The organism is Commensalibacter papalotli (ex Botero et al. 2024) (assembly GCF_947179115.1).
Taxonomy (GTDB): Bacteria; Pseudomonadota; Alphaproteobacteria; order Acetobacterales; family Acetobacteraceae; genus Commensalibacter; species Commensalibacter papalotli.
Map to the genome: position 1 here is coordinate 1 of NZ_CAMXCI010000007.1, position 44,936 is coordinate 44,936.

Genomic DNA, 44,936 nt, shown 5'->3' on the forward strand with positions numbered 1-44,936 from the left:
GGTAATATTACCAATGTTACCAGTTGCACCAGCACCTAATTTAACAGTGTCATTGGCAGCATTTAATTGCCATCCAGTAACAGCGTAATCAATATTTGTACCAAATGTTATTACAGGTTTAGCAGCATTGATAATCACGTTACCAGCTGTAAATGTTTTTACATTTCCAACATTGAATATTGTGCCACCAGCAGTACTAGCAAATGTAACATCACCAGTTGTAGCAAAAGAGCCACCATTACCAAGCGTAAAGCTTGCTGACTGATTAAATGTTAGACCACCAGAACCAAGGTTCATCGTGGTATTATCAAGGAATGTTAACGCAGTAGATGTCGCATTAACAAGAATACCACCCGTCAAACTAACATTGGCACCCGTACCCATAGAGAATACTTGGTTAGTACCAGCAAAACTTAAGCTGTTCGCATTAATAGTACCATTAATCCCCCAATCAAATGTTTGTCTACCATTTGTTATAACAATAGAACCAGCATCCAATGTAAGCGTATTGTTAGCACCCATATGGAAGAAGTTGCGATTTGCAGCAACACCAACACCAGCACCACCCAATGCAAGATCACCAGCAAGAAGATGTACGTTCGCACTATCACCAAATTGCGTTAAACCATTAGATAAATTATTTATAAAGCCGTTACTAATAGTAAGCTTTGCATCATTAGCTACAACAAATGAATTGTTATACTGATTACCACCAGCAACACCCGTACCAAATGACATTGTCGCCGCATTTAGAACCAATCTGTCACCAAATACCATCTTGTCATTGATACCATTCAACAGAACAGCACCTGAAAGTTGGATATTAGCATCTGCTAAGTAGGTAATAGAAGCACCACTTGTAGCTGCTGTAAATGTATCATATGTGCTTGTGTATGGATTATATGATGACACAAAATAATCACCAATAACCATTGAATTTGCGGTCAAATGAACATTATTACCAAGCGTGAATATACCAGCATTTGTATTAACTTCAAAATTACCATTATTACTAATGGTTGGTTCATTCGCTAATCCTGTTGATATAGTCCCTGATGTCAATGTGATAACGTAATTATCACCAATTTGAACATTTGCTCCAGAGGTATTATCATATACATAGTTATACTTAGTACCACCAGCTGTAGAACTACTATTTACAAGCGGTATTTGATACGCTTTGTAGAAACGACCAGCACTGATAAATCCTGCATTTAGAATATTACCAGAAGTACCACCACCAGCTAATATCAAATTATTATTATTACCGTCCAGTGCTATACCACCAGAAAGATTAATAGTCGCGCCAGAACCAATAGTTACGTTGTTATTATTCCCAGTATTATACCAAGAATATTGCATCGCCTTCCCGGTTTGAGGATTAATTCCGCTATAATCTTTGGAATAGTTACCAATAGAAATGGTTTTACCATCAATAGTAGCACCAGTACCAATACCTAATTTTCCACCAACACCATCAACTGTAATGGCACCATTAGATCCCAAATAGAAATTAAAAGGATTACCAGCAGAATCGTTCTGCATGGTTAAGCCACTTTGCGCCAAATTAATAATAGCGTTATTACCAATTGAGATTGATGCTGCCTGTACAGCAAGGATGGCCCCAGTATCAGGATCTTGACCGTAACCAACAGACATTGCTAGCGCACGCAAATGAAAATCATTACCAGCAGAAATAATACCACCAGCCTGAGCAGCAAAGTTACCCCAGTTTGCTTTATCTAACGTAACAGTAGTGTTATCACCAAAGATAAGAGTAGCAGCATTGTTGGTTGTTAAGTTGCTGTAAGCAGCACCCATACCACCATGAACAAGATAGCTCCCATTTATACCGGCACTGAAATATCCACCAGAACCAATGAAGAAACCACTACCACCATTTGCAGCAACATTCATAGTTACATTACTACCAACAGCAACAGAAGCATTCATAAACACCCCAACGTTACCACCAGTTGTGATTTTATTATTATTACCAATGGCAGCTTTTGGAACAACATAACCTGCACGAACGTCACCAATCGTACCCCAGTCAGCGCCAATATCCATAACAACATCATCACCAGTACTAACAGCGTTAGTACGCATACCAGTAGCATCAGCATTTAAACTGGCACCAGCCTGAGATTTGTCAGCAACACCACCAAGAAAACCAGCAGCGCTTAGGTAGGAACTACTTCCCAAATATAAGGAACGACCATTAGGCGTAAGAGCATTAGCAGTCTCGCCATATGTCAGACCTAAATTACCAGAACCCGCAGAAAATGCAGCAGCATTCCCCACCCAAAGTTGAGCTCTATCACCAACACCAAGCGCAGCACCAGACTGAATGTTCAAACCAGCGGTTTGTTGATAAATTGCACCACCCAAACCAGCACCAACACCAAATGTACCTTGAAATCCAGTGGCAACTTGGTCAGAACCAGCCCAAGTATACAAATTAGCCTGACCAGAAGCAGCAGCAGGCGTCATTGAATTAGCGTAAGCAAGCCAAAGTGATCGTGAGGTGGCAACTGTGTATGTATTTTTATCCTGCGCTGGAGCTGCAGCTCTTGCTGCATACGGTGTAACCGCTGCAGAACGCCCTAATGCACCAGCATAATAGGTTTGGTCCAATGCAGACATAACACCTGCTTTATATGCAGATGCAAGAGAATCAGCCCCAGACCCAAGAGAACCAGTAGATGATAAATCAGTAAGCGATGCAGAACCTGCGCTATTTAAAGAACCACCACTAATAGCAGCAGAATCATTCGAACTTCCAAATAGCGCACTGTTTAAAGACGATGAAGCATCATCGTTCGTTGCCGCAATCACTGTTGCAGCTTGATCAATACTTGACGTATTGTTATTTTCGTTTTCTTCAGACATTAAATAATCCTAAAATGAATAATTGACTTATTTTTTTAGTATTTAATTTCTGTATTTATATTTAAAATTATTAAAGTATTATTTATTTATGTAGTCTATATTTTTAGCAAATTGACAAAATCTATTCCGCATCTAAATCAGCTAGAACAAGATCCGCAAATTGTGGAATGCTTAACGCACTACCACCGATATTAACCACTTCAAAATACTCATTCCATTCGCTTTCACGCAAATGCTGGGTAATATGCTTGCTCATTTCAGACAATTCAACTGACCAAACAACATAAAACTCAAAATCTACGACACGAGGAATCTTGCCATCAATCTGCCCCGCAGCAATCAATTGAACTCTATTATCACCTGCCAAAGATGATAAATTTACAATCATACGCTGTAAAATTTGTTCTTTAATCTGCTTTGTAACTTTTTTCCATTTATCTTTAGGGGAAAAAACTTGCGTTACAACATAAGCCATATTGACTTCCTTTTTAAAGCTATAATTGAAAACCTAGTTAAAAATATTAACAAGTGGTTAACCACTTATTAAATAACAGTTAATGATGCTAAAAGTCAATTAGCATTTTACTTTAAGTCGGGTAAACGGCAATTTTCCATTATTTTGCCTGAGAAACGATGCCAGGTATGTGTTTCACCTAGTAAAGTGATCCCTAAATACCCTCGAACTTTTAACTCACCCTTACTTGAAACCCATATCTTAGCATCATATGCCTTTTCGTTTCTTGGATCAAAGATGGTCCCAGACCAACGATTCCCGGATTTATCACGTACGAAATTCTGTAACATCAGAAAATTACACTGAGAGTTCCCTTGCTTTGAGGTCGGGGGCAGAGGTGTTGTATATTGCATTCCCACAAAACGGCCACATAACTTTTGACCGCATACGTAAATTTGAAAAACACCATCATTTTCTTTTGTTGCCCACAAACCAACTTCTACAGGCTGTGATATTTTAATAGGATCAGCAGACTGCTGAGCATTAATGTTACTTAATGAAGCAAAAAATAGGGACATCATAAATATAATACCAGTAATTACGCTTACTTTTTTAAGTCTGGTAAACACCTTTAATCCCTCATGATAATTTATAATTAAAACGAAATGAGATGACTATATATTGTTTCTTTTTAAATTCCCAATAATTTTTGTAACTCACCTGATTGATTTAATGCCATCAAATCATCACAACCACCAATTGCTTTATCATCAATAAAAATCTGAGGAACTGATGTTTTTCCTCCGGAACGATTAATAGCCTCTTCACGTTCTTTCGTCCCTTTGGGTGCATTTATCTCATTAAACGCAACATCTTTTGCTTGTAATAACATGATTGCTCTTTGACAATAAGGACATCCTGGTTGCGTATAAATTTCAATTTTAGCCATCGTAAACTCCTTAAGATATAAAATGATATTTGTTAAAATATAAATAGTTCATCAAGACAAAACAAGTCCCATCAAAATTTCTAGTTATTTTCTATATAATTACACAACTTTTGCTGCCACTAAAAGATCAACTTGTGCAACACCAGCCTCTAACAAAACCGATGTACACTCGGCTAAAGTTGAGCCTGTTGTCATCACATCATCAATTAATAAAATACGTTTATTCTTTATTTTATTTAGATATTTAGGATATGCAATAAATGCATTTTTTAATAAATATTGCCGTTCTTGCTTATTATAATGCCCTAAAACCATTGTCTCTTTAACACGTAATAACCCCATAGGCAGAACTGAAGTTTTACTTATCTTCCCAATCTGCCAAGCTAATAATGCAGACTGATTATATTGACGATGCCTCAATCTTTTTTTATGTAAGGGAACAGGAATAATAATATCTGTTTGAACAATTAAATCTTTAGCACAACGATGCATAAAATAAGATAAAAAAACCAAACTCTTTTGTTGATCACCGTATTTTAACGGCATAATTAGTTTTTTAAAGCCTTCATTATACAAGAAAGCTGCTCGACATTGATGCCAAGGAACCGCTGCAGAAGCACATTCCAAACAAATATAATCTTTACCAACTTCTTCCCAAGAAATAAATGGCCGATTACATGAAAGACAATATGGCTTTTCAATAAAATCAAGATCTTTAAAGCAATCTGAACAAACCCATCCAGCATCAACAACAATTTTACTGCAGATTAGACAACGAGGAGGAACTAAAAAATTCAGAATATGCTCAAAAATGGTAAATACTTTTCTTTTTCCTTATTTAGAATTATAAGAAAGGGAACAAATAAATATTTACTCGCCCATTACATGCAAAGCAACCTCACGAAGGTGAGCTTGCCTCCGATGCTCAAATAAATAAATACCTTGCCACATCCCCAACACCATTTGACGGTTTACAACAGGTATAGAAAGATGTGTCTGAGTTAAAATCGTTTTAATATGCGCGGGCATATCATCTACCCCTTCACTATCATGTAGATAATAACGATTTTCAGGAACCAAATCGTTCAAATAAGATAAGATATCTTGACGAACATCCGGATCAACATTTTCCTGCACTATAAAAGATGCGGAAGTATGCTTGCACCACAACGTTAACAATCCTGTAACAATACCTGTTTTTAAAATCCAATTAGATATTTCTACGTTCAGCATGGTTAAACCTTGACCATGCGTTTGAACTTGTAAAAAACCCGTTTGTTGTTTCATCATAACTACTTTATAAATCCTACAATTGCTTCTGCTTCAGATACAATCGGTTCTGCGATGGCTGATGCTTTTTCAGCACCTTTCCTTAAGATAGCATGAATATGAGCTTGATCTGCCAGTAATTTTTTGGCTTGTTCACGAATTGGTGAAATATGTTGGATTAATACATCCGATAGTGCTGATTTAAAACCACTAAACCCTTGCCCTGCAAATTCTTGTAGTGTCTGATCAACAGTTTTACCTGACATCACAGAATATATCGAAACTAAATTTAACGCTTCTAAGCGATTTTCAAGTCCTTCTTTCTCTGATGGTAAAGGCTCGGAATCACTCTTTGCACGCTTGATTTTGTTAACAATGACATCATCTTCATCCATCAACTCAATCCGCCCTTGCTCAGAAGGATCAGACTTCGACATTTTCTTGCTACCATCGCGTAGATTCATCACACGAGCACTGGTAGTTGGAATATATCCTTGAACTTCAGAAAAAAAATCCGTTTCATAATCATAATTAAATTTCTGAGCAATATCATTTGCCAACTCTAGATGCTGACGCTGATCTTCACCTACAGGAACACAGGTTGCTTTATAAGTTAAAATATCAGCAGCCATCAAGTTAGGATATACATATAGCCCTGCAGACTGTGCTTCTCTATTTTTACCAGCTTTATCCTTAAACTGGGTCATTCTGTTCATCCAGCCAATACGCGCAACACAATTAAAAATCCATGCTAAGCGCGCATGTGCCGAAACGGCTGATTGATTAAATAAAATATGTTTTTGTGGATCAATTCCTGCTGCAACCAAAATAGCGGCTTGCTCAATAATCTGTTTTCTGAGCTGCACGGGATCTTGCCAAACCGTTAACGCATGCATATCTACCAAACAGTAAATACATTCATTTCCCTCTTGAATGTCAACCCAGTGACGAATTGCCCCCAAATAATTTCCTAAATGTGGAATTCCTGTAGGTTGAATACCAGAGAAAACTCTTTTTCCTAACGGTTTAGACACAATAAAACACCTTTATTTTACACAAACAACTTATTTATTACCAGCACCTTTGGTAACGCCGACCAGATGGATTTTAAAGACTAAGGGACTATTAGAAGGAATAACACCCATTGTTTTTTCTGCATAGCCTAAATTCGCTGGAACAAAAAGCTGCCAAGTATCCCCCGGATGCATCATTGGCAAAGCCTCCATCCATCCAGGAATAAGACCATCGACTGGCATTTGCATTAATCCACCACCATGACGATCAGAAGCATCAAAAATCACACCATCGGGTAATCGGCCTTCATACTCAACCAATACCAAGTCTCCTTTGGCTGGAGACGCATCTTTTGGATCGCCTGTTTGAATAACACGATAAGCCAAACCACTGGGTAGTGTTTTCACACCAGACTCAGCTGTTACTTTCTTCATAAATTGATCAGACGTTAATTGAACATCTTTATCACCCGCACAGGCTGCCAAAGAGAAAGCAAAAAATGCAGGAGCCATAAAAGCAAAGAATTTTTTCATGATCGCCAATTCCTATTCACAAAGTTATAAACTGCCGCCGCGACGTCCTGCTTGCGCACCCAGACGTAAACGTAATGCATTTAATTTAATAAAGCCTTGAGCATCAACTTGATTATACGCACCTTCATCATCTTCAAAAGTAACGACGCGCATATCATATAGGCTATTGGGGCTTTCACGACCCATAAGGATCATATTACCTTTGTACAGTTTCAAATGTACGCGCCCATTCACAGAATGTTGGCTTTCATCAATGAGTGCCTGTAACATACGGCGTTCAGGAGAGAACCAAAAACCATTATAAATCAACTCTGCATAACGGGGCATAATACTATCTTTTAGATGCCCAGCTTCACGATCTAATGTAATAGATTCCATGTTTCTATGAGCAAATAATAAAATTGTACCTCCAGGAGTTTCATAAATCCCACGAGATTTCATACCGACAAAACGATTTTCAACCAAATCTAGACGACCAATTCCATTTTCTTTACCCAACTCATTAAGACGAGTAAGTAAGGTTGCTGGTGACATGGCTACACCATTAATTGCTACTGGATCACCAGATTTAAAATCAATGGTAATTTCAGTTGCTTTATCAGGCGCATCTTCAGGAGAAATCGTACGTTGGAAAACAATTTCATCAGGAGCTTCCGCTGGATTTTCCAGTAACTTTCCTTCAGAAGAGGAATGCAATAAATTTGCATCAACAGAGAATGGTGCTTCCCCACGTTTATCATGCGCAATGGGAATTTGATTTTCTTCGGCAAATTGCAATAAACGGGTACGAGAAGTCAATTCCCACTCACGCCAAGGTGCAATCACTTTAACATCAGGTTTTAGTGCATAATAAGCAAGTTCAAAACGAACTTGATCATTACCTTTACCCGTTGCCCCATGAGCCACTGCATCCGCACCAACTTGTTCAGCAATTTCAATTTGACGTTTTGAAATTAAAGGTCGTGCAATAGAGGTTCCAAGTAAATATTGACCTTCATATAAGGTGTTGGCACGAAACATTGGGAAAACATAGTCGCGAACAAATTCTTCACGTAAATCTTCAACAAAGATTTCTTTCACACCAAACATTTCGGCTTTTTTACGTGCTGGCCCTAATTCTTCACCTTGGCCTAAATCCGCAGTGAATGTAACCACTTCACATTCATAATTTTTTTGCAACCAACGCAAAATAACCGAAGTATCTAACCCACCAGAATAAGCAAGAACAACTTTGTTCACCTTTTTTTCTGCCATAGTTTTTCTCTTTTCATATAAAAATCCAGATATTTGCTGATTTTATAGCACTATTCAACAATATTTTAAATAAACATTCTTGGGAATATAGCAGAAATACAATAAATAATTCTATATCGTAATAAATATGGTTTTTATCTAATCATCTGTTTAAGTATACAACATTCAAGCCAGTTTTTTTATATAAATATTAATTAAATATTTATTGCTATATAAATTAAACCACCAAGAATAGTCTTTACAAATTTTCAACTTTATTGAACAGTTATTTTTCGTGAATATATTTATGAAACGGATATAATAATTCACTTTTTCGCAAGTAATTAACTTACCATTAAAAACAAATTATTAAAAAAATAATTACTCATAAGCTACTTTTATTATAAATAAAACTATTCCTTTCCAAATTTAATGATCATCTCGTAATGTTTGAAGAACTTTCTCAAAGAAAGTAATTAATTTTTCTTGTTCTATATCGTAATAAAGCACTTCATTATTCGGTCCACCCCATTCAATCGAGTCAGAATAACAAATTATATTTTTGTCGTTATACACTCTTCCCAAAGCAATTTGTATATCACCAATAGGATTTAATGTTCCAACAACCATACCATATGGGTTAAAAACAGAAGAGTGTTGCGCAGAACCATGCTCACCAATTTGACAAGTTGTTTCTGCCATCAACTGGATTTGTTCTTCTATCGATAAACTTTCAGGACAAATCACCTCAAAATCGTATGATAACGCTAAATACTCAAAAACTTCACGACTTTGAAATATACGCTGATGTCGTGTATTAGGGTTACAGAGAGCTCTTGATAAGCAGACCCTCCTATATGGTTTCACCCCAGCTTGATAATATTGTCGATAAAACTGACGAACGTATCCATGAAAATTGTAGTTATCTTTTGTTACATAAGACGATAAAAAAACTTTGTTAAGTCTCCATATTTCTTTCGAAAAATCAAATACGATAAAATGATCATCTCTAAGATTAAAAAAATATTTTAATAGAGTCTTTCCCCACTCTGGCGTTTCTTTTGATATAATAAATTTTTTATCGTAAAACTCATTTCCTAAATAATCTTTGATTAATCCTATTCTAGGAAGATCATCAACCAAATAATGTCCATAACAATGAGATCCAGCGTTAAAAGCAATTATACATTCGTCTTCTATAACTTGTGTAATATCATTATTCTTTGGCAGCGGCCATATTCGTTGATAATCGGAATTAAAAGCTAAATTAGATAAATGGGTTTCAAAACTAATAAATTGATTATTTTTACACACCCATCCTAAACCATATAAATCCACGTGATCAACCTCCCATACATTTAACGATGAAAGGCTATAAGGTGTTTGAACTCTATTTATAAACTGTGGATTATTATCATGACCTATAATTGTTAAATTATTTGTAGGAGGTACATAAAAATTTTTAGAACTAACCTCTATATTTGGAATTGAAGATGTAGGCTTTAATTTTTTTTGGCTTCTAAAAGCACCTTTGGCAACCATAAAAGGAAAATCATTTGCACAAGATAAAGATTCTTCTGATATCCCACCACGAACAAAAGCAGTATAAATATCGTCATGCAAAAAATTGATACGAATATCTTTAATATATTGATAGCAAAAAGTATAATAATCCATAAAGTTAGAATGAAATGCCGACCGACTAAAAAGATTGTCATAATCTTGGTCCGCGCCAAAACAATTCATCTTTTCAATCAAGAAATTAAGATGATATAAAATGAATAAATTTCGAGGTTGAGCAAAAATAAATTTTTTTTGAAGCCCCTTATCATCATAAATTAATAAAAAATCTGTATTTTTTATTAATATTTCCAAATTTGATTGAGCAATAGAACATACATCAGCGGAAATACCACCATCAGTATATAATGATGCCATTAGAAAAAAGTCTGATTTAGCTTGGGGGTATTGAATATTCTTATATGCAAGCAATGCTTTAGGGCTGCAATAATTTACCAGATATTCTTTTGCTGAATAATCATCATAACATTGATAATTAAAATTTTCATTTTTATTGTAAAACCCAACATTCACATTCACTGAATCTGTATATAAAGGCTTATCAACACGACATTGTCGAATGCTATATAAATCAGATGGTGGCGACGTTGTATTCTCAAAAGAAAACTCAGAAGAGAAATCTATCCCCAATGCGGGATATAACGGTTGAATATAAAAGAAAAAACCCTCCCAACAAGAATCTATTTCACGGCAACATACATATAAAATGCAGTAAAATAGTTTTTTATCAAAAACATTATCGTCTAATAATTTAAGATCAATATTGTTAATGTTGAAAGGTAATAAAACTTCGTTATTTATCAAGCCAGTTACATAATCCTTGACAAGATCTGGCATAAACTGATGAATAAAATCCAAATGCGTATTAAAAAAACAAATTTTTTCTTTTTTTAAATTTTCTTCAGTATTGATAAATAACACAGTAATTCTCTTAATGTTTAAAACTGAATAAATAAAAAGCCAAACTAGAATAATTATTCATTATAAGCTGCCTTGAATCTTTTTAACAACCATTCTCTACAAGTAACCGATGGATATTTAGGAGGATTTTGTTTATCGGAGCATTGTGGTAAACATTGAATAAGTTGATCAGGATGCGGCTCTGTAAAAAATGGCATTGATATACGATCATGACCTGTATTTAATACACGGTGCGACGTACTTTTATAATGATCATTTGTCCACATGGCCATCATATCGCCAATATTCATAACAAACGCACCTTCAATAGGAGGGACATCTATCCATTGATTTTCTTGATTTCGAACTTGCAAGCCACCAATATTATCCTGATATAAAATTGTCAAAATCCCATAATCTGTATGCGCTCCACAGACCACCCTATTACGCTGTTCAGGTAAGCCTGGATAGTGAATTACTCGGAATGTGCTCAAAGACTCATAAAACATCGCATTAAAAAAATGTTCCTCTAGTTTTAAACCAAGTGCTATGATTTTGAACACAACACGCGCTAGCTCTGTCATTTTTTTATAATGTGTTTCAAAAACTTGTGTCCAACCTGGAATTAAAATTTCTGGATGAATGTTAGGGCCACGAAAAGGATCTTTTTTTTGCACCTCGGGATGATCACTGTCTAAATGATATCCCATATCAAACATCTCTTTATAATCGATACTATTTTCTTGATCTAATTGCTCTAGCTCATAACTGCTATAGCCTCTATAAATCTCATTATTTAAAATACTGATTGTTTGCTTTTCTTTCAAAGAAAGATTAAAGAACTGTCGCGAAAGATCTTTAATCTTTTGAATATCATCTCTTGGGATATGATGCCCCGTAATACAAAAAAAACCAGAATTCCGACAGGCATAATCAACTTGTTCAGCAATTTTTAAATGTTTATTTTTATCATTTTGGTAGATATCAGAAATATCAATGACAGGAACATATTCCTTCATTTACAAATTACCTCCAAATTAAAAATAATCTTTGAGTATTAAATATGCATAACTTATATCTATTCTACAATAGATAAAAACAAACGATCTTCATGAAAGTTACTGAGTTAACATTTCTTCTAATGAAACAGAAAATTGGCCTGGCTTTAAAGGCTGTTGTTGCGAAGCATCTGGTGCCCACCCAGTCAAAATAGCAAAATGTAGTGGCATTTTGAATTCACCCTGCTCCTCTAATCGAGCAAAATAATGCGCTATCAAAGCACGAATGGAAAATGTTTTTTTCTGTTCAACTAACGCATTTGTTTCACCAGAGAATCGTAAATCTTGCATCAACCCCACAGCGGATCGATATACCAACTCGACTTCCTCCTTATCCACCACAGGTAATGCAAATCCCACTCGTTGCATTAAAGTTGCACAAACTCGCAAGTCAGGAAAAGGTGATACTCGAGGAAAAACACGATCACTTAATTCAAGCTCTTCCTCAGCCATAATATCCCTTAACATGGATAATGTCGGTAAAATCGGTATAGCAGCCAAGAACAAACCATCAGGACGCAAAATATTCTTTATTTGAATCAAAGCCCCAGGAAGATCATTAACCCAATGTAAATTAAAAGACGCAACCACTAAATCAAAGCTTTGTGCTTTAAATGGAAAAAACTCTTCATCCATACAAACAGATGGTGCTTTGTTTAAAGATACTAATCGTTGTGATAAATCACCAGAAACAACACTCATTCCTCTAGATTGCAATACTGGGGCAATTACACCTCGTCCCCCTATTTCCAAGGCATCCTTAAAAGGACGTTGAATATCATCTAAACGATCTAATAATCGTTCGGCACAGACTTCAACAATGCCTCGCACCGCTTGAGAGTGACGTGCTGCTCTATCACGATGATATCGAACAAGCTTGCGATTAAATAAAACAGGTACTGTCATCTTATATGCATATCTCTAATATCAGTAAAAACAAGGCTAATAGTAGCGCACAAACAAATAAAGGCGCAACCTTTCACAGTTACACCTTTACCAAAAATAATCTTAAAATCTAAAACTAGATTTTTGGAAGCTCTACGCCAGAAGCACTAAGCTGAGACTTTAACGCATCCTTTAGCTTTTCAAGACCATCCCCTGTTGTGCTTTCAGCCCTTGCCACCAAAGACGCTTGAGTATTGGAGGCCCTAAGCAACCACCAACCGTCTGGCGTATTCACGCGCACGCCATCGATAGTTACTACATCAGCTTTTTCCGCTTTTAAACGCTCTGCAACTTCTTGAACTACACTAAATTTACGATCATCCGCACAATCGAAACGGATCTCAGGAGTTGAGATTGCTTTTGGCAGAGATTCTGTAATTTCAGAAAGAGGACCTTTTAAACGATTCACAATATCCAAAGTTCTTATTGCAACATAAAGCGCATCATCAAAACCATACCATTTATCTGCAAAGAAAATATGACCCGACATTTCTCCACCCAACAAAGCTTTGGTTTCAGCCATTTTTGCTTTGATCAAAGAATGCCCTGTACACCACATCAATGGATTGCCACCAGCTTTTTTTACTTCTTCAAATAAGATTTGACTGGCTTTAACATCAGCAATAATTGTGGCACCTTGATGATCAGGTAAAATATCACGGCTATACACAATCATTAATTGATCACCCCAAAGAATATTACCTTTGTCATCAATGACACCAATACGATCAGCATCCCCATCAAAAGCAATCCCAATATCGGCCTGACGGGCAGCAACTTCATCTTGTAATTGCACTAAATTTTTAGGAACTGTTGGATCTGGACTATGTGCTGGGAAATTCCCGTCAATCGTACCATTTAATATAATATGCTCGCCTGGCAATTGCTGAACAAGTTTAGTTAATACTTCACCTGCTGCACTATTGCTGTTGTCCCAAACAACTTTTAACTTACGATCGGTAACACCAAAATCTTTTAATAAACGTGTTACATACTCATCAACAATATCGACTTTGCGAACACTACCAATGCCTTCTGGAACAACGTCCCCTTTGGAAACCTGCACACCTAACTCTTGGATTTGTTTACCAAAAAAAGATTTTCCAGCCAGCATGAATTTCATGCCGTTATATTCTTTTGGATTATGGCTAGCGGTGACCATTACAGCACCATCCGCTTCCATCGTGGTTGCAGCATAATACAACATTGGGGTTGGGCCACGTCCGATACGAATAACCTCTAACCCACATTTTTTAAGTCCGTCAACCAAAGCGGCTTCTAGATCAGGAGAACTTACACGGCCATCATAGCTAACAACAACTTTTTTACCATTATTGCGAATAACTAGACTACCAAATGCACGTCCAATGGCATAAGCATCTTCGATAAAAAATGTTTTATCGTAAACACCACGAATATCATATTCCCGTAAAATGCTTGTATCAATATTACGTTGATGTTCCATTATTTTTCACCTTCATGTGCATATTTCCTTAGGATTTGACGCATAGATGATGCTAGATCAGGACGTTGCAGCGCAAAAGCAATTTGAGCTTCTAAGAAGCCAGCCTTACTTCCACAATCATACCTCGTGCCTTCGTAACGCAACCCATGGAACGGCATCTTACCAATCAACTGTGTCATAGAATCTGTTAATTGCACTTCATTACCTGCACCACGTTCCATTTTGGAAAGATAAGCCATAATGTCTGGTGACAAAATATAACGACCAATTACAGATAAATTAGAAGGTGCATCTTCTGGATTTGGTTTTTCAACAACACCAGAAACTTTAACTAAATGCCCATCATCGGCTGCAACGTCAACAATTCCGTAACTAGAGGTCTTTTCTTTAGGAACCTCTGAAACCGCGACAACGTTTCCACCATACTGATTGTAAACTTCGACCATTTGAGATAAACAACCACGTTCACCCAGGATCAAATCATCAGGCAACAATACCGCAAAAGGGTCATCCCCTACGAATGTACGTGCACACCAAACTGCATGTCCAAGTCCCAAAGGATCTTGTTGCCTCAATGCGGTTAATGATCCTGCCTGAATACTTGAGGGTTGTAATGCTTCTAATGCTTCTTTTTTACCTTTTTGACGCAACGTATCTTCTAATTCATACGCAATGTCAAAATAGTCAATTAAAGAATCTTTACCCCGTGCCGTAATTAAACAAAATTGTTCAATTCCAGCGGCTCTCGCTTCATCAATCGCATATTGAATTAATGGACGATCCACAACAGGCAACATTTCTTTAGGCATAGACTTGGTAGCAGGTAAGAAACGCGTGCCAAATCCAGCAACAGGTAATACAGCTTTACGTAGAGGTTTAATCACAGAATTGTACCTTAAGTTAACTTTTATTTATTTCTAGACATATATCAGAAGCCATAGATATTTTAAAGGAATTTACTTTTATCGTTTAAACTAAAACCCTATAATTATGTCATAAGCATGTTTATTGAAGTATTTTATAAGCTTTACAAAGATAATAATGAGTGAAATATACAACTATTTTTGTTTAAAAGCACTATTATTTTCTCTATAAACCAAGTTAAAATGACAAACCAACTTATAATATTCATAACCTTTATTTCGCTATCAACAAAATAAAGGTTAAAATTAATTATAACGATTGCTTAATAGCAATCATGGCTAAATTAACGATACCACGTGCTGTTGTGCTTTCTGTCAAAATATGTAATGGCTTTGTGGCACCAAGCGTAATTGGACCAATTTGCAACGCATCCCCTACAACACGGCTCAACGAAAGACCGATACTTGCAGAATCCAGACATGGCATAATTAACAAATTCGCATTTCCTGTTAATGGAGAATCATCAACCAAACGGCCACGAACAATAGGACTTAACGCAGCATCCCCTTGCATTTCTCCATCAATTTCTAAACTCGGATTCTTTTCTTTAATGATCGCTAATGCTTCACGCATTTTCTCAACAGAGCCAGAGCGCGCGGTGCCAAATGAAGAATAAGAAAGCAATGCAGCCCTTGGTGGCAAACCAAACTTTGATACAGCTTCAGCAGCTAATAAAGTTAACTCGGCAATATCAGACGCAGATGGGTGCAAATGTAAATATGCATCCCCCACAAACAAAACAACATTAGATTGAATCAATGCAGAAATTGTATAAAATTTCTTTACATCTGGACGTTTAGGAATGATTTTTTTTAGATATTTATAATGTCGATACCACTCACCATACCCACCAATCAAAGAAACATCAACATGCCCCTCTCTTAACAACATCGCAGCCATAACTGACTTTCTGCGATATAATTGCTCATAGGCTAAAGAAGGTGGAATTCCTTGCCTTTGTACTAAATTTTTATAAGGTTCTTCTAAAGATTTTAATAATGGATCATCACGATTAGGCTCAAAAACGCCGACATGCTCATCCACTTTCAAACTAAGACCTAAACTTTTGATTTTAGCTTGGATCCGCTCTTTATTTCCAATAACATAAGGTTTAGCCAGATTATCATTAACCAGCGTCTGTATTGCACGTAATACACGATCATTTTCACCCTCTGAAAAAACAATCTTTTTTAACTCAGGTTGTCTTCTTACGGCTTCGAAAACAGGTTGCATCACCTGACTGCTACGAAATACAAATTCTTGCAAATGATCTTTATAAGCTTGAAAATCTTCAATAGGTTGCGTTGCGACACCACTATCCATTGCTGCTTTTGCTACGGCTGGTGCAATTTCCAAAATCAACCTTGGATCAAAAGGTTTTGGTAATATATATTCAGAACCAAAAGAAGGAGCCGCACCACCATACGCAGCAATAACCGCTTCATTAGCTTCTAAAGTTGCTAATTTTGCCAAAGCATAAACTGCAGCATGCTGCATTTCCAGATTAATTTCTTTTGCTCCAACATCCAGAGCACCACGGAAAATAAATGGAAAACATAAAACGTTATTTACCTGATTAGGATAATCTGAACGTCCTGTTGCAATAATAGCATCTGATCTTACTTTTTTAACCTCGTCAGGTGTAATTTCTGGCTCTGGATTTGCTAATGCTAGGATGATTGGTTTTTCTGCCATATGTTCAACATATTCAGCTTTTAAAACCCCAGCAGCAGAAAGACCAAGAAAAATATCAGCGTCTTTCATCACTTCTTGTAATTTACGTGCATTGGTCTCTTTGGCATAACGTGCCATATTTTCTGGCATATTTGGATCACGACCTTTCCAAACTACGCCATCAATGTCTGTCAAAGTCACATTTTCGACTTTGACACCCATGCCAACCATTAAATCAACACAAGCCATCGCTGCAGCACCAGCACCAGAAGTAACCAATTTTACATCTTCTAGCTTTTTGTTTTGAATACGCAGTGCATTGACCAAAGCCGCCGTTACAACAATCGCAGTCCCATGTTGATCATCATGAAAAACTGGAATGTTCATACGTGACTGTAGATTTTTTTCTATTTCAAAACATTCTGGTGCTTTAATATCTTCAAGATTAATCCCACCAAATGTCGGCTCTAATGCTGCAACCACATTACAAAAATGATCAGGATCTGTTGCATCAACCTCAATATCAAAAACATCGATACCAGCAAATTTCTTAAATAAAACAGCTTTGCCTTCCATTACAGGTTTCCCCGCCAAAGGCCCAATATTTCCTAAACCCAGAACAGCTGTACCATTAGAAATAACAGCAACCAAATTCCCTCTGGCTGTATATTTGCTGGCTAATGAAGGATCTCTTTGGATCTCTAAACATGGAGCTGCTACACCAGGAGAATAAGCCAAAGACAAATCACGTTGTGTTGCCATTCTTTTAGTTGGCGTAATAGTTAACTTACCTGGCTTTGGATATTGATGATAATCCAAGGCTTCCTGTTTAAACTTTTGATCCATTTTATTCCTCTATCGATATTTAAAATTCAAGTCTTTTACTATAAAACTAATATAGACATCTTAAAACAGATAAAAGAAAAGGAAAATCAATCTTTTTTGAGAAATAAAAATATGGTGCGGTCGAGAAGACTCGAACTTCCACGGGGTTGCCCCCACAAGCACCTCAAGCTTGCGCGTATACCATTCCGCCACGACCGCACATGACAAACCATTTAATATAATGGTATCATCTCATGTGTTTTCTCTATAACCGATCAAAAGATTTCATGCAATGCCCTTTCCACCTATAATTTTACAAAAAAGCAAAAAAATTATCTCTTACCTTAACGCCTCAGAATATATGCAAAATTATGTTCAAGGTATCTATGATCAAAAAAAGCCAGAATGCTTATGGTTTTTAGAGCATCCACCATTATATACCGCGGGGACTTCGGCTAAAGAACAAGATTTAATTAATACTCAAAACTATCCAACATTTTATACAAATCGCGGTGGGCAATGGACATACCATGGGCCTGGCCAGCGTATTATTTATATTATGATGGATTTACGCCAAGATCATCAAGCCTTCCCCCCAAGGGATATTCATGCCTTTGTAAATGCCATTGAAGATTGGATTATTTTAACTTTAAAACAATTTAATATTCATGCAGAGAAAAGGTCGGATCGAATTGGTTTATGGGTCATTGATCCTGCTACTCAAAAAGAAGAAAAAATTGCTGCATTGGGAATAAAGCTAACTAAGTGGATCAGCTGGCATGGAATTGCATTGAATGTTTCTCCTAATTTAGAAGATTATTCTGGTATTATTCCCTGTGGATTAGCTGATTATGGAGTAACAAGCATGAAAAAGCTCGGGGTGCATTACTCTATGGATGAGGTTGATCAGGTTTTACTTGAACAGTGGAGCCATATTTTTCCACATTCTTTACAAGAAAATAATATTTTCTAATAAACAGCAAACAAAATGAACAAACAATTTTATTCGCTTTTGATTTTATTAACTATTTTCATATGGAACAATAATAATATTGCTTTATCAAAAGAGAGTAAAATCAATATATCACAACTAAAAAAACAGGCAAAGCGAGGCGATGCAAAAGCTGAAAATGCACTTGGAGATTATTATGATTCAATTACTAGAATGCCTGTTAATGAAGGATGTTTTCCCTATAATCGTAGACAAACAATAAAATACTATACCAAAGCAGCACGACAAGGTTACACCAAAGCACAAAAAAGCCTTGGCATGCTATACACACAACTTCCTTGCTCTGAATATGATAAAGGGATTTATTGGTTAAAAAAGATTGCTTTTAAAGGAGATGTTGAGGATCAAATGCGCTTAGGTTATGTATATTATATGACCAGTAACGTAATAGAAAAGACAATATTTTGGTATGAAAAAGCAGCTAAATTAAATAATGCAACGGCTATGCTTGAGTTAGGAAGAATATATGAGAAGTATGATTATGATAAGGCAATTTATTGGTACAAAAAAGGTATGGCTTTAGGAAATGCTTATAGTTCTTTTGGACTGTGTAATTTATATTTTATATCCCAAGATACACCAGAAGAAGAAATTAAACGTTATAAAGAAAAAGGATTAAATAAAGACAATAAAAAATCAGATAAATACTGCTTAATTTCTGCCAATCAGGGTAACGCAGAAGCTCAATTTACTGTTGGTGCGCAATATATGACAGGCAGGCGCGTTCTCAAAAACGAAAAAAAAGCCATGGAATATTTTAAGAAATCATGCTTACAAAAATATGATATGGGCTGCGATGCCTATCATGGCAAAATGAATTTTAATGATGTCACTTATTAAATGTTATGACTATTGTCACTAATATCAAAAAGAACCCTATAAGCTATTAATACTCGTAATCAGAGCTATCCCTAAAACAACCTTCTTGCGCTCTTCTCAAGAGAAAAGCACAAAATATTATATTGTTTTACGTCATTATCCTTGTCCATCAGGGTAAGCGAAGTAAGATGCTGGAACCTGAATCCCTTCTTGGATATTCTCAAGATCCATAATACTGCGTCGCTGACGCACATCAACGGCTTGCATTTGCCTTAATGTCAATTGACCATTTTGATCAATAAACAACAATGTTAATAGCCCTTGCGAAGGATTATCCGAGCTGGCCAATGAAATTTGTAAAAGGCCATTTTTATGTTGAACATTGGTTACTAGAATAGGTTTAGATAAATGTACAGGAGTTTTTAACATCAGCCCTAATGGATTACGAGACAAACCTATATGGGTTACTGATTGGTTACTAAAATCTTTGGCAACCATGCGTTTATCCTTAGCCACTACAATCATTGGCGCAGGATATTCATAATTTAAACGCAACTTCCCTGGCTCATACACAATGCGTCCTGTGGATTTTCCACCATCAGGCCAAGTTTGTGTAAACTGCCCCTCAAACCCTTTAGGATTGTTTAAATAAGATTCGACTTGAGTAATTGCTGTTAATTCACATGTTGGACGCAACTCTTGCCCATTTTGACACGCGGCCAATAACATTGGCAACAAAAGCAATACGCTTCTTCGCATCCACTTCATGTTTTTTCCTTTTATTTAATTCACATATAATGCAATAAAATAATATTTAGCACGATCATAACTGCAATCAAATATAAGAAAAATAAATTTTATAAGTGTATATTAAATTATTATAAATACATTCAACCACTTTATAATAAATCACTGTATAACATGAACAGATATCCCAACTGCTTGAATGCTCAAAACAAACAGATTGTTCATAGATTTATTAAAAACCTATTTTAATTCACCATTAAATAAATTGTAATAACCTAGAATTTTGTATATTGAAGCATACATATAGTTATCGTTATTTATAATTCTGATTTTCCTAATATTATTTTTATAAATTAACATGATAAGATAGCTTTATATTCTAAACCCACTTTATTATCATATTTTTATCTAGAATGAACGCTCAAAAAAAACGTTTTCGTGCCTTTGACCCTGATCCAGATTGTCCAGATCATAAATGTTGTGACATGCCCAGTTGTGACCAACTTGCAGGATATAAAGCCCCGAAATCACGTCAAAAATTAAATGAATATTATTGGTTCTGTTTAGAACATATTCGCGAATATAATAAAAATTGGAACTATTGTAGGGGTATGACCCCTGCCCAAATCGAACAGCATCTTAAAGCCTCCACCGTATGGGACAAACCTTCTTGGAAACTTGGGCAACTAGGAAAAACAGACTTTTTAAAAGAACAATATTTCAGAGATTCTTTGGGAATATTTAAAGACCATCCAGAGTTTAAACAAAAACAATCACAGCAAAATAAACCACAAGCGCCTAAAGAGCTGATAGATTCCCTTCAAACATTAGGATTAACTTGGCCTCTCTCTTTGCAAGAACTAAAGAAACAATATACATTACTGGCACGCCAATATCACCCTGACACAAATCACAGAGATATAAGTTTGACCGAACAATTTAAAAATATCAATGCCGCATATTCACAATTACGCTCTCATCTGGTGAATCCTGTCAAAATATGATCTAGTTTATCCTTAATGACTCACACAAAAGACTTAAAATAACCAAAGGACTTTTAAAGAATGACTGAAAAGCCTGTACATCCAATACAAGTTACAAATGCAGACCTTCCACCTACTTCTGTTCTTTCTGAACCCGATGTTGAATTTAACGCCAGAAAAACATTCAATATCGACCTTGATATGCAAGTCCCTGGATTTTCAGTTAAAACATCTTTGGTTCCTGATTTAGACCCCAGCTATTGTTTTGATAAAGAAATTACCCAAGCCATCTTGGCTGGGTTTTGTTACAATCGACGGGTTATGGTACAAGGCTTTCATGGCACAGGAAAATCTTCTCATATCGAACAAATTGCTGCCCGCTTAAACTGGCCTTGCGTGCGCATTAACCTAGATAGCCATATTTCTCGTATTGATCTGATTGGTAAAGACGCTATTGTGCTGAAAGATGGCAAACAAATCACTCAATTCCAAGAGGGTTTACTTCCTTGGGCTCTAGAAAATCCTTGTGCCTTGATCTTTGATGAATATGACGCAGGCCGCCCCGATGTTATGTTTGTAATACAACGTGTTCTTGAAGCCGAAGGTAAATTAACGCTGCTAGATCAAAATAGAGTTATTCGTCCTAATCCTTTTTTCCGTTTATTTGCCACTGCAAATACAATTGGATTAGGGGATACAACAGGGCTTTATCATGGAACTCAACAAATTAACCAAGGGCAAATGGATCGTTGGAGCATTGTCGCGACCTTAAACTATCTGCCGCATGAGCAAGAAGTCAATATCATCATGTCTAAAATGCGTGTAACCAAAGAAGATCAAGAAGCAACACAAATGATCAATTCAATGGTAGCATTGGCAAACTTAACCCGCACAGGCTTTGCAACAGGTGAGATCTCTACGGTGATGTCTCCACGAACCGTCATAACCTGGGCCGAAAATTTCGAGATTTTCAAAGATCTTGCAATAGCTTTCCGCCTGACTTTCCTGAATAAATGTGATGAGGCAGAGCGTTCAACTGTTGGGGAATATTATCAACGCTGCTTTAATATCAATCCCCTTAATGCTGATTTTACTTAAGTTTATAACCAGGAGGAACCTATGTCAGAAGAGTCCAAAACACCCAAATCTGAAACTCAAATTCCTCCCGAAAAACCTGATAGGAACACCTATAATCCCGAACGTTTCAAACAAGCTACTATTGGGGTTATTCACGCTCTAAGCGGCAAGCCTGATACCAATGTTCACTTTTATTCGGCATCTTCTTTGCGTAATCAAAATCCGCAAAATATCATTAACCCCAATAATGTACATTTACCATCCCCCCCTGAAATTCGTGATCCTATTATGATGAATCAACTTAGGGGGGCGGCTGATGCAGTTGCTTTACGGTTAAAATTTCATAATCCCAAATTGCATGAAGCAACACAACCCACCATCTCTGATGCCAAAGTAACCTTTGATGCATTGGAGCAAGTCCGCGTTGAAGCCTTGGGCAGCCGTTATATGCAAGGGGTAGCAGCAAACCTACGCTCTGTTGTAGAGTATAATAGCCATGCCGAAGGACATGCGCAGATGGACAAAGCCGAACAGCTTTCTCCTCAAACTGCATTGGCATTACTAGCCAGAGAAAAACTAACGGGTGAACCTGTTTCCAAAACATCAAGGCGTATTGTGCAATTATGGCGTAACCGCTTAACTAAAAGCGGTGAAGATGCACTTGAGAAAATGTTACAGCATATTGATAATCAAAAAGACTATGCTGCGGCATCTCAACAACTCTTAACCGCATATCAGCTTATGGAAGATCTAGAGGAAAAAGAACAAGATTCCTCCAGTGATCAAGAAAATGAAGATTCTGACAATTCTGATACTGCCGAAGACCCTTCTACAGAGGGGCAACCTGAACCACAAGAACAAGATCAGCCCGAAGAGCAAGCACCACAACTGGCTCAAGGCATCAATAGTGATGAGCAGTCTGATTCAGAAGAAGGAGAAGGCTTTGAAACGCAGGATACTCCTGCTGGCCCCAAAGAAGGAGAGCTCCCACCACTCAGTGAAGTTGAAGATGATAATTATCACATCTATACCAAACAATTTGACGAGATTATTTCAGCAGATCAAGTTTGCAACGCAGAAGAGCTAACCTATTTGAGGCAGCAACTGGATCAGCAACTTCAAACAATGCAAAATATCATCGCAAAACTTGCCAATCGTCTGCAACGTAAGTTAATGGCACAACAAAGAAGACGCTGGAATTTTGATCAAGAAGAAGGGTTGCTTGATGCCAGCAAATTACCGCGCATTATTACGAACCCAATGTATTCGCTCAGCTACAAATATGAGCAAGAGACAGAATTCAAAGACACAGTTGTAACGTTGTTAATCGATAATTCTGGTTCAATGCGCGGTAAGCCTATTACAATTGCTGCAATGTGTGGAGATATCTTAGCCAGAACCTTGGAACGTTGTGCTATTAAAGTGGAAGTTTTAGGGTTTACTACTCGTGCATGGAAAGGCGGTCGCAGCCGTGAAGAGTGGCTGAAAAACGCAAAACCTGCACAGCCTGGACGTTTAAACGATTTACGCCATATTATTTATAAATCTGCTGATCAGCCTTGGCGGCATGCACGCAAAAATCTAGGTCTTATGTTACAAGAGGGTTTACTCAAAGAAAATATTGATGGAGAATCTTTGCATTGGGCTTGGCAGCGCCTTCGTGCACGCCCAGAAAAGCGCAAAATCTTGATGATTATTTCCGATGGCGCACCCGTTGATGATAGTACATTATCAGCAAATAACCCAGAATATTTGGAAATGCATTTACGTCGTATGATTACCCGTATTGAGGCTCAACCAGATATCGAACTAACTGCTATTGGAATTGGGCATGACGTTACCCGTTATTATCAAAACGCCGTCACCATCACCAACGCCGAGCAACTGGGTGGTACCATGATGCAAGAATTAGCGGCTTTGTTTGATCCCAAAAGTAAAAAATAAAGTAGCGATATCATTTCAAAGTGTAATAACAGCTTATGGTTGAATAATCATTCACCTATGAATGATTCATTCTTAAGCAAAAAATATTAATTATATCAATATTTATGACATATTATGCGCGATAAGCTAAATTTCCTACAAACCAAAATGAGTATTTTACAACCAATAGTTATTTTTTACGTTTTGTATTAATTGCAATTGCTAACATACTCACAACTGCAAATGTCGCTGTTAAAGATCGAAAACCTGAATAGTTAGCCTCTGTTATCTCAAGCCAAATATTTGCTTTATGCACGAGTGGAGAAAATGAGGAATCTGTAATAGCAGCAATTGGAATGCCCAACTCTTTTGCAAAAAAAACTAAATCTAATGTTTTAGAAGCATAAGGTGTATAACTAATGGTTAATATTGCATCTTTTTTCCCAAGCAATTCAATCTGATTTCTGGCCAGACCACCAGCATCGTCAGCATATTCACATTTAATACCTGCTCGACGAAAAATATAAGTCATATACATTACAATTGAATAAACACGTTCAGTACCAATTAAACAAATTGTTTCTGCATCTGCAAGCATATCAACCATTTTATCTAGATGTTTATAGTTAATATTATGTTCTAAAATATTCAAAGATTGATGAGATGACTCAATAAAATTATTTAATAATTTTTTTTGATTAGCGACTTCATTACTTAGATCTTGATGATTTATATTGTCAATTCGTTCTGAATAATCTGGCCAAAATCGACTGGCATGATCTCTATAAATAGATTGTAACTCTGAAAAACCACTATAACCAAGATTTTTAGCAAAACGAACCAAAGCAGATGGCTGAACTTCTGCAGCTTGCGCAATTTCAGTAATTTTTCCAAAAGCAATCGTATAAGATGGTGTTGATAATAAAAAATCTGCAATCTGAACTAAACGCTTTGAAAATTTACTTTTCCGATCAATAATTAATTGATGCAACGTATAAAAATCATGCGGTAATGGCCTACTAAGATTATCATTTGTTTTATCTTCAGAAGTCTGTTCCATAAATAACCTATTTATCAATCTATCAGAAATTATAAATATAAACTGATTATTAGTTGAATTATATCAAAATATAAAAAAATTCTGATTTACAAACTGTAACTGTATCATAAATCAATTAATTCAAGTGTTAAATAGTATTTTATAATTAATGTTAATGATAAAAGTCTGCGTCAAATGCGAATATTTGCTAAATTAGCAAGAACAGTTCAAGATAATTTCTAATAACGAATATTAAAATTTAGAAAACTTCGTCATTTTAACAGAGAATTAAAGAACTATATTATTTAATTCATCATCTTAATAAAAAATCGATAATTAAGTTTAAATTTCTTTGGCGAACAAGGAGATTGTTTTCTACCAAAGAAATCTAAAATATTATTTTATGAAGCAATTTCGTTTAGATTAACCCAACGATTTTCATGTGAAGAAATGGAAATTGCCTCGGAAATTCGAACAATAGTCAACGCATCTCTGAAATTAAAATCGGTTTGTATATTTTTCTTAATACACTCCATTAACTTATGGACTTCTAGGGTTTTAAGATCGTTAAAGCCAATTTGATGTCCACCTGCAGGACAGAATTCGCCATATCCTTTATGTTCTGGCCCAGCCATAATGGTTGTAAAACCACGGCGCCCTGTTTTTTGATCGCCTTTATAAATTTGTAATTCATTAAAGCGCGCTTGATCAAATACCAAAGATCCTTTACTACCACAAATTTCAAATCCATGGTGCATTTCCCATCCAGTGGCCAACCATGAAGAGGTTACAACCCCCGTGAATTGATGATCGTTAAAACGAATTAACGCATTTACTTGATCGTCAGTATAAACAGGTTTAGAGTCACCATCTGATGTGGGTCTAGAGTTATAAATAGTATCTAATTTCCCACAAACTGAGTTTACTTCACCTAATAAAAACCGTGCTGTTGCTAGGGCATGGGAACCAATATCTCCTAATGCACCACCAAATTGATCCTTTTCACAGCGCCATGTGTAAGGTGCAGCATCCGCCATGAATCCTTCTGAATGAATACCACGATATCCAGTAATCTCACCAATTTCACCGCTTTGAATAATTTCTTTGGCGGTAACCATCATTGGATTGCGCAAGTAATTAAATCCAACCAAAGTTATAATCCCAGCTTCTTCCGCCGCTTTGGTCATTTTAATGGCATCATTTAAATTAGTTGCCAAAGGCTTTTCACAATATACAATTTTCTTTGCAGCAATTGCTTCCAAAGCCATTGGCATATGCAAATTATTAGGTGTTGTAATGGAAACAATATCAATATCTGGATTATGTATAAGCGACCTCCAATCATCTGTTGCTTCTTCAAATCCTAATTGCTTTGCCGCAGCTTGTGCTTTTTCTAAGGGAATATCTGCTAGTAGTTTTAAAATTGGCGTTTGTTTAACTGGAAAAAAGCGAGCCACATTTCCAAAAGCCCAAGCGTGCGCTTTTCCCATAAAACCACTGCCAATAACGCCAACACCTAACGATTTATTTTGTTTCATTTTTATACACCTATAAAATTATTATTGAAAAGCAATATCTAAAAAGTCAGGACTTTGACTAAATTTCCATTTTTTAGTTGGGCCGGCCATCACATTTAAATAATATGAATCACACCCATGAGGTGCGCCAACAGGGTGATACCCTTTTGGAACCATTACGGTCTCTCCATCGTAAACAGACATTGTTTCATCTAATGATCTATCATCTGTATAAACACGTTGGAAAACATACCCACCTTTACGTTTATTACGATGATAATAGGTTTCTTCGAGGTAAGTTTCCTTTCCTTCAATAGGGGTATCATGTTTATGAGGGGGATAACTTGACCAATTCCCTCCTGGGGTAATCACCTCTACAACCAATAAAGATTCAGAAGGATCAGTATCCGTTAGCATATTATTGACATAACGAACATTTGTTCCACTTCCACGTTTAAGCGTTTCGATTTCTTCAGCTCTAATGGCGTAAGGGGCACTCCCTTTTTTAGCTGGCGCTTGACAAATAGCTAACTCTAAATCTGTTGTTGCTTTAACGGTCCATTTCATACGAGGTGGCACATAGACCGCAGAAGGTTTTCCATCAAAAACAGACATTCGTTCGCCCAGCACCCCAAATTGTTTTTCTTCAGTTGAAATATCAGCTTTCCCAGTAATGATGACCAAGCAAATTTCGTTATCATTACCATCTCTGGTCAAAGTTTGCCCTGGCTGTAAATGGGCAACTTCAAAACCAATATATTGCCACCCTGCACTTTGAGGGGTAATCCGTGTAACAATACCTTCGGCATCTGGCGCATGTGGTTTAACCAATAATTTACTCATAAGAAGCCCCTTTATTTCTTAATACCAGCTTGATTTAGTGAAGTAGTAAGATGGTTATATCCCTTAGTTACATATTGAAATGGATTGGCTTTAACAGGGTCTTGCTCTGCTTCAATCACAATCCAACCAGAGTAATTTTGAAACGGTTTGAAGAATTCAACATAATCAACGCTTCCATCACCAGGAACCGTAAATACACCTTGTAAAACACCATCCAAAAATGGCCAATTTTCAGCAGTTGCTTTTTTCAGAACATCTTCACGGACATCTTTTGTATGGATATGCGCAACACGTTCAGCATAATTATTAGCCAAACGAATAGGATCAGCGCCACCCCATGTTGCATGACCAGTATCAAGCAAAAGGTGAACCTCTTTACTAGTAGAAAACATTAAACGATCTATGTCTTCTTCGGATTGAATAATAGTTCCCATATGATGATGAAAGGAAAGCTTTACTCCATCATCCAAAGTTAACTTAGCAAGCTCATTTAACTTATTAAAATAACCTTGCCATTGATTTTTTTCCATAATAGGACGATGTGCCAACCCAATGTCACGTCTTCCTTGAATGGTATTTGCAGTTTCAGCGTAAACAACAACATCGCATCCCATAGCTTTTAATAAATCTAGATGAGAGCGCATCGCTACAAACTCCTCTTTAGCAGAACGTAATAACAAAGCACCTGAAAACCACCAACTGGTCAGATCTAGATTATATTTTCCCAAAGTTTGTTTCAAAGCATTGGCTTCTTTTGGAAATTTATTGCCCATTTCCATACCTTCCAAACCAATTTGGCTGGCTTCGGAAAGGCAAGTATCCAAAGGAATATCCCCACCCAGTTCAGGCATATCATCATTAGACCAGCAAATTGCGTGCGCACCAATACGAATTGTCATTTTATTTGTTCCTTGTTTAACTTTTAGTTCCAATGTCTTTGGGATTTTTTATAATTTAGATAGGCATCATAAGCTTCATTGACTGTTTTTTGCTTTGAAACTTCTGGCACAGCAACATCCCACCAATAGCCGCATTCTTCGGTAATGCTAACGGCTTCGGTATCAATGACGATGACTGTGGTGCGATCATTCTGTTCTGATTTTTTCAATGAATCTTGTAATTCTTGAACCGAAGAAACTTTTTCACTGATTGCCCCTAACCCTCTGGCATGTTGGACAAAATCAATATTGGGTAATTCTTTATGATGGGTATCGACAAGCATGTTATTGAATTGTTTACCACCACAAACTTGTTGTAAACGATTGATACATCCGTAACCAAGATTATCAAGCAAAACGATCGTTATTTTAACCCCAAGCATCACAGAAGAAACAATTTCAGAGTTCAGCATCAGGTAAGAACCATCGCCCACCATCACAACAACGTTGCGATCAGGTTCTGCCATTTTTGCACCAATACCACCAGCCACTTCATATCCCATGCAAGAAAATCCATATTCCATGTGATATCCCCCGCTTTGTTTGGCACGCCATAATTTTTGTAACTCCCCAGGTAAACCGCCTGCAGCGCAGACAACAATACTGTTATCAGGAATAGAGCGCATGACGGCTCCGATGACTTGGGCATCACTTGGTAATTTCTCGGTTGTTGGGGCAGGAATTGCCATATATTTATCCGCTGTTTTATACCAATCAGCTTTTAATTTTTTGGCTTTTTTGGTCCAAGATTGGTCAGCTTTATAATCGCTAATTTGTTTACTTAATAATTCCAAAATTGCTTTGGCATCCCCAATCAGTGGATAAGAATTATGTTTTGTGCCATCAAACGGTTGAATATTAAGCCCAATAATTTTTAAATTCTTATTGTTAAATACGGCCCATGATCCCGTTGTAAAATCTTGCAATCTGCTGCCAATCGCAAGGATAACATCCGCTTCATTTGCCAGTGCATTCGCAGCAGCGGTTCCTGATACGCCTATTCCTCCCATGTTTAAAGGAGATTGATCTGGAATTGCGGATTTGCCTGCATTGGTTTCACCAGCAGGAATACCATGTTTATGACAGAAATCTTCAATAAGTTTTTCCGCACCAGAATAAGGAACACCACCACCAATGATGATTAAAGGTTTTTTTGCTTTTAATAAAATATCTTTAGCGGTTTCCAACTCAATTGGATCAGGATGAAGGCGACGAATATAATGAATTTTTTCTTCAAAGAATGTTTCTGGAAAATCCCATGCCATTGTTTGTACGTCTTGGCATAAAGAAAGCGTGACAGGTCCGCATTCTGCTGGATCAGTTAAAACAGTCATTGCACGTTGAAATGCAGGCACGATTTGTTCTGGTCGTGTAATACGGTCAAAATATCTTGAGACAGGTTTGAAACTATCATTCACGGAAACAGTACCATCTCCAAAATCTTCAAGTTGTTGTAATACTGGATCTGGAAGGCGTGTCGCAAAAACATCGCTGGGTAATAATAGAATAGGTAAACGATTAGCATGCGCTACCCCAGCCGCTGTAATCATATTTAACGAACCTGGTCCAATGGACGCTGTGCAAGCCATTATTTGTCTTCTGCGTTTACCTTTGGCAAATGCGATGGCTGTATGTGCCATTCCTTGTTCATTTTGCCCTCTGAAGGTTGGAAAATGATCTTTCACTTCGTGTAATGCTTCACCAAGGCCTGCAACATTTCCATGACCGAAAATTGCCCACATTCCCGCAAAGAAAGGTTGAATGTTGCCATCATCTAGTTTGATTTTTTGTGCCATCATTGCTTTGACCAAAGCTTGAGACATTGTAAGATGTATTGTTTTCATTATTTTTCTCCTTAACCTGTCTGGGGAATATTATTGTGCTGCTTTTTGCCAAGCATCAACGAGCTGTTGGAAAGTATCCGCCATTTTTTGAATAGCTTCATCATCACTAATTTGTTTTGTAAACCATTGACGTGCAGGCTCTCCAAAAATTGTACGACCGACTGCAAATCCTTTGACATAAGATATTTGCGCGGCTGCTTGGAAAGCTTGTGTAATGGTTTCAAGAGGTGCATCCAGCCCAAGAACCACAACACCACGACATAAAGGGTCATTTTGTTTAATAACGTTATTAATGGCTTTCCATGCCGCTTGATCTTGTTGAGGTTCTAATTTCCACCATGCTGGTTTAAGACCTGCGTCATAGAGTTGTTGTAATGCTGTTGCAATGGTTTGGCTGTCTAAGGGGCCATTTTTGCCTGCAATAATTTCAATTAACAATTCCCGTTGCAAACGCTGACAAGCATCGTAAGCTCGTTCAAGTTCTCTTAATTGTTTATTTTTTAACTCAATAGGATCATCTGGATGATAAAAACACAGACATTTAACGGTATGTTGTGCTGGCCATGATAATAATTGTGCGCCTAGGCTGCCTTTCCCATCAAAATCCAATGGACGAGAACCAGGATATTCAATAGGACGAGAAATCCATAGATTTTCATGAGACGCTAGAAATAATGCTTCTTGACCATAGCGACCATCCATAAACGTTCCAAATCCAGGTCTGCCTTTGGCAACCAATGCGGCGGCTTTAATGGTTAAGATTTTAAATTCGCTGATTTTATCGCGGGATACACCATATTCATCAACCATTTCTTCTAATTGTAAACGGTGATCGCATGCCAATGCCATAATAGGAGTAGACTGAACAGGGCGGGTAGTTGCTTGATGCAAATGAGTCAAGGTTTGGTCGTATTGAATTGAATGGTTATGACTGTTTTGTTTTAAGAAATGTGTTAGCTCAACAAAGGTTGGATATTCAGGAGAACAAAGCAAACGCGAAACAGCAAAAGCACCACAAGCATTTGCATAAGTGCAGCAAACATCAATCGGCTCGTTTTTTAACCATCCTCTTAAGAAACCTGACATAAACGCATCGCCAGCCCCAAGCGTGTTACAAACGGTAACTTTGAAACCTTTGCCTTTGATCCCCTGATCCAAAGATTGTGGAATAACTTTATCAAAAACAACGCATCCTATGGGACCACGTTTACATACAATAGTTGCTTGTGGAGCAATCTTGCGAATATGCTGAATAGCTTCGATGGTCTTTTCATGACCACTGGCAATATGCAATTCTTCTTCTGTTCCAACAATCAGATCGCATTCAGGGATAATGGATAATAATTTTTCTGTTACTTCTTTTGAACGTACATAACGTGCTTCACCATCACCGATAGAGGCAACACCCCATAGATTAGGTCGGTAATCAATATCAATGACCACTTTCCCCCCATGAGCATGGATTAATTTCATGGCTTTACGTTGTGCTTTTGCACTGTTTTCTTTGGAAAAGTGCGTTCCCGTCACAACAATCGCTTTGGCTCTTTTTATAAAATCGTCATGAATGTCATCTTCTGATAATGCTGCATCCGCACAATCTGTTCTGTAAAACAACAATGGAAATTGTTCCGAATCCCTGATACCCAGAATTGCCAAGGCTGTTAGTCGTTCAGGATCTTGATAAATACCTTTTGTATCGACGCCTTCACGCTGCATTTGTTCGATAATAAAATGTCCAAAATGATCATTCCCTACACGTGTAATGACACCAGATTTAAGCCCCAGACGTGCTGTTCCAATGGCAATATTTGCTGGGCATCCGCCAACTGCTTTATTAAAAGATGAAGTATCTTCTAAACGACAGCCAATTTGTTGAGAATAAAGATCAATCGAAGATCTTCCTATAGTAATAATATCCAGTTCGCCATTGGTCATCATTATACTCCAACGATAATAACAAAAAAATTCTAAATTTGATAAAATATAGAAAATTAATTTTAAAATTACGATATGTAGATACATTAAGATACTAAAAAAGATGTGAACACCCAGTTTTCACAGCCTTGTGATGGTAATCCGAATTTAAAATAGGTGCACTTTTATGTTCAAGAAAATGTTATTAAAGGCTCATTGCCGAGAAAAAATGTTATAAAACTGGGAATTTGTTTAAACATTTAGAATATTTTTTTCAAAAAGTTATAAACTTGATGATGAATACACAATAAGTTTATTAAGAAAATTCAAATTTTATATAATACTTACAATATATTGCGATTTGTAGAAAAATTTTTCTATAATCACGTTAATGTAGGTGCGGTTTTCTTCATAGTTTGAAATTATTTTAGGTAAAGATAAGCTTCAATAAGGTTGCAAATTGCTTTTTGGTTAAGGTCAATAAATGACCTTTTTATCAGGGTTAAGAATATTCTTTTAAGATTTTGAAGAATATTTCTAGATGAAAGAGTAAAGATCTATGTCTGATTCAACAAAAAGAAATTTTATTACAAAAACAACTATGGTTGCAGCATTAGGGGGGTTATTATTTGGATATGATACCTCTGTAATTTCTGGTGCTGTGGCATCTATTGATCACCAATTAGTAAAACCATTAAATCTTTCAAATAATTGGGAAGATTTTATTTCTGGATTCGTTATTGCAAGTGCACTCGTCGGGTGCATGATTGGTAGTATTATTAGTGGATTCGTTGCTGATTTTGTTGGTCGCAAAAGAGGGTTATTTATATCAGCTATTTTATTTGTGATTTCAGCATTAGGATCTGCATGGCCTGAATATGGAGTTATATATCCTCTGCATGATCCTGTAGCTATTGTATGTTCTTTTATATTCTATCGTATTATTTGTGGTATCGGGGTTGGAATTGCATCAACATTGGCACCAATGTATATTTCCGAAATTGCACCAGCGACTATTCGAGGTAGTTTAATTATTTATTATCAAATTGCGATTGTGAGTGGTCAAGCAGGCGTTTATTTTGTGAATTGGTTTATTGCTAGCCTTGGTGATCATGATTGGTTGATGACAACAGGTTGGAGAATTATGCTTGCTTCTGAAATTATCCCAGCCTTTATCTTTTTAATATTATTAGTTCCTGCTGTTGAAACGCCTCGTTGGTTAATGTTAAAAAGCCGTGATGAAGATGCTTTAAGTGTATTGCATAATATTTTTCATCCTAATGAAGCACATAAAACAGCCGCTGAAATCAAGGAAAGCTTGAATAAAAATACTGAATTGGGATCTTTATTTCAATTTGGTACTGCCGCAGTTCTTGTGGGGATTATGGTTGCTGCCCTTCAACAATTGGTGGGAATTAATGCTGTTATGTATTATGCCCCAGAAATGTTTAAAAATATGGGTTTTGGAGAAAGAGGCGCATTATTTCAAACAATTTTCATTGGGATTGTTACTGTTATTTTCTGTTTAATTGCGATGAAATTAGTTGATAGAGTTGGCAGAAAACCATTGCTGATTATTGGTAGCATTTTGCAAGCAATTGCAATGTTAGGATTAGCAGCAACCTTTATCTTTAAATTAAGTAGTATAATTTCCGTCTTTATGATTTTGTTCTACTGTGCCAGTTTTTCTATTTCATGGGGGCCAATTACTTGGGTTTTGCTTGCGGAACTATTCCCAACAGCGATCAAAGGGCGCGCAATGAGTTTAGCAGTGTTTTTTGAATGGACTATTAATTTAATAGTTGCATGGTCTTTCAAAATGATGGATGGGAATGCTTCTTTGAATCAAGTTTTTAATCATGGTTTTCCATTTATTATTTATGGGATAATGGGCGTTCTAGGCACCTTCTTTGTTATATTCTTTGTTCCAGAAACAAAAGGACGCAGTCTAGAAGAAATCCAACAAATTTGGTTAGATCGTAAAAATAAAAAACAAGTATGCAATCCATCTACTGTCAAAGTGTTATAAATTTTATTTGAATTAACTTCTTAAGATTAATTTTCAAATCTTAAGAAGTTAACATATCCGTAAATTATTGGTTCGAAATCAATTTGATAAAAAGAAAATTATCAATAGGAGATTGCTATGCGTCATATTGGATGTTGCACGTGGATTTTTGAGAATGAACCCATTGAACAAACAGCTCAACGTGTGAAAAAAATTGGATTAAATGGAGTGGAATTACATGGAGATATACATTCAATTAATCCTGTACAAGCAGGTAAAGTTTTCGCAGATAAAGGATTAGAGATTTTTTCTATTACACCTGAAGATGCGGATATTTCAAATCCAGATTCTGCAATTCGCCAAAAAGCTGTTGATTATTATAAAAAGTTAATTGATTGGGTATTAAAAATAGATCAACAACCTAATCCTCCAATGGTTTCCTGTCATGGGTTGGTACAGCGTATAAGGCCAATTAGTACACAAGAAGAAGAAAATCAATTTTTAATAGAGAGTACAAAACAAATTTGTAATATGGCACAACAAGCAAATATCGAAATTGTTTTTGAAGTGTTAAATCGTTATGAAAGTCACCAAGTTCAGACTTTAAAAGAGGGAGTCCATTTCTTAGAAAAAGTAAAAGCTCAAAATTTAAGATTACTAGCAGATGCTTATCATATGAATATAGAAGAGGCTAATCCAGCTGGTGCTTTACAGGAGGCTGGGACATATATCGGTTTATATCATGCCGCAGATTCAAATCGTGGAGCAATTGGCGAAGGCCATACGGATTTTAAAGCACAAATTATGGCTCTAAATAATATCCAATATTATGGCCCCATTATTCTTGAAATTGCAGCCCCTGGCCCAGATCCGTTTAATACAAATAAAGGTGAAGGGTTCAAAGAAATACTAGAACAACAACTAAAAAAATCGACAGAATCTATTCGTGCATTAAATAGTTAGTTCAAATGAACTAAAATAAAAAGGTAAGTTATATAACTTACCTTTTATTATATCTTAAATTTCATCTAAACGAATAATACGTTTTTCAAGAATAGAACGGCTAGCTGCTTCTGCTAACATTAATGCTTGTTTGCCATCTTCAAATCCTACTTCTGGATTTTTTCCTTGTTCAACAGCATCCACAAAAGAGCTAATTTCATTGTTAAATGCTTCACCATAACGATCAATAAAAAAATTCATTAAAGCTGGTTTTTGATCTGTAAAGTTTTCTGCATATAAGCGCATATTATTCATAGGGTGATTTTCTGAAATAGCCATACCTTTTGATCCAAAAGCTTCTACACGTTGATCGTATCCATATACAGCACGACGAGAATTGTTAATGATACATTGTTTTCCAGAGGCTGTTTTTAGAACAATAGTGACCGTATCATAATCATTACAGCGTTCCATTAATGCGTTATTGACAAGGCGTGAACCTGTTGCAGAGACTTCTGTAATATTTTCACCCAAAATGAAACGTGCCATATCGAAATCATGAATGGTCATGTCACGAAATATACCTCCTGATACTTCGATATATGCATCAGGTGCCATGTCTGGATCACGTGAAGTAATAATGACTTGGTGTAAGTCTCCAATTGCACCTGCTTCAATAGATGTTCTAACAGCTCGGTGTCCTTTATCAAATCTTCTGACAAAGCCAAGCATAATAGGGATATTCGTGCCTTTAATTTTTTGCTCACAAGACTTTACTCTGTCCAATGATAAATCAATTGGTTTCTCACAAAAAATAGCTTTTTTGGCAGCAACAGCTTGTTCAATTAAATCAGCATGTGTCGCTGTAGACGTTGCAATCAAAACGGCATCAACTTCAGAAGCATTCAAAACATCTTCTACTGAGGAGAACTGTTTAGCATGATGTTTTCCCGCAACCTCTTGTGCCACTGCATTATTCACATCGAAAACGCCAGCAAGTTTTGCCTTGGGATGAGCAACAATATTATCAACATGCATACGGCCGATACGGCCTGTACCAAGAACAGCAATTTTTAACATATGTATTTCTTTCTTTAATTATATGGATATAAAAATACTTTCCTTTTTAAATTAGAAAAATATTTTTAAATTTACGATTTATTGTAATAATTCGATAATGAAAATTTTGTGAGTTTTAATTTTTTCTGTAGAATAATGCTTGTTCAGCATTAATATATAAAAATAGAAATATACTGATTCTATATAAAATTTTTGATATTTATCAATAAATTATAATCTAAACAGGTTATTTTTATAGCTTTTAATTTTATTTTAAATTATTCAAAATATAAAATAATTTTAAGATCACAATTAATTCATTAAAATTGAAAAAAAAATTCTATTTTATATAGAGAATGTATTTTATAGTTAATTCATTGTTATAATTTTAAATCAAAGGTTAAAAAATGCCACTTATTCGTATTGATGTCATTGAAGGCAGAACTCAGCAAGAATTAACTATTTTAAAAGAAACCATCCATCGTGCAGTGGTTGAAGCTTTTGAAGTTCCAGAACGTGATAAATATCAGATTTTAACACAACATAAACCTGGTTTTCTTATTTCTGAAGATACAGGATTAGATATTCCAAGAACTGATAAATTTGTTTTGCTGCAAATTGCTTCCAGACCAAGAACCGCTGAACAAAAGAAGAAATTTTATAGTCTTGTTTGTCAGCTATTAAAAGAAAATTGTGCAATTAAATCTTCTGATGTTATGATTAGTATTGTTGTAAATAGCGATGAAGATTGGTCTTTTGGATTAGGAAGAGCTCAGTTTCTAGAGGGAGATCTATAAATCGATATTCTGCAAGAATAAATTAAGTATATTGTATGATTGATTTTATAGGGAAATTAAAGATGACTACTAAAAATCCACAAGAAATAAAATTAAGAATTGGCGTGATTGGAACTGGTGCTATTGGCTCAGATCATATTCGCAGATGTACTCATACATTATCTGGTGCAGAGATAGTAGCTGTCAGTGATGTTAACACAGAAAATGCAAAAAAAGCAGTCACTCCATATAATCCAAATGCCAGGGTCTATGAATCTGGGCATGATCTTATCAATGCAGAAAATGTAGATGCTGTTATTATAGCTTCTTCGGGACAAACACATGCGGAATATGTGTTATCTGCAATTAAAGCTGGTAAATATGTTTTTTGTGAAAAACCATTAGCAACTACAATCGAAGATTGCCAAAATATTATTCAAGCTGAACAGGATCAAGGTCGTCGTTTGGTCCAAGTTGGTTTTATGCGTCCTTATGATAAGGGATATCGTGAATTAAAAAAAATAATATCTGACGGTATCATAGGTTCTCCTTTAATGGTTCATGCGGTACATCGCAATCAAAAAGTCGGTGAAAGTTATGTAACTCATATGTCTATTTTTGAAACACTAATTCATGAACTTGATGTGTTAAGATGGCTATTAAATGATGACTATATTTCCGCACAAGTTATTTTCCCTCGTCAAACAAACTATACACATGAAAAATTACGTGATCCTCAAATTGTGTTACTAGAAACTAAATCGGGTATTCGTATCGATGTAGAAGTTTTCGTTAACTGTCAATACGGATATGATATTCAATGCTCTGTTGTGGGAGAAAAAGGTACCGCAAGTTTACCAGACCCTGCTGCAGTTTCTTTACGTTTGGGTGAAAAATTAACGACTTCCATTTTAACCGACTGGAAAGATCGTTTTATTGAAGCTTACGATATAGAAATCCAAGAATTTATCAATGGATGTCTAGCTGGACAACTCAACGGCCCGAGCACTTGGAACGGATATGTCGCTGCTATTGCTGCTGTTGCTTGTGTAAAAGCACAAGATACTCTTGCCATAGAACCAATTTCTATTCCAGATTGCCCAGCAATGTATAAGTAGTCTATCAGTCAGTATTTAAATCATTTAAAATAATATAATCATCAATATTAGAAGGTTAATCAAGCTAATATATTAACCTTCTAATAAATTATTTATTGTAATCGCTCAACAAATTGTGCAATACGCTTGCATGCCTTTTCTAATACTTTATCATCGGCAGCATAAGAGATCCGTAAATAAGGACTTAATCCAAAAGCATGACCAGGAACAACAGCGACATGCTGTTCTTCTAACAAAGCCTCGGCAAAATCTTGGTCATTTTCAATTTTACGCCCACCTGCACTGGTTTTGCCTATACATCCTTCAATCCCAGGATAAACATAAAAAGCACCTTGTGGAACAGCACACGTCACCCCTGACATCTTTGAAAACGCTTCTTTCATCATTTTACGACGACGATCATAAGCTTCTTTCATCTCTGCCACATCATTATCACAATGGTGCAAAGCTGCTGTAGCTGCTGCTTGGCTGATACTGGACGCGCCAGATGTAGAGTTACTTTGAATTTTTAACATCGCTTTGATCAGGCGTTTAGGACCACCCACATACCCCACGCGCCAACCTGGCATCGCATAGGTTTTGGACGCCCCGTTCGCCGTTAAAATTCGATCTTTTAAATCTGGTGCCAACACAGCCAATGAGTAATGCTCTTGACCATCAAAAACTAAATGTTCATATATCTCATCAGCAAAAATCCAGACTTGAGGAAAATCACGTAAAACTTCAGCAATTTCCAATAAATCTTGCCTTGACCATACAGCACCCGTTGGATTGCTAGGCGAATTAATAATTAACCACTTTGTTTTATTGGTTAACACCTTACGTAAATCAACAGCTTTCAAAGAAAAATTATTTTCTTCTGCGCAAATCACATCAACAGGTTTACCCCCCAAAAAACGGGCCATAATTGGATAGCTAGTCCAATAAGGCGCGGGAACCACGACTTCATCCCCCTCATTCAAAGTCGCCATGAACGCATTAAACAAAATCTGCTTAGCACCATTAGCCACCATGATTTCGTCAAGCGCATATTCCAAACCATTCTCTTGTTTGAATTTTTTTTGTACAGCTTGCTTCAACGATAAAATCCCATCAATAGGTGGGTATTTTGTCTTACCATCTAATGCAGCTTCATAAGCTGCATCACAAGCCACTCTGGGGGTAAAAAAATCAGGCTGCCCTAATGCAAGAGAAATAACATCATTGCCCTGTGCGGCCAGCTCTCTGGCACGCATAGACATCGCAATCGTTGCTGGGGTCTCAAAGCCCTCCATTTTTAAAGAAAGGCTAGGCTCGGTTTTTAAGGGGTTCATAGTCATTGATAGACCTGTTTTTTCCTATTGAAGATTCATACAGAATTGTTTGATACGCGTACAAGCTTCTTTTAACAATTCCGTACTTGTCGCATAGGAAATCCGAAAATATCCTTCCATCATAAAAGCTGCACCATGCACTGCTGCGACACCCTCTTCTTCCAACAGAGCTGTTACGAAAGATTCACTGTCAGCAATTTTGACACCACTTTTCGATGTTTTACCAATACAGTCATGAATAGATGGAAATAAGTAAAAAGCACCTTCTGGTTTAATACAACTGAGCCCTGGGGTACTATTTAATAATTCTAAAACGATATCACGGCGTTTTTGATAAGTACTAACCATATCTTGCACAGATTCTTGTGATCCAGACATAGCTTCAATTGTTGCAGCTTGACTGATTGAACACGCATTCGTTGTAGATTGCCCCTGAAGCTTCATCATCGCTTTAATAAATTCTACTGGTGCAGCTGCATAACCAATACGCCATCCTGTCATAGAATAAGCTTTTGAAACACCATTCATTGTCACTGTACGGTCTTTGAGTTTAGGCTCAACCTGCACAATCGTAGACGCCACAAAACCATCATAAGTCAGCTTGCAATAAATATCATCTGTCAGAATCCACACATTTGGGAATTCTAATAAAATATCACATAACGCCCGCAACTCTTCATTAGAATATGTCACGCCAGTTGGATTGCAGGGTGAGTTAATGATTAACCATTTTGTTTTTTCAGTAATTGCTTCGCGTAACTGTTGAGGCTGTAATTTAAATCCTGTTGTTTTTTCATTGCAAGCCACCATTACTGGGTTACCACCAGCCAATGTCACAATATCTGGATAAGATACCCAACAAGGCGTTGGAATGATCACTTCATCTCCGGGATTAATACTGGCCATCATAGCATTAAAAATCACCTGCTTGCCGCCAGAGGAAACTGCTATTTCATCTGCAGTATAATCCAAGCCATAATCAGTATTTAAACGACTAGCAATTGCTTGGCGAACTTGTGCTGTTCCACCAACATCTGTATATTTTGTTTGGCCAGTTTGAATAGCTCTGATCCCTGCTTGGCCAATATTATCAGGTGTACCAAAATCAGGTTCACCCGCAGAAAGGCTTATAATATCGCGACCTTTTGCCTTCATCTCACGCGCTTTTGCAGAAATAACCAATGTTTGACTTGGCTGTATTTGTTTTAGACGATCCGATATAATATCCATTATAATTATTCCAAATGTAACAATAAATCCTGTATTTAAGATAAATACCAGGACAGTAATTTTAAACTTTACAGTTTCACAATATAAAACGGTAAAGTTTGAATTTATATAAATTCTTGGTTTTCATCAACTAGGTGAAGTCTTTTTTCAGTAATTTCATCCCAGAATAATGAAACTGATCATATTGCTGAGAAATACTATTTTTTCTTTAAGATGAATTTTGTAGTTTTTTACTCATAACACCACTTGCATTGACATTGACCATTTATCTACTCACTAAACATTTCTTTATGAAAATAAAACTATATTATAATGTTTATCTTTAAACATATGCCGATAAGCAGGTTGCCAATTTTCATATAAATATAAAGAATCAAAGTCTAACGAAATAAGCTATCTATCTCAATCTCTTTTGCCTTAAATAAAAGCAAATTCACAATTATTTCCCATAGATTTAAAACGGGTTAACTGCATCTCAACTATACTAATAAATATTTTTTACAAAAATTATGATATATTATCCTAAACTGTGAATGATATTACATATTTATTATAAAGAGTGTTCATCTGTGATTGATATTACCAACTTAACCACGAATATTATAACACTTGTTTCAATCAAAAAAGATCAAGTTCTTCCATCTTTAATTGATCCATCACTACAAGATATTATACCTATTATAGAAGATTTTAAACAAGAATCAAAGGCACTAAAAACAATTGAAAATCTTGCAAAATACTGCGCTTTTTATGAAGACTATAACCTAGCACACCAACTGTTAGATTATGCACTAACATTATATCCTAACCAACACCAAAATTATTATTTTAAAGCTATTTTATATTTCAAACAAAATGATATACCACAAACTTTGCTAGCTCTTAAAAATATGCTGCACAGCGTAAAAGCTTCGGAAACACAAATCACACATATTTTAAATCGTTTAAATGACAATAATAAAATAAGTGATTGTATATTTTTTATTGATAGTCTTTTAAAAGAATTTAACTTACCTCTTTCCTCTCGAGATTTTAATATTCTTATTCTTCCCTATGATATTAAAAATAAAGATAAAATTATACAATATTATTACAGCATTTTTTTTGTAATGCTTTGTAATACCCTAGAATGGAAAGACCAAGGACAATTAACAACATTATTAGATGCAGAATATCAATTAAATGGTTTCAACCCATGGTATCATTTATGTATGGGAAAGTTAAGTTGGATATTAAATAATAGACCTAAAACTGATTTCCATTTCCAAAAAGCTAAAGAGCTTTCAATTGAACAAAATCTTATTTTTACAACTGGAGATTGTGGGGTTTATACATGGCTGTCAGATGAAGAGATACATAACCTTACCAACCTTCAAAAAGATCATGACCCTTTTCAATTAAAAATGTGGCAATGGTCATATGCAGATTTAAAAGATGAAAAACCTGAGATTTCTATTATTCTAGGATGCGATTTTAAATATTTTAGATATTTTCCTAAATTTTTACTTTCATTGCTCAAAGCTCATATTCACAATAAACATCAAGAAAAAACAGTAATAAGTATATGTCTAGATAATCCATCACCAGAACAAATACGCTTTTTACGTGAAACTGCCAACTATATTCATCAACATATTCCACATTTTTATTTAACCTTTGGTTATGGATTAAGCCCTTATCAAGATGGCGCATATTTCGCCAGTGTTCGTTATTTATTTGCCCCAGAACTATTTAACCTTTATCCAACACAAACCTTTATCGTTGATATCGATGCTTTTGCCTATGAAGATTTTTATCAAAAAGTTAAAAACCTCAGAGAACAATATGATTTTGCTTTGCGAATTTTTGCTTTTGATCAACAAGGCAATCAAGTCGCTGGGGAACCTTGGTGCCTAGGGGCTGGCATATTATATCTAGGAGACCTTGAAAAAACACGTTCTATTCTGCAACTTTTAAAACAATATGTAAATTATGCTTATGACCCTAAAAATCCTTTAAATTGGTGCATTGATCAATGTGCTCTTGTTCAAGCTTTTAACTATTATATTAAACCATTTTGGGATACATTAAGAGTTACCGATATTGATTATAATCCTCCTTTTCTTTTGTCACATATTATCGGTGAAAAAGACGAGTTTTATTGTCATGACGGTATTATTGATATTGATAATTTCAAAAAGAACTTAGAAAAACTGATTCATTAAATGCTATAACATTATATTTAAGGAGTATATGATGAATAAATCTTTAGCTGCCAGTGTTTCCCCCGCTTTATACTCTAGCAAAACCAACACAAAAATTTTCACTTTAACCAGTGCAGAACATAATATTGAGGTTGGCAACTGGAAAATTGACAGCACACAACTAGGAATTTTTGATACTTATTTTATAATTGAACAAAAAATTCTACATGGTGGAAAGCAAGAAGGCTCAAAAATAATTACGCTTACCAGCCCTAATGGCTTAACCATTACCCTCAGTCCTACCAGAGGAATGAGTATTATCAACGTCATAGGCCAAGATATGCGTTTTGGTTGGGATTCCCCTGTTAAAGAAATAGTTAATCCTGCCTTTATTAACCTTGAAAGCCGCAGCGGCGCTGGATGGCTAGAAGGCTTTAATGAAATGATGGTTCGTTGTGGCTTTGAATGGGCTGGGCATCCTGGCCTTGAAAATGGAGAGATGCGTACTCTTCATGGTAAAATAGGTAACACCCCTGCCTCTGAAGTTGAAATTGAAATCAATGAAACTGCACCTTATGAAATTAAAATCCGAGGTTTAATCAAAGAAAGCACCTTTAAGAAAGCCGACTTACAAACCTTAGCAGAACTAAGTTATACTCCTGGTACGCATCACTTTACCATTCATGACAGTCTAACCAATCACGCCGATTATCCTCGCGACTATCAAATCATGTATCACAGTAACTTTAGCAAACCGTTACTAGAAAAAGATGCACAGTTTGTAGCCCCTATCAAAGAAATCAGTCCTTTCAATGATTATGCGCAAAAAGGGCTTACCGATTGGTCGGCTTATCTGGGCCCGACAAAAGATTTTGATGAAATGGTCTTCAATATTGTTCCTTTCTCTAAGACAGACGGCTCTACCATAGCTGCGCTACATAACAAAGATGGTAGTAAAGGTGCTGCCATAGAATTTAACGTTAAAGAGCTTCCATACTTAACTTTATGGAAAAATACTGATACTGAGAAACAAGGCTATGTTACAGGCATAGAGCCTGGTACAAATTACGCTTATGCTGCTAGTATTGAGCGTGAACAAGGACGTATTCGACAAGTTAAGCCTGGAAAAACTGTGCACTTTAAAATTAAATATAGCGCACTCATGAACAAAGAAGCAGTTAATAAGGTAAAAAAAGAGATCACTGATATTCAAGGTAACCAGAAAACAACCATTATTCAAAAACCCATTGCCAAAGAATAATTTCAGCTAACTTCATGTATTGGATATGAGAAATTTCTTATTCATATCCAATATTAAAGAATCTAGTTATGTAACCTTTTTGAAGTATAACCCAAACTGCGATATTTTCGTAAATATAATTTTTTAAAATTATTATAATGCTACAATGTCAAGAAACACCATCGACCACCTCGAATAACAGGTTCTTTCGCTTGTATTCACTGTGCTCTATTAAACAGATGAAAAATTGCAGCAATTACTTAAAAAAATATTAAAAAGAAATAAATTCATGATCAAAAAACTCAATCTACAATATTTCTTATTTAATAAATTATAGTCTTTTAGATTGTGGCACATATGACATTGGTATAAATAAAAATAAAATTTTTTCTAAAATTAAAAGTAAACAAATTTAAAAGTAAAACTTATCAGTACGAAAAATAACAGCACTATTACTTCATTAAAAGTCGAATATCCTCTCCAAAAATCAATTGTCACCAATCCATAGCCACAAAAACAAACAAATGAGAATAAATCAGATTTTTATTTCTAATACTGGTATTTATTGAGTGGGCTGAATGATATTCTTAGATGCAAATTAATAATGATAATTGTTTTAAAGGTAATACACTTTTAAGAGATGCTAATGAGTATTATATTTACAACTTTAAGATGTGTGTTATCGTATAAGTTGT

Annotated in this window: 36 protein-coding genes, 1 tRNA gene and 1 pseudogene; 11 read left to right on the forward strand and 27 right to left on the reverse strand. The window is 36.0% G+C overall.

Annotated features, from left to right (window positions below; all coding sequences use genetic code 11):
* The 17 genes and pseudogenes from QMN76_RS10045 to QMN76_RS10120 form a co-directional block, all read right to left on the reverse strand.
* Positions 1-2,892 (reverse strand): beta strand repeat-containing protein (locus QMN76_RS10045; RefSeq protein WP_282066012.1); only part of this gene is annotated, 2,892 nt, incomplete at its 3' end.
* Between the two features lie 121 nt (positions 2,893-3,013).
* Positions 3,014-3,367 (reverse strand): DUF6616 family protein, encoded by a 354-nt coding sequence (locus tag QMN76_RS10050; RefSeq protein ID WP_034340823.1) that lies wholly within the window; start codon positions 3,365-3,367, stop codon positions 3,014-3,016.
* A 107-nt stretch (positions 3,368-3,474) separates the two neighbouring features.
* Positions 3,475-3,927: a DUF2147 domain-containing protein gene (locus QMN76_RS10055; protein ID WP_152534209.1), complete on the reverse strand. Its 453-nt coding sequence runs from the start codon at positions 3,925-3,927 to the stop codon at positions 3,475-3,477.
* A gap of 110 nt (positions 3,928-4,037) precedes the next feature.
* Complete coding sequence (gene grxC / locus QMN76_RS10060; RefSeq protein WP_034340820.1) at positions 4,038-4,295, reverse strand: glutaredoxin 3; 258 nt, start codon at positions 4,293-4,295, stop codon at positions 4,038-4,040.
* 99 nt (positions 4,296-4,394) lie between these two features.
* Entirely contained in the window at positions 4,395-4,922 is a 528-nt protein-coding gene (locus QMN76_RS10065; RefSeq protein ID WP_051462108.1) for a ComF family protein, read from the reverse strand.
* 3 nt (positions 4,923-4,925) lie between these two features.
* A pseudogene (locus QMN76_RS11040) lies at positions 4,926-5,108 on the reverse strand (double zinc ribbon domain-containing protein); the annotation flags it as partial.
* Between the two features lie 57 nt (positions 5,109-5,165).
* Positions 5,166-5,582 (reverse strand): secondary thiamine-phosphate synthase enzyme YjbQ, encoded by a 417-nt coding sequence (locus tag QMN76_RS10070; RefSeq protein ID WP_034340843.1) that lies wholly within the window; start codon positions 5,580-5,582, stop codon positions 5,166-5,168.
* 5 nt (positions 5,583-5,587) lie between these two features.
* Complete coding sequence (trpS, locus tag QMN76_RS10075; protein ID WP_282024626.1) at positions 5,588-6,598, reverse strand: tryptophan--tRNA ligase; 1,011 nt, start codon at positions 6,596-6,598, stop codon at positions 5,588-5,590.
* Positions 6,599-6,628: 30 nt separating this feature from the next.
* Entirely contained in the window at positions 6,629-7,111 is a 483-nt protein-coding gene (locus QMN76_RS10080; RefSeq protein WP_051462107.1) for an FKBP-type peptidyl-prolyl cis-trans isomerase, read from the reverse strand.
* Between the two features lie 24 nt (positions 7,112-7,135).
* On the reverse strand, positions 7,136-8,365 hold the full coding sequence (locus QMN76_RS10085; RefSeq protein ID WP_282024629.1) for an argininosuccinate synthase: 1,230 nt from the start codon (positions 8,363-8,365) through the stop codon (positions 7,136-7,138).
* 408 nt (positions 8,366-8,773) lie between these two features.
* A complete protein-coding gene (locus QMN76_RS10090; protein WP_282024630.1) occupies positions 8,774-10,846 on the reverse strand; it encodes a glycosyltransferase family 61 protein in 2,073 nt (690 codons plus the stop codon).
* Between the two features lie 53 nt (positions 10,847-10,899).
* Positions 10,900-11,844, reverse strand: a complete 945-nt coding sequence (locus QMN76_RS10095; RefSeq protein ID WP_282024632.1) for a 2-oxoglutarate and iron-dependent oxygenase domain-containing protein — start codon at positions 11,842-11,844, stop codon at positions 10,900-10,902.
* Positions 11,845-11,943: 99 nt separating this feature from the next.
* A complete protein-coding gene (locus QMN76_RS10100) occupies positions 11,944-12,789 on the reverse strand; it encodes a class I SAM-dependent methyltransferase (RefSeq protein WP_282024634.1) in 846 nt (281 codons plus the stop codon).
* A 115-nt stretch (positions 12,790-12,904) separates the two neighbouring features.
* Positions 12,905-14,293: a phosphoglucomutase/phosphomannomutase PgmG gene (gene pgmG / locus QMN76_RS10105; protein ID WP_034340801.1), complete on the reverse strand. Its 1,389-nt coding sequence runs from the start codon at positions 14,291-14,293 to the stop codon at positions 12,905-12,907.
* Positions 14,293-15,177 carry a UTP--glucose-1-phosphate uridylyltransferase GalU gene (galU, locus tag QMN76_RS10110; protein ID WP_034340799.1) on the reverse strand — a complete coding sequence of 295 codons (885 nt, stop codon included), beginning with the start codon at positions 15,175-15,177 and terminating at the stop codon, positions 14,293-14,295. The genes pgmG and galU overlap by 1 nt, the downstream gene beginning before the upstream one ends.
* A gap of 289 nt (positions 15,178-15,466) precedes the next feature.
* On the reverse strand, positions 15,467-17,737 hold the full coding sequence (locus QMN76_RS10115) for an NADP-dependent malic enzyme (RefSeq protein WP_034340797.1): 2,271 nt from the start codon (positions 17,735-17,737) through the stop codon (positions 15,467-15,469).
* Between the two features lie 112 nt (positions 17,738-17,849).
* A tRNA-Leu gene (locus tag QMN76_RS10120) sits at positions 17,850-17,935 on the reverse strand.
* A 73-nt stretch (positions 17,936-18,008) separates the two neighbouring features.
* On the opposite strand from QMN76_RS10120, the gene lipB reads away from it, so the two are divergent.
* Together lipB and QMN76_RS10130 are read left to right on the forward strand one after the other, a co-directional pair.
* Positions 18,009-18,689, forward strand: coding sequence for a lipoyl(octanoyl) transferase LipB (gene lipB / locus QMN76_RS10125; RefSeq protein WP_282024637.1), 681 nt, complete (start codon positions 18,009-18,011; stop codon positions 18,687-18,689).
* A gap of 15 nt (positions 18,690-18,704) precedes the next feature.
* Complete coding sequence (locus QMN76_RS10130; protein WP_282024638.1) at positions 18,705-19,568, forward strand: tetratricopeptide repeat protein; 864 nt, start codon at positions 18,705-18,707, stop codon at positions 19,566-19,568.
* 135 nt (positions 19,569-19,703) lie between these two features.
* Here the strand turns inward: QMN76_RS10130 and QMN76_RS10135 are convergent, their stop codons facing one another.
* A complete protein-coding gene (locus QMN76_RS10135; protein WP_282024640.1) occupies positions 19,704-20,315 on the reverse strand; it encodes a LolA family protein in 612 nt (203 codons plus the stop codon).
* A 392-nt stretch (positions 20,316-20,707) separates the two neighbouring features.
* Here QMN76_RS10135 and QMN76_RS10140 point away from each other — a divergent pair, with 392 nt between their 5' ends.
* From QMN76_RS10140 to QMN76_RS10150, 3 genes are read left to right on the forward strand one after another with little or no spacing between them, the layout of a single operon-like run.
* Entirely contained in the window at positions 20,708-21,298 is a 591-nt protein-coding gene (locus QMN76_RS10140) for a J domain-containing protein (RefSeq protein ID WP_282024642.1), read from the forward strand.
* Positions 21,299-21,358: 60 nt separating this feature from the next.
* Positions 21,359-22,375 carry an AAA family ATPase gene (locus tag QMN76_RS10145; protein WP_282024644.1) on the forward strand — a complete coding sequence of 339 codons (1,017 nt, stop codon included), beginning with the start codon at positions 21,359-21,361 and terminating at the stop codon, positions 22,373-22,375.
* A gap of 21 nt (positions 22,376-22,396) precedes the next feature.
* Positions 22,397-24,298, forward strand: a complete 1,902-nt coding sequence (locus QMN76_RS10150) for a cobaltochelatase CobT-related protein (protein WP_282024645.1) — start codon at positions 22,397-22,399, stop codon at positions 24,296-24,298.
* Between the two features lie 169 nt (positions 24,299-24,467).
* On the opposite strand, the gene QMN76_RS10155 is transcribed toward QMN76_RS10150, so the two are convergent.
* From QMN76_RS10155 to QMN76_RS10180, 6 genes are all read right to left on the reverse strand, one after another.
* Complete coding sequence (locus tag QMN76_RS10155; RefSeq protein WP_282024647.1) at positions 24,468-25,337, reverse strand: MurR/RpiR family transcriptional regulator; 870 nt, start codon at positions 25,335-25,337, stop codon at positions 24,468-24,470.
* Between the two features lie 380 nt (positions 25,338-25,717).
* Complete coding sequence (locus QMN76_RS10160; RefSeq protein ID WP_282024648.1) at positions 25,718-26,854, reverse strand: Gfo/Idh/MocA family protein; 1,137 nt, start codon at positions 26,852-26,854, stop codon at positions 25,718-25,720.
* Between the two features lie 21 nt (positions 26,855-26,875).
* Positions 26,876-27,676: a 5-deoxy-glucuronate isomerase gene (iolB, locus tag QMN76_RS10165; protein ID WP_282024649.1), complete on the reverse strand. Its 801-nt coding sequence runs from the start codon at positions 27,674-27,676 to the stop codon at positions 26,876-26,878.
* 11 nt (positions 27,677-27,687) lie between these two features.
* Complete coding sequence (iolE, locus tag QMN76_RS10170) at positions 27,688-28,575, reverse strand: myo-inosose-2 dehydratase (RefSeq protein ID WP_282024650.1); 888 nt, start codon at positions 28,573-28,575, stop codon at positions 27,688-27,690.
* 23 nt (positions 28,576-28,598) lie between these two features.
* On the reverse strand, positions 28,599-30,458 hold the full coding sequence (gene iolD, locus QMN76_RS10175) for a 3D-(3,5/4)-trihydroxycyclohexane-1,2-dione acylhydrolase (decyclizing) (protein WP_282024651.1): 1,860 nt from the start codon (positions 30,456-30,458) through the stop codon (positions 28,599-28,601).
* Positions 30,459-30,488: 30 nt separating this feature from the next.
* Positions 30,489-32,396 carry a bifunctional 5-dehydro-2-deoxygluconokinase/5-dehydro-2-deoxyphosphogluconate aldolase gene (locus QMN76_RS10180; protein ID WP_328517264.1) on the reverse strand — a complete coding sequence of 636 codons (1,908 nt, stop codon included), beginning with the start codon at positions 32,394-32,396 and terminating at the stop codon, positions 30,489-30,491.
* A 535-nt stretch (positions 32,397-32,931) separates the two neighbouring features.
* Here QMN76_RS10180 and QMN76_RS10185 point away from each other — a divergent pair.
* Together QMN76_RS10185 and QMN76_RS10190 are read left to right on the forward strand one after the other, a co-directional pair.
* Complete coding sequence (locus tag QMN76_RS10185) at positions 32,932-34,401, forward strand: sugar porter family MFS transporter (protein ID WP_282024653.1); 1,470 nt, start codon at positions 32,932-32,934, stop codon at positions 34,399-34,401.
* Positions 34,402-34,518: 117 nt separating this feature from the next.
* A complete protein-coding gene (locus QMN76_RS10190) occupies positions 34,519-35,343 on the forward strand; it encodes a sugar phosphate isomerase/epimerase family protein (RefSeq protein ID WP_282024654.1) in 825 nt (274 codons plus the stop codon).
* Between the two features lie 54 nt (positions 35,344-35,397).
* Here the strand turns inward: QMN76_RS10190 and iolG are convergent, their stop codons facing one another.
* Complete coding sequence (gene iolG / locus QMN76_RS10195) at positions 35,398-36,402, reverse strand: inositol 2-dehydrogenase (RefSeq protein ID WP_282024655.1); 1,005 nt, start codon at positions 36,400-36,402, stop codon at positions 35,398-35,400.
* A gap of 386 nt (positions 36,403-36,788) precedes the next feature.
* Between iolG and QMN76_RS10200 the strand changes: the two genes are divergently transcribed.
* Together QMN76_RS10200 and QMN76_RS10205 are read left to right on the forward strand one after the other, a co-directional pair.
* Entirely contained in the window at positions 36,789-37,178 is a 390-nt protein-coding gene (locus tag QMN76_RS10200) for a tautomerase family protein (RefSeq protein ID WP_282024656.1), read from the forward strand.
* Between the two features lie 86 nt (positions 37,179-37,264).
* On the forward strand, positions 37,265-38,275 hold the full coding sequence (locus QMN76_RS10205) for a Gfo/Idh/MocA family protein (protein ID WP_282024666.1): 1,011 nt from the start codon (positions 37,265-37,267) through the stop codon (positions 38,273-38,275).
* Between the two features lie 92 nt (positions 38,276-38,367).
* Here the strand turns inward: QMN76_RS10205 and QMN76_RS10210 are convergent, their stop codons facing one another.
* Both QMN76_RS10210 and QMN76_RS10215 read right to left on the reverse strand, forming a co-directional pair.
* Entirely contained in the window at positions 38,368-39,588 is a 1,221-nt protein-coding gene (locus tag QMN76_RS10210) for a pyridoxal phosphate-dependent aminotransferase (RefSeq protein WP_408869471.1), read from the reverse strand.
* A gap of 24 nt (positions 39,589-39,612) precedes the next feature.
* Positions 39,613-40,818 carry a pyridoxal phosphate-dependent aminotransferase gene (locus tag QMN76_RS10215; protein WP_282024659.1) on the reverse strand — a complete coding sequence of 402 codons (1,206 nt, stop codon included), beginning with the start codon at positions 40,816-40,818 and terminating at the stop codon, positions 39,613-39,615.
* 569 nt (positions 40,819-41,387) lie between these two features.
* On the opposite strand from QMN76_RS10215, the gene QMN76_RS10220 reads away from it, so the two are divergent.
* On the forward strand, positions 41,388-43,022 hold the full coding sequence (locus QMN76_RS10220; RefSeq protein WP_282024660.1) for a tetratricopeptide repeat protein: 1,635 nt from the start codon (positions 41,388-41,390) through the stop codon (positions 43,020-43,022).
* Positions 43,023-43,053: 31 nt separating this feature from the next.
* Entirely contained in the window at positions 43,054-44,262 is a 1,209-nt protein-coding gene (locus QMN76_RS10225; RefSeq protein WP_282024662.1) for an aldose 1-epimerase family protein, read from the forward strand.
* Positions 44,263-44,936: the final 674 nt, after the last annotated feature.

Excerpts from the sequence above, each read along its gene's own strand:
- QMN76_RS10050 (WP_034340823.1), bottom strand. The coding sequence starts at position 3,367 with ATGGCTTATGTTGTAACGCAAGTTTTTTCCCCTAAAGATAAATGGAAA.
- QMN76_RS10055 (WP_152534209.1), bottom strand. The coding sequence starts at position 3,927 with ATGATGTCCCTATTTTTTGCTTCATTAAGTAACATTAATGCTCAGCAG.
- grxC (WP_034340820.1), bottom strand. The coding sequence starts at position 4,295 with ATGGCTAAAATTGAAATTTATACGCAACCAGGATGTCCTTATTGTCAA.
- QMN76_RS10070 (WP_034340843.1), bottom strand. The coding sequence starts at position 5,582 with ATGAAACAACAAACGGGTTTTTTACAAGTTCAAACGCATGGTCAAGGT.
- QMN76_RS10080 (WP_051462107.1), bottom strand. The coding sequence starts at position 7,111 with ATGAAAAAATTCTTTGCTTTTATGGCTCCTGCATTTTTTGCTTTCTCT.
- QMN76_RS10085 (WP_282024629.1), bottom strand. The coding sequence starts at position 8,365 with ATGGCAGAAAAAAAGGTGAACAAAGTTGTTCTTGCTTATTCTGGTGGG.
- QMN76_RS10095 (WP_282024632.1), bottom strand. The coding sequence starts at position 11,844 with ATGAAGGAATATGTTCCTGTCATTGATATTTCTGATATCTACCAAAAT.
- QMN76_RS10100 (WP_282024634.1), bottom strand. The coding sequence starts at position 12,789 with ATGACAGTACCTGTTTTATTTAATCGCAAGCTTGTTCGATATCATCGT.
- pgmG (WP_034340801.1), bottom strand. The coding sequence starts at position 14,293 with ATGGAACATCAACGTAATATTGATACAAGCATTTTACGGGAATATGAT.
- QMN76_RS10115 (WP_034340797.1), bottom strand. The coding sequence starts at position 17,737 with ATGGATCAAAAGTTTAAACAGGAAGCCTTGGATTATCATCAATATCCA.
- lipB (WP_282024637.1), top strand. The coding sequence starts at position 18,009 with ATGCCCTTTCCACCTATAATTTTACAAAAAAGCAAAAAAATTATCTCT.
- QMN76_RS10130 (WP_282024638.1), top strand. The coding sequence starts at position 18,705 with ATGAACAAACAATTTTATTCGCTTTTGATTTTATTAACTATTTTCATA.
- QMN76_RS10135 (WP_282024640.1), bottom strand. The coding sequence starts at position 20,315 with ATGAAGTGGATGCGAAGAAGCGTATTGCTTTTGTTGCCAATGTTATTG.
- QMN76_RS10140 (WP_282024642.1), top strand. The coding sequence starts at position 20,708 with ATGAACGCTCAAAAAAAACGTTTTCGTGCCTTTGACCCTGATCCAGAT.
- QMN76_RS10145 (WP_282024644.1), top strand. The coding sequence starts at position 21,359 with ATGACTGAAAAGCCTGTACATCCAATACAAGTTACAAATGCAGACCTT.
- QMN76_RS10150 (WP_282024645.1), top strand. The coding sequence starts at position 22,397 with ATGTCAGAAGAGTCCAAAACACCCAAATCTGAAACTCAAATTCCTCCC.
- QMN76_RS10155 (WP_282024647.1), bottom strand. The coding sequence starts at position 25,337 with ATGGAACAGACTTCTGAAGATAAAACAAATGATAATCTTAGTAGGCCA.
- QMN76_RS10160 (WP_282024648.1), bottom strand. The coding sequence starts at position 26,854 with ATGAAACAAAATAAATCGTTAGGTGTTGGCGTTATTGGCAGTGGTTTT.
- iolB (WP_282024649.1), bottom strand. The coding sequence starts at position 27,676 with ATGAGTAAATTATTGGTTAAACCACATGCGCCAGATGCCGAAGGTATT.
- iolE (WP_282024650.1), bottom strand. The coding sequence starts at position 28,575 with ATGACAATTCGTATTGGTGCGCACGCAATTTGCTGGTCTAATGATGAT.
- iolD (WP_282024651.1), bottom strand. The coding sequence starts at position 30,458 with ATGAAAACAATACATCTTACAATGTCTCAAGCTTTGGTCAAAGCAATG.
- QMN76_RS10180 (WP_328517264.1), bottom strand. The coding sequence starts at position 32,396 with ATGATGACCAATGGCGAACTGGATATTATTACTATAGGAAGATCTTCG.
- QMN76_RS10185 (WP_282024653.1), top strand. The coding sequence starts at position 32,932 with ATGTCTGATTCAACAAAAAGAAATTTTATTACAAAAACAACTATGGTT.
- QMN76_RS10190 (WP_282024654.1), top strand. The coding sequence starts at position 34,519 with ATGCGTCATATTGGATGTTGCACGTGGATTTTTGAGAATGAACCCATT.
- iolG (WP_282024655.1), bottom strand. The coding sequence starts at position 36,402 with ATGTTAAAAATTGCTGTTCTTGGTACAGGCCGTATCGGCCGTATGCAT.
- QMN76_RS10200 (WP_282024656.1), top strand. The coding sequence starts at position 36,789 with ATGCCACTTATTCGTATTGATGTCATTGAAGGCAGAACTCAGCAAGAA.
- QMN76_RS10210 (WP_408869471.1), bottom strand. The coding sequence starts at position 39,588 with ATGAACCCCTTAAAAACCGAGCCTAGCCTTTCTTTAAAAATGGAGGGC.
- QMN76_RS10215 (WP_282024659.1), bottom strand. The coding sequence starts at position 40,818 with ATGGATATTATATCGGATCGTCTAAAACAAATACAGCCAAGTCAAACA.
- QMN76_RS10225 (WP_282024662.1), top strand. The coding sequence starts at position 43,054 with ATGAATAAATCTTTAGCTGCCAGTGTTTCCCCCGCTTTATACTCTAGC.